The following is a 57,671-nucleotide window of genomic DNA, read 5'->3' on the forward strand; positions in this document are numbered from 1 at the left end:
ACTTTTGAGGTTACAAAGAGTTCCTCTCTTGGCATACCTGAATCCCTAATTCCTTGTCCCACACCTGTTTCATTATCATAGAAGGACGCAGTATCAATACTTCTATAGCCGTGCTTTATTGCATCCTTAACAGATCTAACTACACTATTGCCATCTTCAACTTTATAAACACCTAGACCAAAGCCAGGCATTTTCACACCATTATTTAGCGTAATGGTGTCCTGTAGATTAGTAATCATGGTTTTCCTCCATTTCTTAAAAGATCTATTGCTATTATCACATAGTATCGTGGCAAATTCATAAATTTACTTTAATGTACAGAACAAAGGCGCAGGGCGCCCGTTTATCACCGTATGCGCTGCGCCCGCGCATCGCGGGTGGGTCGACGTTGCCGCGCAAAGCGGCGTAGTTAGTCGATCTTCCTTTAGAGTATGAGATATTAGTTAAAGGATGTTCGACAAGATCGCCACGTCCTTGAAAAAGAAAAGCACTTTTCCTGCGTGCGATGTATTTCACAGATGCTTTCCTTATCCTGTGGCATCGTCGAACTGACCTACATCCTGTAGGCCCGAGTGTAACGAATTGATGTTGACTTATCGCAAGAAGAGGCCGGAAGGGCACTAGGTGATGGGCGCTGAAGCTGGACGCGGCTGTTTAATTGTAAGAATTAATTCCTGCTAAAAATTTTTGCTTTCTTACCCATGAACAAATAGAGTCACCCCAAGCTGGGATAACCCTATCGACAAACGTTAATAAAAATGGGTGCTGTACTCTAAAACAACCGAACAACGAAATCGGCTATTAATAGCATTACTAAGGATACTGCCCAAGCGATTGTTGTTGGAACAGACCAAACTAAAATTTGTTCTTTCACATTTTTAATTCCAAGCATTCTGTTTACAACCCAGAATAAGCTATCGTTAAAGTAGGAGAAGATCATCGCACCTAATGCAGCTGCTTGAGCAGCCAATACTAAGTTAACATCCAGACTAGCAACAATTGGCGCTGAAATTGATGCAGCTGTTATCATTGCCACAGTCCCACTACCTTGAACGAGACGTACAAACGTAGCAATAAAGAATGGTACTAATACAGCTGGAATAGCCCATTGTGCTACTTGTTGAGCAATTAAGTCGCCTGTACCACTTGCACGTAGTACTTCACCTAAGGCACCACCTGCACCAGTTAGAAGTAAGATAATACCCGCAGTTTTAATTCCTTCTTCCATACGGTCTAGCGTATCTGATTTACGAAGGTGATTCGTAAGTGTATAGATTGCAACAATTAACCCAAGACCTACAGCAATGACGGGATTTCCGATAAATTGTGCATAAGATAGGAACGTTTCATTTAGAGTCATCATACCTGAATCATGTAGTGCTCCCAATGTTGTATTTATGAAAATTAATATAATTGGTATTAAAATCGGCATAATTGCTTTCGTAAATGAAGGTAATTCTTTCTCTCTATCATCAACTTCTTCTAAGAATTCCTTATAAACCTGTCCTTCATCTAACCTTACGAAGCCTTCCCCTTCTTCAGCTGGCACTTGATGAATTTTGCTGCCAATCCATTTAGCATATAATACGCCAGAAATAATAATTGGAACAGAAAATAGAAGTCCTACTAAGATCATAAGCCCAACATCTGCGCCAAAAATTCCAGCTACACCTAATGGACCTGGTGTTGGTGGTACTGCATGGTGAGTTGTTGCTAAACCTATAGCAAGTGCTACCCCTATGCCAATAACAGATTTTCCGGTTTTACGAGATATAGCTTTAACTAGAGGCTGCAAAATAACAAACGCCGAGTCAACAAAGATCGGAATGGCAACAACATAACCTGCAACTGCCATTGCCCATTCTTCCTTTTTCTTTCCTAACTTTTTAACAAGCGTATAGGCGAGCTTTTCGGCTGCTCCTGATACTTCCAAAATCCTCCCCATCATTACCCCTAAACCGATAATAATACCGATTGAACCTAATGTACTACCGAAACCATTGGTAATTGTCGAAATAACATCTGTTGGATTCATACCACCTACAATACCAGTTACGGATGCTGCAATAAGAAGTGCAATAAATGCATGAATCTTTGTTTTTAATACTAAAATAATCAATAATGCAATTCCTAATACTAGACCGATAATCATCTGTGTACCTGATACTTCCATAACCTGACTCTCCTCCATGTAATGGCTTTCATTAGTTTGAAAATTTAACTGGGGTTATTATTCAGGAACCCCAGTTAGTATTTATTTATCATGCTATTTTATTCCATTGTGTCTCTGGTGAATTTAGGTGCATATTTAGCAGCTAATTTAATACATTCTTCCATGCTGACACTTGACGCAATATTTTTACCTGCAATATCAAATGCTGTCCCATGGTCAACGGATGTTCTTAAGAAAGGTAAACCATTTGTAATCGAAATTGTTCTATGAAAATCAGTCATTTTCGCTGCAATATGTCCTTGGTCATGATACAAGGATAATACTGCATCATATTTTCCATTTAATGCTTGGAAAAATACAGAATCAGCTGGAACGGGTCCGACAGCATCGATTCCATTTTTTACTGCTGCTTCAATTCCTGGTCCAATTTCGTCTACTTCTTCCATCCCAAACAGACCACCTTCCCCACTATGCGGGTTCAGACCAGCAACGGCGAATTTACGACTTTCAACACCAAGACGTTGGAGGGCTTTATCACAACGAGTCAGATAATCGCGTACACGTTCTTTTGTCATTTGTGCAATTGCACCTTTTAAAGACAAGTGACGTGTTAAGAAAAAGATTCGCATATCATTTACTTGAAACATTGTTAACGGATCTTTAGTATTCGTAAGCTCTTCAAGCATTTCAGTGTGTCCAATATAAGGGACATCAGCAGCTTTTAATGATTCTTTATTAATCGGTGTCGTCGCTAAAGCTTTTACATGACCTTCTTTTGCAAGATTTACAGAGGCCTCAATGTATTCAAATGCAGCTTTCCCGCATTGTGCTTGAACCTCACCATATTGAAGCTCATCCATATCTATATTTTTTAAATCAATAACATCGACAGTACCATACTCATATGCACCATCTTCAGGCTTTTTGATCACATTAAGCTTAAGATTTGCTTCGACAATTTCTATTGCTTTAGCAAATACATTGGCATCACCTACAACAACTGGTTTACACATGTTATAAATTTCTTCATTTTGTAAAGATTTAGCCGTGATTTCTGGTCCAATACCTGCTGGATCTCCCATTGGGATTGCGATAATTGCTCTTTCATTAGTCATGTTTTTGTACCCTCCTGGTTGATTTAGTTCTTAAAAAATTCACACTCGAATAAATAGATTTCTTATCTCCGACCATACCGCCTTTGGTGACAATCGGTAATTCTGGGAAGTAGCCACCAATCAATGTCCCATATGCTGCTAATGGCAACACTTCATCCTCTAGTTTAATTCCTGATGCCATACTCAAAGCACATAGTGACGCAGTAACGTCTCCACCACTTGTAAAACAGCCTTGAACTGGATAATTTGTTTTCTCTAAAACACGCCTTGTTATTTTAGCAAGACCATCTGTTATTCGTTTAGCCAAAGCATCCTGTGTCGAGTTTTCTCGTTCGGCTACTGCTTTTAAGTTAACAAGTCCGGTTCCCTCCTTGTAAGTAGTTATGATGAGTACATCATCGTGATGAATTCGTTCAAGTGCTACTTCAATTGCACGATCTACTTCATCCTCCCAGCTTGATTCCAATGTAGCTAGCTTTTCCGCGGAAACATATACTGGTGTGGAATGGGTTTTTTCCTTCAAATATTGAAGCTGACGACCAGATAATGAGGTAACACTTCCAACCGTTACAATTACCTTTCTTTGCTCGATCAATTGATGGGAATACGCTTTTGCATATGCCGCTGTTAATGGACCGGGATCAACCGGAACAAGCTTTACTTTTTTTTGAACAGTAACCATTGATTTTGCAATTGTTTCAATATCTTCTTCAGTTACTGCATCCACTACGATAATTCGTTCGCCTGTAACTATTTGCTGCTCTATTGTAGCTCTAAGCTGCTCCATTCCTGCTAACACTTTATCTAAGCCGATATGGCCAACTGCATATTTACTCTGTTCTTGAATAATTCCTGGTACGTAAGACTGTGTAATTGGCGCAACTGGATCTTTTGCAACATCTGTTTCTTGAACTGGAATTCCATCTACTAGTAAATATCCACCAGAAGAAATCCTTCCAGAATCAGGAAATGACGCAACAACAATTGCAACACTATTCTCACCAACTGCATCCAGAACAGTATCTATTTCAAGACCTATTTTCCCGCGTACCGTACTATCAATTCGTTTACATATAACCTCTGCATCCCAAGTCTGTAAATCTTCCATAGCCTGGTTTACTCTATTGACAACGATTTCATCTAATGCATAACGAGAATCAGTATCTATACATACTGCATCGAGATCTCCAGAGTCAAGTATCTTGTCCATAAAAAGAACTGTTGCTGAATTAAATCCTTGTTTACTTAAGCGTACACCTGTAGCGTTTGCACCAGTTAAGTCATCAGCTATTACTCCAACTTTCACCATGATTCACCTCGTTTATTATATGATTTCTATTTTTTCGGATACTATGTGCTTCGTTTCTTCAGTAATATCATCATCCGTAATAAAACCTGTTAACTCATTTAAGTCACAAACTTTGGAGAATGCTTTTTGACCTAGTTTATTGGAATCAGCAACAAGCAATGTATTCTCTGCAGTACGAATCATCAGCTGTTTTACTAATGATTTTTCAAAAGTTGGAGAAGTTACACCAACATTCACATCAATAGCATGTGCTCCTAAGAAAAATAGATCAACATGGATATCTTTTAAGAAGTGATGGGTTTGCGGGCCAAACAACGCGCCAACATCATTTTGCAGTTCCCCACCAGTTACAATTACTTTCAACGGACTATCGACTAACTCAGCAGCGATTTTTATATCATTTGTAATCACTGTAATACTTTCTCGATTACGTAATAACCTTGCTAACTCTAAAGTGGTTGTTCCTGAGTCTAACATGATTATTTGATCTTTTTTTACATAAGTAAGCGCCTTTTGAGCTATGATCCTTTTTTGTGCAATTCGTCTGGTTTCTTTTGTTAAAAAAGGGATTTCAGTAATAAGCGGCTTTGGTAAGACAGCTCCACCGTGAATGCGGATAACCTGCCCTGCTTCCTCTAATTGATCTAAGTCTCTTCGAATGGTCATTGGTGATACGTTTAGCTCTGCTGAAAGTACGTCAATTTCAACTTTTTCGTTATCTCTCAACTGTTGCATAACCCATTCTCTTCGTTCAGTTGGTTGCATAGAACCAGCCCTTTACATTATTTATATTGAACATTTTATGTTAGTTGTTAACATTATTATGTTACTTTATAACAAAAAAGTCAACAATAATGTTATTTTTTATCTTTCATATAACTAAATGTAAGACCTTCACCCCATTCCTAGCGGCATTAAAGGCATAATTCTTCTGTAGTAAGGTTTTTCAATCCCAAAATAATCATTCACTATAGCGGGCCTGCTCTTTCTCCATGTAAATGAATCTTTCCAAACTGTCTTTTTGGACCAGTCATTTGGTTTGGTGTAAGTGTAATTTCTAAACCAAACGGTGCATGATTACTTGAAATAATTCTGATGGTGTATTATCAAGTATTCTGGAAGGTTGCAATTTACCGATACTTTTGCTGCCTGCTTTCCTTTTTACGGTTTTCTTGTATCTCACTTGCCTATTTGCCTATAATAGAATGCAAAAAGAGCCATCTACTAGGATAGCTCTCTTGATAACTTTCAACAAAAAGTGGGAAGTGACAGACATCTAAGCAAATATCGGCCATTTATTGTTCTCCGCAATTTTCACCATATCTTCTTTTGGATTGACTACTATGGGACGATCTGCGAATTGAAATAAGGGGATATCACTTTCACTATCCGCATAGGCCCATATCTCAACTGTGTTTTCCGTTGGTGCTCCGGCGTTTCTCAGCCAATCTTCTACTTTCCTCACTTTTTCATCACCATTGACAATCGTGTTTATCTTTCCTGTACATATTCCATTTTCGTCGTACAATAATTCCGTTCCGATCACATGAACATCAAGGTCTACTGCTTCAATAAACGAATGCAGAAATGGCAGAAGTGCACCGGATAAGACAATCACTGCATCTCCCCGATTCAGGTGTTCCCTGATTCTGGTTACGAGCTCCTTATGTACCTCTTCTTTTCCAATAGTCACAAGCTCATGGAAAAATTTCTCCAGTTCCTGCTTACTCTGCCCTTTAAATGACTTTGCAAATGCTTTGAAAAATTGATGCCGGAAAGCTTGTTTACCACCAGTCAGCCCTTTTATTCCTGCCTTTACCATTCCAATAAAGACGACAGACCATTCTTTCAGTCCAAATTCCTTTTTTGCTACCTGGAACATAACTTTGAAGGAATTCCCCTGGTAAAGGGTACCATCAAAATCACTGTTACAACCGCCACGAATGATCACCTCTGGTATTAAATTTAATTAACAGATAATGGTTATTGGTTTTAGTATAACATAGAAAATTGTACACCTAGAACAAACAGATTTTAATTATATGAAATTACCTTCGCAAAAAACCTCTCATCAGTACATCAATGGTTTCGATAATGTTTCTCCAGGAAATGCCTGCACGACTGAGTGTTGTTTCCTCATAGATCTACGAAAGGCTATTCACAGCAGTTTGGTAACCCCATATATTGCTGACCATCATTATTGCTACCAAAGTGTAGTTTATTTTACCTAGCGGAATCAGAAAGCCACTTTCAATAAGTAGCAGAATTCATAATTTTATTGTGTGGCACTTATCTCAACTTTGATAAATTAAAGCAACAATCATTAAAAAAAGAACCTTACAAAAAAAGTGAACCAATCTTATCGACTGATTCACTTCTTTTTTCTTATTACTTTACTAATTCATATTCATGGACCCAGACATTCATATCAGGTAGCCATTTCATGCCAGGATGCATCGAGAGAATCGACTGCTTATATTCATCCAGGTTTTGATAACCTTCCTGCCGGGCATTCTCTTCTGTAACATCACCGAGCTTTTGAGCGTATATAGTTTTTACTGCAAATTTGTGGTTTTTAAGGACCATTACCTCACCGATATCTGCGTAGATCCCATTTCGGCGAGTTGCTGTTTTTTGCCCATTGATGACTTTCTCTATATCATCTGCAACCGTGACGAGTTTTTCAATGGTACACGTTTTTGGTGGAAGTGAATTAGTTTCTTTTGTCATTGGAATTCCCTCCTTTATATCTGTACTTATAGTATAAACCTTGAGTGAAAACAACGCTATGTTTTTGGTGAATAAATCAAAAACCATTCCATTGTAAACTAACAGCTTGACTTTACGTCCATAATTAACTAGATTGAGACAAACTAGCATACGTAAAATAGTATCATAGATCAGAAGAAAATGAAGCGCTTTTCTGACCTTAAGAAGGATAGGATACCTATGGATAATACGAAAAAAAAATCGAACAAGCAGAAAAATAATCAAACCGTTTATTCAATTTTATTCATTATTGGAACATGTCATCTATTAAATGATTCGTTGCAGGCTGTTATTCCTGCCATGTTTCCTATTTTGGAAAAATCGTTAGGGCTGACCTTTACCCAGTTAGGTCTCATTGCCTTTACGTTAAACATGGTCTCTTCAGTTATGCAGCCTTTAATTGGTATGTATACAGATAAACATCCGCTGCCTTATGCGCTGCCACTGGGTCTTACGAGCAGCATGGTCGGTATGCTCGGCCTCGCACTTGCTCCTGACTTTTGGACAATACTTATCAGCGTATTCTTTATAGGACTTGGATCTGCTGTTTTTCATCCGGAGGGTTCACGGGTAGCTTACCTAGCTGCCGGCACGCGCAGAGGTCTTGCCCAGTCAATTTACCAGGTTGGGGGGAACTCCGGCCAGGCTCTTGCACCGGTCATTACAGCCTTAGTACTTGTTCCATTAGGACAATTTGGGGCAATCTGGTTTACATTAATTGCGGGTTTAGCTGTTTTCTTTCTCATGCACATTTCAAAGTGGTATGCTGCTCAAATAAAATTGTTCTCCAGCAGCAAGAAGAGTCAAATTATAAAACGACCTAACAAAAAAATGTCCAAAGCTATTAAAAATGCAGTAATAGTTCTTATATTTCTCGTATTTGCCCGTTCTTGGTACACGGCAGCCATCTCTAACTTTTATGCATTTTATGCGATTGAGAGTTATGGGCTAACCATAGCAAAATCACAAATTTATATCTTTACCTTCTTAGTCATGGGAGCGGTTGGTACTTTCTTCGGTGGCCCTTTAGCTGATCGATTCGGTAAACGGAATGTCATTTTAATTTCCTTACTGGCGCCCGCTCCACTTGCGTTACTTCTACCGCATATCGGTGCAGTTAGTTCAGTTATCTTACTGGCATTAATCGGTTTCTTGCTGATGTCCAGCTTCTCAGTAACCGTTGTCTATGCACAGGAACTCATTCCAGGAAAAATCGGCACGATGTCCGGGCTTATTGTCGGGTTAGCATTCGGCATGGGTGCGATCGGTTCTGTTGCCCTCGGATCGATGATTGATCTGGTTGGTTTGACGACGACGATGATTGCCATCTCCACCCTGCCTCTACTGGGGATCCTGACATATCTCTTGCCAACAGATGAAAAAGTCAGAGGTTGGTATGCATAAAAAAATCGCATGCAAAGTAAACTTTACACAGGAAATAGGAAAAAGAACCAGACATATAATTCTCTGGTCCTTTTCCTGTCAGGATTGCAGTATTTTGTGATTTCCATGCAACATCACGCACATTCTATCTAATCGTTCATTTCATTTACACAATTCTTCCAGTCATCGCCCAAATAGAGATAGTAGTTTCTTCTGTATGATTAAAAAATCGGTGAGGGACTGTACTTTTAAAGCGGATGGTATCGCCCTCATTTAAGATGTGCTTCGTATCCCCAAGCAAAACGGTCATTTCTCCCTTTAGCACATGACCGCATTCTTCTCCTGAATGCTCTATAAGCTGTTTTTCTTCCTGACCAGGCTCGAGATGGATGATAATCATTTCAATCGTACCATCTGTGATAGGTGTTAATAATTCATATTTAGAATGGGACTGGGGAAATGTTAACGTTTTTCGTTTGTCTGCACGTATAATGTGCGTCGTATGATCATCGTTCTGCAAAAGTGAGGAAATAGATACATCCAGCCCTTTGCATATTTTATAAAGTGTTGTCAATGTCGGATCGGTCTTTTTTCGTTCTATTTGGCTGATCATACTTACACTGACTCCTGATTTTTCAGATAGTTGTTTTAATGATAGGTTTTGTTCTCCTCGCAAACTTTTGATTTTCGTCTCATCAAACATAGTATCTACCTCAATTAGTGAATTTTTACCAATTATACCATAGGTGAAGCCAGGCATCCTTACACAAAGTAGAACACCTGGCGTTCAATCTGACTTACATCATACTTGAGAACCAGAAACCGAGCAATGTTCCAATATAGTTTCCGATAATATAACCGAACGTTCCAACAACAAGGATCGGTCCCACCAGGTTCTTCCATCCCTTAGCGATAGCCATTGCTGCTGCAGTGGTCGGTCCACCAATGTTCGCGTTGCTGGCAACCAGCACATCTTCCAGATTGTACTTGAATAGTTTTCCGAAAGTTAAAGAAATAACCATATTGATCATCACTATAATGAACACAAACACTAACAACAATGGTGCATTATTAATAATGAGTGGTATAGAAGCTGGTATACCAATAACTACAAAGAATATATAAATCAGGAATGTACCGATTTCCTGGCTTCCGTTAATGCTTTCAAAGTATCTCGGAAATAGGGCCAGCATAATGAATGTAATAGTAGTAAGCATCAGGTATTTGTCACCAAGCAACCCATTAAGAATATTTAATATCGTGGAAACATTCTCCCCAGAAGGGATTGCTTGTCCAATAAATTCCGCCACCTTGAATGATACAATAACGAGTAAGAAGGCTGTCCCAACGGATAATGCAATATCTTTTAGAGATATATCCTTCCTTTTCCAAAAACCTTCTGCCAGTGTTTTCCCTTCTTCATTACTACCAATCCCTCTTTCAACTTCTTCGATATGAGGAGTATTGAACCGCTTCCTGAAAAAGGCTGTTGCAGGTATGAGCATTAAAATAACAAAATACACAGCCATCATTAAGTTATCAGCAACTACAGTGGCTGAGACCATTTCACCTGGGGTGTCGTATTTCGCGGACATAGCTGCAAAGTTGACACCTCCACCGATATAAGAACCACTTATTATTGCACCTATTTTTTCGAGGTATGGAATATGATCTTTTAATAGAAAGAAACTTATAATAGTACCAGCTACTGTTCCAACTGAACTGATGAAAAACATGATCAGTAATTTTCCACTTTCCTGCCATATTTTTTTGAAATTAACATGGAATAGAAGCAACGGAATCGCTACAGGTACAATCACGCTCCAAATAGCGTCATATACCGAAGATTCTGTAGGAATTATCCCTGTATTTGATAGGACGATTGCCCCAATAAGCGCGATAATTGCTCCAGATACTTTGGATGCCCAGCTGTAACGCTGCTCCAGATAGATACTTATAGAAGCCCAAACGATAATGATACCCCATAATGTTATTGTATCGTTAGGCTGAATGAGTGATTCACCCATATGTGTAACCTCCTTGAGTTATATAGTGCCAGTTAAATTCATTCTTTTGTGATGATGCATCGAGAACAAATTCCGGTTTGCATTCATGTTCATTTTCTTAAAGTATGATGATTCTTCATAAACAGAGAAGCATTCGTAAAACTGACTGCTTCCAGTTCTTTGGTTGAAAATCCTCTTTTGCTCATTCTATCCAGCAGATCGGGAACCTTGGAGACATTTTCCAGCCCCTTCGTATATTCGGTAAATCCGCTTCCACCTAAATTATAGGAAGCAAGATAATCGACAAAATCAAATCCGAATGCAAGATGTTCATAGCCAACCAGATCGGCAATATGTATGGCATGGTCTATAAACCGTTCGACAGTTGGAGAATCTTTATCGACAAATGCTCCATAAGCATTCAAACCAATTATTCCTCCCCTGTTTGCAATCGCCTTTATTTGTTCATCGGTTAAGTTGCGTTCATGATCACAAATGGCTTTGGCATTACTATGGGAAGCAATAAATGGATGCTCACTCAGGTTGTAAATATCCCAGAAGGTTGCTTCATCCTGGTGAGATACATCCAATAGCCAGTTATGATCAATGGATTGTTGCAGAGCATATTTTCCAGAGGTAGTAAGCCCTTTTTCTTGATAGGAATCAGCCCCTGTCCCAGTTGACAGGAAATTATGTTCGTTCCAGGCAAATATGGAATGCATCACATTACTTTGATCCAATTGGTTGAATGCGTTTTCAATTTTTGACTCTGGTGTTTCACCTGGCCAATCATCCATAAACGTAAGACCTTCCAAACCTAAATGTATTTTTATGGAGCTGGAATGGGACGGATTTTCATAAGGCTGATTTGGATCATGAATGATTGCATGTTTAGAGGTCTTCAGATCCTCCATCACATAAGTAAATAATGTTTGAAATCTATCATAAGCTTGTTCGCAGAATTTCGGTTCCACCCAAAACACACAAATTATAGAGTCGACACCACCTTTCTTAAGATTTGGATAATGATACCGGTCGAAAATGTCTTTCTCGCCAGAACTTTTTCGCCATGCGATATCTGTAAATAGGTCGGAATGCAGATCAAAGACTCTCAAGTTGGACGCTCCTTCATTAGTTGAATGGTAGATTACTAGAATTCCTTTCCTTAATTACCCTATATAAATTATGCTATAGTGTAATTTATTTAATATACTATAATAAATTATTAGAAATTGCAAATTAATTAAATAATTAGTGGCTATTTTTATAAGATCGGAAACTTTTGAAGTTGGTATCCTAACGTGGTCCCTATCAAATAATTTTCATAAAAAAAACTGCAGCCAATGTTAGCAATCTCTCATTGGTCTTACAGCTTTAAAAGTATTTCAAAATTTGTCCTTTAGCTATACAAATCGAAACCCTGCTTTTTTATAAAAGTGCGTCGCCTGATTTATCATTCCTCCATATAAAATCTTAAAAGGTTTTTATAGAAAAACTAAACTTAGCACCTGCTCCTTCCTCACTATCAACCCAAATATCCCCTTTATGAAGTTCTATAATTTGTTTACTTATAGCCAGTCCCAAACCGTGCCCATGCTCTTTTATACTACTTGTTTTAGTATAAAACCGTTCGAATACATAAGGAATATCAGCGGAAAGAATGCCAGATCCCTGGTCTTCCACTGTAATAATTGCCTCACCCAATTTCTCCAATGACAATTTGACTCGAATTTCTCCTTTTTCTGTATGTTTAATAGCATTTGAGACTAAATTATTCATGACTTGTTCTATTCGTCTGACATCTACTTCGACTAGTGGATAGTCCTCGCTCGTGTACGTCGGAATTATCCATTGATAGTCCAAGCCGGCTTGTTTTACTTCTAACTCAAACTGATTACATAAATGCTTAAACAGTTGGTCAACCGGTACAATATCCTTGGCAAAAGTAACATGTCCAGATTCGAGCTGAGCTAAATCAAATAAATCTTGAACAAGGCTATTTAATAATGTTAAACGCCTCTTAATAACTTGCATATAATTCCATTGTTGCTCTGGCCCATCAACGACCCCTTCTAATATAGCGTCGACATATCCACGTATTGTTGAAATTGGTGAACGCAAATCATGTGATATATTGGATAACATCTGTCGCCTTAATTCATCGGATTGAGCAAGTGAACTATTTGCCAGTGCTAGATTCTGGTTTGCCTTATTTAATGACTTTGTTCTTTCAGCCACTTTTGCTTCAAGATTCTCATATAAATAGGCATTTTCAATAGCAATTGCAGCTTGAGAAGCGAGCAATGTTAGTAAAGCAATTCTTTCCTTTGTAAATACATGAGTCGCCTGGCTGTTCTCCAAGTATAATATCCCAGTAAGACCTTGCTGATACATAATTGGAAGACAAAGTATTGATTTGGAATTCTGCCGTGCAATATAACTGTCATCTGTAAATTGTCCTTCCTGAGATGCTTCCCCTAAGACAACTGCTTCCTTCGTATTAACAACATAATTAATGAGCGTTTCTGGAAACTTCATTTTACCTTTCAGCTGCTCTGGTTGTTCATATAACTTTATTTCCTCATTCATATGATTTGTTGCAGCCAAATGGAGCTCTTCATCCTTATTCAGTAAAAGGTAAGCACGCTCCGCACCAGCATTAATAACAACAATCTGCATTAATTTCTTTAATAGTTGTTTTAAAATAACCTCATCAGAAATAACGCCTGTTGCTTCAAATATCGCGTTAATATCTAATGATTCCTGCTCAAATTGCATGCTTGCTACTGTTTCCCTATTGGTCTCCTTGATAAGATCAGAATGTTTTTGAAAAAGATCATACACAAGCCGCTCCGCACCCCACTTACTGTATTTCAAATAGGCGTCCACCAGATAGGCCCTGGCTGATTTGTGTAGATTTTTATCAATATAATAATACGCTGCACATGTATTTGCGAGCGCGGCGTCCTGTAAATATCCATTCTTTTCTGCAAGAGTAATTGAACGATTGTACAAGAATATAGCTTCTTCGCTTTTTCCATTTACTCGGGCTAACTCCCCTTTAATAAGCAAATACTTATGCATATAATTTGAAGGTGAATGGTTCGCCCACTTTTTCAGTTTAGCAAGCTTCTTTGCCAATTTTGCTTTGACCTGTCTTTTTGGCAGACTCCCCTTTAGAATAAGTCTTACCAGCCACAATGAATGGTAAAAATAGTAATCTGGTGCACTTATTAGAAAGAGCGTGTCATCAACTAGCTCATCCAGCTTTTTCATAATTTTCATTGCCTGCTCGTCATTTTGAAGTAAATAGGTCATTTGAAGACGAATGGTTTCATGAATGATAACTGCAGAGGGGTCATCGGTAATTTCTGCAAATTCCCAATTTACCTCAGCATTTTTGATAGATAACACGTCAATCCAGTCCGTTAGTTCTCTTAAAAAATCATTTGATAGCGTATATTCATTCCGTTTTGCGAAATTAAATTGGCGCTCAATCTCTGTTTTTACATCATTCAGATTATCCCCTTTTATAAATTTAACTAATCCGATAAACATACCGTTTGCACCTGCAAGATGGAGATTTCCCGACTCTATACACAGCTGTTGGGAAAGTTGTAAATAGTCAAGGTTATAATGAATATGCTTTTTCCAATGGTTAATAAAACTCCCAAAAACAAAGTAGGCTCTCGCCTTCAGACTATTATCCTGAAATTTATCCGTATGCTCAATTGCAAGTCTCCCAAACTTGTAACTGGCATTATAATCATTAAAACCAGCGCTCATTGTCAGCGCATAATTATTAAAGACAAGAGCCGTTACATCCATATCCCCGTAGTTAAGAGTCAACCGAAGTGCCCGTAGCATTAATATTGTCGCTAAATTCTGGTTCACATGATAGGTAGGTGCATTTGTGTTAATCAATGTTCGCATCATTAATCGAGTCTCTTTATCATCTACAGCAGGAAGATCCAGTAAATCTACGTTTTTTTTTCGAGAAAGAACAACTTTTGTCTTCACATATTCCTTCGCGACATCCAACCTGTTCGGGTTTCTTTTAAAATTCCAATTATATAAACGCAGTCCATCCAACCCAGCATCTGTTGCCTTTTCAACTTGGTGGATATGGGTGTACAGTGTAATTTTCAGATTGTAAACACGAAGCTTATCTTGATTTAATTGAGCATTGGAAAGTGCCTCATTAAACGTTGCCTCAGCTGCCTCAAATAGTTGGTTCAAATACTGTGATTCCCCAAGGCCAAGCATAACTTTAAATGTTGTATCATAATGCTCTGGAGCCCATTTGTTTTCCGGAAGCAGTTCTCTTCCTACATTAAAAAAGTGAAGCGCAGATTCAGTTGCTGCTCTGTTCTTAGCTCTTTCACCTGCCATCCAATTCCATTCCACTAATTCGAGCGTTTTTTGTTTGTTTAAGTGAGTTCGGCTATGATTTAAATGATTAACAATATCAAATATATGTTCAGCAATTTGATCATCATCGTAGTGATCCAATAGTTCCAAACCTATTTTCAAATGATTCTCTTCTCTTTCTTTTTTAGATAAACTCATATAAAAAGCTTGTTGAACTTTATCATGTAAGAATAAATAGCCTGGTGGCCGTTCATTTAACAGGGACATATTTTCTTCTGGGTAAATCCATTTATAACTTGAATCCAGTGGGAGAACTAATCCCTTTTCCAAACCCTCCCATAGCTTTTCAGCTACTTTCTCATAACTTTCTCCTGCAATTGCAGCCAGTAATTTAATATCAAAACGGTTCCCAAAACAAGATGCGAGTTGTACTATTTCATTCGTCTCTTTTGGAAGCCTTTTAATCCGTTTTAAAAGGAAATCAATAATTGTGTCTGACATCTGTATTTGCTTTAATGCTTCCACATTTACGGTCCATTTTCCCTCGTCAGCCTGAAGGACAATCACTCCTTCATCATAAAAAGACTGAAAAACCTGTACGATAAAAAAGGGATTTCCTTGAGTGATACGATAAACAAGCTCCCTCAAAAACACAGCATCATCATGTCTAATAGAAAATGTCTCATCAATCCATTCAGAAAGGTGGTTATAATGTAAGTGCTCGACCGGAATCTGGATAACTCGCATATCTCCTTCCTTCATTCGTCTAAGCATCATCTCAAAAGGGTGACCAACATGGACCTCATTATCCCGATATGCTCCAATAATTAATAAATGCTGGCTTTCTGGGTTATTAAGTAAGTGATAAATCAAATCAAGCGTGGCATCATCAGCCCATTGTAAATCATCAATAAAAAGAACAAGCGGGTGTTTCGCTTTAGCAAATACCCCGAACAACTGTCTTATAGCCTGCCGAAAGCGATTATGTACGCCTTGCGGTGGTAATTCAGGCACCTCAACCTGAGGACCGATTAGCCATTTCAGCTCTGGAATGAAGTTGGCAATAACTGATGTATAAGAATCTAGTTCCTGGTTTATAATAGCGCCCCATCTTTGGACACTAACTGAACCCTCTGATAAAATTTGTCTCAATAAACCCTGGAATGCATGAATGATCGGAGCATACGGAATTTCCTTTTGCAATTGGACAAATTTTCCCGAGATAAAATATCCCTTTTCACGTACTAATGGTTTATGTAATTCATTCACCAATGCTGTCTTGCCAATACCAGAGGGACCGTGAACCAATAAGAGCTCTATCCGCCCATTTCTCACACGATGAAATCCATCAAGTAATTGGTTAACTGCTGATTCTCTTCCATATAGTTTACTGGGTCTTTCATACATGGTCGCTCTGTCTTCTTCTCTTAGCTTTATCCCGCTGATTATTCCAATATGATTTAGTTGATACAAGCATTTTTCTAAATCTCCCTTTAATCCAAAGGCACTTTGATAGCGGGATTCGGGCATTTTTTCTAATAATGTCATAATTATATTTGAAATAGTTGCTGGGATTTCTTTGTTTACCTCGCTCGGGTGCACCGGCACCTTAGCAAGATGGGCATGGATCATTTCGGCAGGATGATCTGCATGGAACGGAAGCTTCCCTGTTATCATCTCATAGAAAATCACTCCCAAGGCATACAGATCAGTTCGGTAGTCCAGCGCCCGATTCATCCGTCCTGTTTGTTCTGGCGACATGTATGCTACACGTTCTTTTAGCTGATATGGGCTTTCGTTTGGATGTTGCGTCTCAGAGGATAGTTTGGTTGATTGGTTGAATCCGGTTAATTTAACTTCATCTGTCTTTAGATTGAGTAGAATATTCTGGGGTTGTAAGAACTTATGTACAATGTGGGCTCCATGAAGCAGTGCTACACCATTGGTAATTCTAATAGCAATTTTGAGGAATTCCTTTAAATTGGATGAACTAATACTTATCCATTCTTCCAAACTGCTACCATAAAATAGTTCAGTAACTATACAGATTTTTCCTCCATACCTTTCCAATTTTACCGGCTGAAGTACATAATCAAATGCCAAGGATTTTGATACATGAAAATCATGGATAATCTCTGCATTGGCAAGAGGATTAATTGTTTCACTGTTCACCACTTTTATAGCTACTACTATTTGATCCTTCATGGAAAAGGCTTTATACAGTGTCCAAGCCTTATTATCAATAAGTTTATCTACTATCCGATAGCCTGGTAATTCTAACATGATTCACCACCTCACTTAACTTATTTTATATGCGTGTTCTAAAAGGAGGATAAAAAGGATCGAGAAGTTCGATATGGCGTAGCTTCGAGTAGTAAGCCCGCTTCAGCGAAGCTGTATCTTTGCTGGGTACCGAGAAGCCTATGCCAGTAGACGCAGATACAACTTTTTTTTAAAAAACAAGCATTCGTGCGAAATTTTATGTCAAATTCACCGTTCTTTTTAAACATCTTCTTTAGGTAAATTTTAACAAAACTTTAACAGAAGTTATACTTTATTGATTATACTTAAGCTATGAAAATAAGGGGGAGTAAAATTTGACTACTAAGCTTGCATCTACTGGTCATAACTATGCGTACGACAGGGAATGGCTTTATTTAATCACTTTAGCTAAACAATCCGGATTGAGTGCTGCCGAAGTGCGCCAATTTCTTAGGCAGTCTGCATCTAAAGAGAAGTCTATTCAGCATATGCCCCGTTAAACTTGTAACCGATTCCACGAAGCGTTTTTATATATTTGGGGGTTTCCGGGATGATCTCGATTTTCTTCCGGATGTTGCTGATATGTACCATTACCGTACGATAATCTCCTAGACTATTTACACCCCAGACTAATTCAAACAACTGTTCCATACTATATACGCGCTCAGGATTACCTGCCATTAAGCATAACAAACGGTACTCTTTCGCAGATAATTTCACAGTAGCACCATTTGCGATAACAGTTGCACTATCCAACCTAATAACTAATCCCGGATAGTTTATTACTGATTTTGGTTGGGTAGATAAGGGTACATTTCCATCGTTTTTTTCCTGAAGTAAAACACGGTTCCGGCGTAAATGTGCCTTTATCTTTGCCACGATTACAGGCATGCTGGTCGATTTAGGGATATAATCATCACCACCAATTCCCAGACCAAGTATTTTATCCATGTCCTCATCCTTTGAACTTAAAAACAGTATTGGTACATCCGTTTGCTTGCGAATGATTTGGCACAGTTCAAATCCATCCAAATGAGGCATCATTACGTCTAAAACAATTAGTTCAGGATTAACTTCCCCGACAATATTCATAGCCTGAACCCCGCCCTCAGCTGTATAAACTGTGTATCCATTCTTCTCTAGATACAATTTAACAACTTCACGCATATCAAAATCATCATCCACAAGTAAAATTTTCTCACTCGCCATATTTAGGCCCCCTACAGTAGTGTTCCTTAAAAGTCATGTCTGGTTTCTACTAATTTTAGTTGTGCAGACATTCGTTTGAAGATTGCAAACTATAAGACTATTATACTGTACTTTTACAATTTGTGGTAGAATAATTGTTGTTAAACGAGTACTAACTACCAGATAAAAACCCAATTAAGACATATGTTTTCACATTATTGGTCATTTCAAAATTTCGTCCTCAAGCAAGACAAATTCGAAACCTTGATCCCTTAAAAGTGGTATGGCCAGTTTTACTCCTTCCGCTGTGCCGCTGCCGGGTTGATTCATATGCAAGAGCACGATAGATCCTTTTTGAGAACCTAATAATGCATTTTTCACTTGTTCACCCGAGTAAGTGGCGCCGGCATCACCGAGCACATCAAAATTGACAACGTCATAACCAAGATTAACTGCGAGTTCCACAGCTACTTCATCGTAATATGCTGTACCGGAGCGGAACATTGCCATTTCCCTGCCTGTTAACCCCTTTACTGTGTCGTGATTTTGCATGATTTCATTATAAGCTTCTTGTGGTGACTGTGTTGCAGGTATTCCCCATGCTTCACCGCCATTTACAGATAAAGGTGAATGATGCGTGCCATGGTTTTCTATTTGAAATAAAGGATTATCCGCCAAATCCAAAAACAGTGCTTCATTTGCGTGAATCCACCGTTCATTGACAAAAAGTGTTGCAGGTATTTTTTCTTCTTTTAAAAATAACAGGAGCTCTTCATCATAGCCATTCCCATGATCACCACCACATGCATCAAATGTTAAGGCTATCTTCCTTTCATTTGTCTGCATCTGTGTTTTTACCCCTTTTACTTGCTCCCCCCATTCGGTCGGCTCGCGGTCGTATGGGCTTAAGTCTATCAGATCCTCTTCCTTTAATTTCGGTACACTTTTCGGAGCAATAGCAATTTCTTTTATGACGAGAGAAGATCCGTTCATTATTTGCTGCGAACAGCCTTGTATCAGTGCAGCAGCAACACACAATACAACCAATACAGATAATCGATGCATAAATAAAACCTCCTACCACAACGTTAAACACTAAGACTATTATACTATAGTTCTAGTAGAAATAACCCATGAATATCTACTACCTTATCAAGAAACTCTACAATACAAAAAGGTTTTTCTAAAGTTTTTTCTCTTACACAAAATATATATAAGACGAAGTAACTGCAATGTTGATTTCCGCTCCGGGCAGTCGCTTTCACCACTCCGGGTACAAGTGCAACATCTGCTCAGCTTCATTTCATTCGCTTTGCAGTGTTTTCTTTGCCGCTGGGCACGGCTTCAGTCTCGGGCTAACAGGATGTTAGTCATGAAGGCGTTGCGACAGGACGTCGCGTTTTTAGCCTTCCATCCCCACAAACCACCGCTGTGGGGTCTTCATAAACTCGATGAAGACATTTTTACCTGTGATCGAGGCGCCAGGGAGTCTTCATAAACTCGATAAAGACCTTTTTACCTGTGATCGAGGCGCCAGGGAGTCTTCATAAACATGATGAAGACATTTTCACCTGTAGTCGACTCGCCAAGGAGTCTTCATAAACATGATGAAGACATTTTCACCTGTGGTCGACTCGCCAGGGAGTCTTCATAAACATGATGAAGACATTTTCACCTGTGGTCGACTCGCCAGGGAGTCTTCATAAACACGATGAAGACCTTCACACCTGTGATCAAACCGCGATTGAGTCTTCATAAATAAGCTATGTTAGAAGCGAAGTATTCTGCCGAAGCGAATCCAAGCACTCAACCATCTTTAAAAAGTGAAAGGTATCACTAAGAGAATTTTCATTACTTCGTCTTTTATATCTACTGCGACAATTAAACGCAATAAAACTTGCAAAAAATGTCTACAAAAAAGGAAACAGGCAGCAATCTAATATAGAGTGCTCAACCTGTTTCCCGTATGATCTATTTATATGTTAAATGTCAACTTTATTCCCAAGCCCAAGCTCTGTCGCTTTCTTAAAGATCCCTTTTGCCACAACAAGATCAAAATATGCTGCTCCCACTGATTTGAAAAATGTAATCTCTTCATTCGATTCTCGGACTAATGAGTTGTCCTGATCCAAATCACTTAGCTCGCCATAAACGTCTGAGAAATTCCAGTCACTATCCTTTGCTGCATGAATGAGCTCTCCAGCCTCTTCCTTCACACTAGCCAAATCATCCACCACAATTTTTCCCGCTCGTTGAATTGTGGTCAAATCCACCTCTCTCATGTGAGGTAAATAGGAGCCTACTCCATTAACATGTGCTCCTTCTTTGAGATCAGCTCCATTAAATACAGGCTCTTCAGACCTTGTACTGCAGCAGATGATATCTGACGAACTGACTGCTTCCTCCGCACTGTCAACAACTCGGATTTCTGCTGTAACGCCTACAGCAATCAACTGTTCTTTAAATGATTCTGCTTTATCTTTTGTCCGATTGAAAAGAATGATGCTATCAATACTCCGCACTTCCAGTACACCAAGCACCTGCTCGAATGCCATGGCCCCTGTACCTATAACACCTAATTTGCTGGCATTTTTTCTAGCTAATTTAGCCGTACCAATGCCAGTTAAAGCTCCTGTTCTTAACCGGGTTAAGAAAGAAGCGTTCATCATGCAAATGTGTTCTCCGTTCGTAGCATCTGTAAGTATCAGTGCCCCCTGTGTAGTAGGCTTCCCTTTGGAAGGATTTTCAGGGAAAATCGTTACCAGCTTAACGGATGCAATATCCTGGGATAAATCCGCACTCGGCATATATAAAGAGGATGCCTGATACTTCGGGATGTCCAGCACCGTCCGATGTGGATTACTGATTAGCCCATCTCTTTTCGATAGTAGTCCCAGCTTCACATCTGCTATTGCATCTTTCATAAAATAATTTTCCTTTATGTCTTTTTCGGAAAGTAATAACATGTAATCGGTCCCTTCTTCTTCATCTTTCTTGTTTATTTTTTAAATATACCCTTTAGAACAAACGCAACATTAGCTGGTCGCTCTGCAAGACGGCGCATATTATAACCAAACCAGTCGTCCCCGTAAGGCATATACACACGAACTTTATATCCTTCTTTTACAAGACGCTCCTGCAGTTCATTCCGAATGCCATACAGCATTTGGAACTCAAATTGTTCACGGGGAATACGATGTTCTTTTTCCAGCTCCTTCGTGTAGGCAATTATACTGTCATCATGGGTGGCAATTGCCGTGTAATTACCGTACAAAAGGTTTTGTTCTATAATTTTTTTATAGTTCTCATCCACATCTTTTTTGTCAGGAAAAGCAACTTCTGGTGATTCTTTATATGCACCTTTTACCAGGCGTAAATAGGGGTTACAGCTTTTCAAATCTTCAAGATCTGCTTCTACACGATACAAGTATGCTTGTACAACTGTTCCTACATTGTCAAACTCTGATTTTAATGTTTTATAAATAGATAATGTTTTCTCACAACGGGAATAATCCTCCATATCTATTGTAACAGTTACATTATGCCTTTTCCCTGCTTCAAGGATTTTCCGCATATTTTCCATTACAAACTCAGTAGATATGTCCAGTCCCATGGATGTCATTTTTAAAGATATTTCTGCTTTTAGCCCTTTATCTGCAATAACTTTAATTGCATGCACACATTCAGCAACAGATTCCTTTGCCTCTTTCTCATTATCAATAAACTCACCTAAGTGATCCACTGTAACTACTAATCCCTTATCGTTTAGTTTCTTTATCTTCTCAGCTGCATTGTCAATGTTAACTCCTGCTACAAAGCGAGATGCCCCAAAACGTAAACCATATTTCTTTGCTGCTTTTGTAAGAGGCTTATTATTTGATAAAAACAAAAAGAAATTACGCATAACTTGCTCCATTTGAATCCACCTCACCAATTATTTTTCATTTTAAAAGATTAAAGGAGTAATGTACGTGTACATTTAAAACATTTCTGACGTTGTTTTTCCTTGCATGTGGTGAATTAGGTAATCTGGCCCACCTGCTTTGGAATCTGTTCCCGACATATTGAACCCGCCAAATGGCTGGTAGCCAACAATTGCGGCTGTACAGCCACGGTTAAAGTAAAGGTTTCCAACATGGAAGTCCTGACGTGCCTGCTCTTGATGTGTTCGGTTGTTCGTTATAACCGCACCTGTTAAGCCATAGTCCGTGTTGTTTGCAATTTCAATTGCTTCGTTAAAGTCTTTTGCTTTTGTTAATGCAACAACCGGTCCGAAGATCTCTTCCTGCATAATACGTGCGTTTGGATCTACATCGGCAAATACAGTTGGGTTGATGAACCAGCCTTTGCTGTCATCTCCATCGCCGCCTGCAAGCAGTTTCCCTTCTTTTTTGCCAATTTCAATGTAGCTTGAGATTTTATCATAGGCACCTTGGTCAATGACTGGTCCCATAAAATGAGAGTTGTCATATGGATCCCCAGCTGATAATTCCTTCGTTAATTCTGCGACACGATCTTTTACCTGATCATATACATCCTCATGGATGACGGCACGGGAACATGCGGAACATTTCTGACCAGAGAAGCCAAATGCTGATTGGACGATGGATTGTGCAGCCAATTCGAGATCTGCTTCGTTATCAACTACAATCGTGTCCTTTCCGCCCATTTCAATGATCGTACGCTTCAGCCATTTCTGGCCTTCCTGCACTTTTGCCGCACGTTCGAAAATACGTGTACCAACATCACGTGAGCCGGTAAAGCTTACAAAACGTGTCCGTGGATGGTCTACAAGGTAGTCACCAACTTCACTGCCTGGCCCAGGAATGTAGTTTACTACACCTGCAGGCATGCCTGCTTCTTCAAGTACTTCCATTAGCTTATAGGCGATTACTGGCGTAGTACTTGCTGGTTTCAGCAAGACGGTGTTTCCAGAAACCATTGCCGCCGTTGTCGTTCCAGCCATGATGGCGAACAGGAAGTTCCATGGTGAAATAACGACACCTACACCTAGTGGAATATAGTTATATTGGTTAAACTCAATCGGACGGCTTTCGATTTTCACGCCATCTTTAAGCTCGAGCATTTGACGACCGTAATATTCCAGGAAGTCAATTGCTTCTGCCGTATCTGCATCTGCTTCTTTCCATGGCTTTCCGCCTTCTTTGACGAGATGTGCGGTAAATTCAAATTTACGGCGGCGTACAATTGCAGCGGAACGGAATAAAATGTCCGCACGGAATTTTGGATCTGTTTTTCTCCATGATTCAAATGTTTTATCAGCAACCTGCATTGCTTTTTCAGCTAATTCCTTCGTTGCTTTCGATACATAGCCTACTACTTCTTCTTTGTTTGCCGGGTTTACGGAAACGATTTTATCCTCGGTTGTAATACGTTCGCCACCAATGATCAGTGGATAATCTTTCCCAAGATCTGATTCGATCTGTTTAAGCGCATCCAGCATAAGCTGTTTATTTTCTTCAATTGCAAAGTCTGTAAATGGTTCGTGTTTGTACGGTACTACCATGAAAAAAACCTCCTGTAATTTATTCTCGTTTTTATTCATTAATACCACTATTCAGCGGTTTAACTACAAATTAATCATTTTCTATTTCTGAGCATTTTTTAATGAAAAATCCACCTCTTCAATTAAGAAGCCTCTTCTCCTGCTATATTAAGCATTCTTTGTTTCGGTTTCTTTAGAAGCGCAATAATAATTCCGATTATAGCGCCAATCAATCCAGTGATAATCCAGCCGGCCCCACTTGTGAACAGTGGTATGAAGGAAAATGTTTGATTAATTGCTTCAGTTAATATATTCGCTTCTTTAAGGGCATCCAATAATGCTACGAATCCACTCCCGATAATTGCTCCTACATATACTGATTGATATCCTTTAAACAAATTATTTGTAAAGGAGAGAATTATCAAGGTAATTGCAACGGGATAAAGTAAAAGCAAAATAGGTGCAGCAAGACTAAGGATTGTGTTTAACCCAAAGTTAGTAATAACCAAACTCATTCCAGCTAGCACAATCAACCAATTCTTATACGAAACCTTTGGATAAATACGGTTGAAATACTCCGCTACAGATGATAGGCAGGCAACATTCGTTGTTATGCCGGTTAAAAAGATAACCGATCCCAATAAAAAGATGCCCCCGTATCCAAACAGGTGTATCGCGCTGTCGGCAAGTACTTGGCCTCCATTATCGGAATAACCAATCGAATCTACACTTGATGCCCCGATCCAAGCTAGCGACAATTGCAATATTGCCAGCCCGGCTATTGTTATCATACCTGCTTTAATGAAAACAACAGAAGTTGCTTTCGTACCAGTTACACCCAGCCCTTTAATGGACTTAATAAAGATGCCCCCAAAAATGAAAGCTGCCAGCACATCCATTGTATAATATCCTTCTACAAAGCCTTTAAAAAAGGAGCCCTGTAAATATGGTTCTCTTGGCTCTCCGAATGACCCCATTGGTGTAATAAATGACATCACTATAAATACAGTAAGGAGAATAGCGAAAATAGGTGTAATTATTTTACCTAATCTGTCTACAAATTTACTTGGATTAAGTGATAATAGTACAGTGAGTGATATAAATAGTACCGAAAAGATAAAGAGTAATAAGTTGTTTGATACGATAGTATTTGAGACTATTGGAATAATAGAAATTTCATTTACTACGGATGTAGTTCTAGGAATAACGTATATCGGCCCTAGTGTTAGAAATAACGCGATTGAAAACCACATTCCAAACTTAGTGTGCACCCTTCCAGCAAGCCTTTCTACTGTACCACCTGAAATTGCTAAAGCGATAATTGCCAATAAAACAAACCCTACCCCAGTAATTAAAAAACCAGACATAGCAACCCATGTATTTGTTCCAGCCAGTTGGCCAACCATTGGCGCGAATATCGTGTTACCTGCTCCCAGAAACATCGCCAGCAGCATGAGACCAACAGCAATAAGCTGCCCAATCGATAAAGTACTTTTCATGTTAATCCTCCAATTTTCCATGCAAAATCACTATTGAGTATTAGATTTTGTCCAAGTGAATTTTGTTTGTAACAAGCGTTTGTATCCGTATTCTTCTAACTAAACTATTCAGTTGTCCGTTACATAAAGGTAACCGCTTTCATATTACTTGAAGTAATTAAGTCCTTCGCTTTTATTAATAGATTTCAAGGAGTTTAACTACTACTTAAATTAATAGTTAGTGTTGGCATACATAATCAGGTTAACTTTTTATGTATTACACACTTATTAAAGCAGTACTCTATCAATCCTTCATTCCCACTAATTTAAGTATCACTTAAATTGCTACTAATCGAATTATAAAATAATTTTGTCTATTAAGTCAACTATTTTCGCACATTTTCTATTATAATCATGATATACTTTTGATTGAGTTGGCAGAAAATACGTGTTGGAAGAGGGATTTAGCATGCACGAAGATTTAGGTAAAAAAGTAAAACAGCTTCGAAAAAAAAACAAACTCACATTGAAAGAGGTTTCGCTTAAAACTAATCTTTCCATTAGTTTCCTTTCTCAATTAGAGCATTCAAAAACTTCAGCTACACTTGAATCTATTAAAAAGATCTCGGATGCCCTTGGTGTAAACCCGAGTTATTTTTTTACAAGTCCAATAAGTACGTCAGAACCTTCTATCATACGAGATATCATGAAATCTTCCAATATGACTGAAAATAGATTTGTATATAAGGATTTATCCGGAGGTATGGAGGATCCACTTTTCTTGCCTAATCTAATTATTTTAAATCCAGGAGACAATCGTGGAAATAACTTTTCCCATAAAGGTCAGGAGTTTATATATGTTGTAGAAGGAACGCTTACAATCGAAGTGGAAGATGAAATGTTTACGCTGAATCAATATGACTGTATCTTTTTAGATTCATCCACACCACACTATTGGTTAAACAAAACAGCGCAGCCTATAAAGTTTTTATGTGTTTCAGCAACAGGCAATTAATTGTATTTCGGAGGTCTTAGTTCAAGTACAAAGGACATGGGATTTTAAATCCTGACAAGCAGAAAATAACATGCTACTCTGGACAAAGTGTGATTTCAACATTTTTTTCAGGGTATAGTTAAATACGGGGGGTGTCAGCATGAACAGCAGAACAGTGAAAGAGGTCATCTTACTAATCATTGGCTCTTTTATCTTTGCAATTGGCGTGAACTACTTTGCCATTCCAAACCGCTTATCTGAAGGTGGCGTCATCGGTATTACCATTGTTACTTATTACATGTTTGAATGGTCTCCAGGTATTGTTAACTTTATTTTAAATGCCTCCCTGGTGGCTGTCGGATATAAATTCTTTAGTAAGCGGGTCATTGTCTATACCGCCATTTCGATCGTTTTCTCTTCTTTGTTCCTGCATTTCACCGTTGAGTGGGGAAAAGAAATTAACGATGATACTTTGCTTGCGGCCCTATTTGCTGGTGTGACAGTAGGAATAGGACTTGGCATGATCTTCCGGGCAGGAGGAACTTCAGGCGGTGTTGCAATTCTTGCTCGAATGGCAAACCAATTACTCGGCTGGAGTATTGGAAAAGGGATGCTGATAATTGATATTGCCGTTATCGCTGGTTCTTCCTTTATAATAGGCCAGGAAAAAGCAATGTATACCCTCATTTCTGTCTATATAGGTGCTAAAATAATTGACATCGTCGTCGAAGGTGCAGACGAACGGACAGCTGTACTCATTATTTCCCGATACCCGGATATCGTATTAGATGCTGTTACTAGCAAAATGGCCCGTGGCATTACTGTGCTGGACGGCAAAGGTGGCTACACAAAAGCAAATCGGGAAGTGCTTTATATTGTGATTAACAAACAGGAAATCGTCCCTTTGAAAAAAATCATTCAAGAAATTGATGAGGAAGCGTACGTAACTGTTCATAAGGTTCAAGAAATATTTCGACCAGGTTATAAGGGTGGCAAATAATGGGCAGGGAGCTGAGATAGATTTCTCAGCTCCCTTTTTTTAGTAAAACTGCTAACTAATTTTAAACATGTAAAAAACACAGCTGTTTCGTAAGGGCGAGTACCCTCAAAAATGCCTTACTGAAACACCGCTATGCCTTTGTACTGAGTATCCACAGGTACAGTCCCAATCTTTTACTACAAATCAGGAGTTATTATATACTTGTGAAATCTCTTTTTCTGCAATTACTTCATTGGCTGCTTCCAGCTCTTTATGCTTATTAACTGAATCTCCCGCATAATTGTTCTGCTTTTTCAATGGTGGGTTTCCCCGTAATCCATTATGGACACTTATTCCTTCGTCTTTTCTAAAATTTAATTTGTTTTCATCCTGCTTCTTCATCTTCTTCACCTCATTATAAGATGCGTAGAATGGCTATTCTTATACGTCTATATCTTCTTATCTTGTCTGCCTTGTTTGAAGAATAAAATAAACACTCCCTGAGAATAGTAAAAACAAGGAGGTAATGATTATGGTATACAAGGGAAAAAAACGTTATAAAGTTACCACAGGAGATTATAAAAATAAAACAAACGGCTTACACTTTGGGTATGAATACTCCAGTGGAAATAAAGTTGTTGGACGTAAGTCGCCACAGAAAAAAGACAACTTATGAAATACTATTACCTTTCCTTGAAATTAAATGGATCAATTATATGTTAAAGGAGATTATATTAATGGAAAAGAAGAGAAAAGATCAGGATATTAAAAAAACTGAAATTAAAAAAGAGGATATACTTGAAATTGAGCACCAGACGTTACACCCTGGAAACGATGAAATTACCCTTAAAAATGTTGACTATGCCCCTGGGGAAAACAACTATTTATCGAATGCAAAGCAGGATAATTTAAATGAATAGAAAGCAAAAAGAAGGTGAGAAACAAGCCAAAAATGGTAAGGAACATAGGTTTTCCGAAGAATTATCTGATAGTGGAGAACGAAATGAAATTATTAAAGAGCAATCACGAAAAGGGTGAATCACTCTCCCTCCGTCAGAAAAAGCTGTTTGTCCAAATGGCTAAAGTCATTCGTCTAAACAGCTTTTTAAATTTCATTTTCGAAACTGCACACCTAACCAGCCCGATTAACATCCTCTACATTCAAGCGTCCAATCTGCTTTAACCCTGTACTTATGAACGTAAATACAAATATCCATCCTACAATAATCAGCATAATATATAAAAAATTAAAATTATGTAATGAGTACAAAGGCATATCCCATACCGCATGCAGAATGACTGGTACCGCAAATAATTTAATGAATTTCGAATCTGTAAAGTGATCGTTGGCTAAGGGATTGTTTCCCTTCACATACACAAGCGCGGCACCTGCAATTGCAGTCCAGATTACATGGGTTCCAATAGATGTCCAAGCCCGCTCAAAGATAACCGACATCATCACCTGGTCACCATATGCGATTCCAAACTGGAATGCATAGCCAGCTGATTCAAAAGCACCGAAGCCTGCACCAATCGCGGCCCCTATTAAAAGCCCATTTAAAATAAATTTCGGATTTAATTTTTTAATAAAATACACAACAACTATTAATTTTCCTATTTCTTCCACAACACCTACAACAACTGCGCCTGTATAATCCAATTCATAGACAGGGAAAACAGAAAACAAAAACAGCGTGGTAACCAATGAAGCTGTTCCACCAACAAAAAACATCTTTGCTATTTCATAAATACTAATATTCCTCGGTACATTCGTTTCCCAGAAGAAAATCAGCAATGAAAATGGAACCGCAAATGACCCTACCATAATAAGCCCCGGCAGTGCATTGATATTTTGGAACATGAAGGTACAAACATACAATAAAATATAAGTAATTGCTAATGCTAAAAAAACTCTCGAAAACAGCCATGGTTTTGGCCAGGATGTAGAAATCTCACTCTCCATAGGTGTTGTCACTCTTGTGCCCGATATGAACAGTATTTCACCTTCTTCTTGGGTATGCTTTTTGAATACAGCAGAAAATATATCCCGCAAATTTAAATCAATATTCCCCTGTTCCCCTACCATGCCATTTATTTTTTCGGTGGCATGCAGAAATGTACCCCTCATTTGGTTTGTAATACTTCTGGCTGATTGTTCCATCGAAGCTGAAGATTCCTCGTTACTGCCATTTTCAAGCCCTTCATTGTGGCGGTTAAGGTTTATACCGCATGATGGGCAAAAGTTATTCTCTTCGAAGTCTACTTGCAATCCGCAGTTATAACAAAACAAAAAACACTCCCCCTTTTCAACAGAACGTTTGAGTCTATTATACTACAATATACTGTTAGAAATTGGAGAAATGAGGTTTATTTTGGGCTTAGTTTAATTTATAAAAATGTATCAAGTTTCCTCGTGAAAATGCATTTTACAATATATCAATTATAAAAGCTGTAGTTACCATCTTTAAATTTCGATAGCAGGAAACAAAGAACTTTCCATTTACCAACACCATCCTTATACTGAACTTAATAAATCCAAAGAAGGAGTGTGATCAGGTGACACGCAGGATAGGAATTGATGCTGGGGCTACGCTTACGAAAATTGCTTATGAGGACAGAGGACATATGCATGTGAAATCATACGCTAATCAGGAGATGGATCAGCTTATCCAATGGTTACAAATCACCAACCAAAGTGCTTTCCTCAGTCTTACTGGCGGGAAAAGCACCTATTTGCAGGATGCCTCCCAGCAAAAAAGTGAACAAATAGAAGAGTTCAAGGCAATTACAGCCGGAACACGTCATTTATTATATGAAGAAACAGGAAAAATACCTGATGATTTCATCTTAGTAAGTATTGGTACAGGAACCTCGATCTTTCGCGTAATAGGTGATGATTATGAACGTTTACTTGGCAGTGGAATTGGGGGAGGGACATTCATGGGATTAGGTACCCTTCTCACAGGTAAAAAAGATTACCATGAATTAATAGAGCTCGCTGCGGAGGGAAATTACAAGAACAGTGATTTATTGGTGAAAGACATTTATGATACATCTGCAGCTCCACTTTCCGGTAACCTGACAGCAGCAAATTTCGGAAAGGCACATATAAATGACGTTGCCCTAGCCGATCAACTGGCAAGTCTTGTCAGGTTAATCGGGGAAACCATCCTGCTGTTATCCACTCAAGCAGCTGCATCACAGCAGGTTGAAAAGATTGTGTTTACCGGAAGTACTTTGACTGGCAATGAGGCTCTAAAAGAAGTACTAAGTGGTTTTCGTGATATACTTCCATACGAACCTGTTTTCCTGGAGAAAGGTGCATATGCAGGAGCAATTGGCGCATTATACAGTTAGAAAATTTACAATTGTTAATAGCATTGAATTCATCACAGAGGTGCTAAACAGCATGTCAAAAAAACAATAGTTACAATAGGAATAAATGGAGTATTAGAGGGCGGTCCAAAAAGCCTTGTAAACCAAAAGCAAATAACTAATACAGAAGTAGGCACTGACTTTTCAGCAGTGTCTTTATCTTTTCTTAAGGCTAATTTTTCATGGCAAGTTACTATTTACATAAAATGCGACGTAGCTGCAATGTTGATTTCCGCTTCGGACAGTCGCTTTCACCACTCCGGGTACAAGTGCAACATCTGCTCAGCTTCATTTCATTCGCTTTGCAGTGTTTTCTTTGCCGCTGGGCACGGCTTCAGCCTCGGGCTAACAGGATGTTAGTCATGAAGGCGTTGCGACAGGACGTCGCGTTTTTAGCCTTCCATCCCCACAAAACCACCGCTGCGGGGTCTTCAGACTCGTGCTGTTCCCGCAGGAGTCTACTGCCCTACGCTCCAATCAACAATTACAAAAAGCGAGAAATTATGAATTAAAGTAATAGATAAATATATAACAGAGCACACCATCAGCGGAGGAAAAACACGAAGACTCCTGCGGGAGGAAAGGCATCGGTGAGACCCCGCAGTGCAACAGCACAAGGAGGTTCACCAGCCGCCCGCGGAAAGCGTAGTGTATTTTCCGTAGCGGAATAAGAAAGGCACTCTCAATAGTAGAAGAATCCAAATTTTCACTACGTCGCAGTTTATATTAACTGCTAACTAAATTTTATCATTGTAAAAAAACACAAGTGCCTCACTGCAATACTGCTATCCTTTTGTACAGAGTAATCGCAGGTACAGGTACAGTGCCAATTTTTTTTAGAAAACAGACTTTCTTAATCATATCTGCTCAGTTTTTTATACAAAACTAACCCCATAAAAAACATGTTATTCCAGTTTTAATTTATCCATAAGCCTCCTTACCTTCAACGCTTCTAACGCAGAAGTTTTATAATCTATAGAAACTATAGCAATCTCCCCATCCTGTTTTTCTACATGAAACCATATATTAACTGCACTTCCAGCTGGCAGATTACTTATTGGCACGATTACTTCCTCTTTCCATTCTTCTATCAAAATAACTGCCTGATCATTATTTTCCAATCGATCAAGCACAGCTTTCGTTTCCCATTCAGGTTGCTGGTAGAAGCCAATCGACAGAATTATAAATTGTAAATACATCGCACTATTTATGCCCACATTAATCACCTCATGCATTTTCTATCATTATCCCAGGATTTTAAAATACATGCACATCGCTAAAATAGTAGAACTAGTAATAGAAACAAAATGGAAAATGTCTTTTTACTGGGGCAAACATCCATAATCATCCCACCAACCATGTACAAAACAAGATTTTCATTAAATCGAATCCAAATTCTATCACATCTGGCATTTATACAGTGATTCTGATAATCTTTAAGTAGATTATCAGAACGTTTGGAGGAACAATTATGCATAAAAACTTCTTACTATCCATGATACTGGCAATTGGCCTGGTAGCATGTGGACAGGGGGCCAGCCAGGATAGCGCACCAGAAACCAGCGAAGACCATTCAGGGACCACTGCTTCCGAAATCAAAAAGGAATTGATAGAAGAAGATAACGAAATAGAAGCCGAAGAAGAAGCAGAAGAAAGAAAGTCTGCTTCCGAAACAACAGCCACAGCAGATAATCAGCCTTCCTCAGACTTGGAGGTTCACTATATTGATGCAGGCCAGGCAGATGCTACTCTTTTAAAATTTAAGGATGAGGAGGAATCCTATACTGTCTTATACGATACTGGGGATTGGAGAAGGAATGATGTAGTCAATTACTTGGCCGCACAAAACATCTCATCGATTGACCTGATCGTAGTGAGTCACCCGGATGCAGATCATATTGGGCAATTAGCGGAAATTGTTACTACATATGATACAGGTGAGGTCTGGTTGTCCGGGAATGAAAGTTCATCCCAAACCTTCCAACGGGCTATTGAGGCAGTCCTAACCAGCGGTGCAGATTTTCACGAACCGAGAACCGGGGAAGAACATGAAATTGGACCTTTAAAGATAGACGTCCTCTATCCTGCTAGCATTTCAGGTAAATCCAACGAGGAATCAGTCTCCTTAAAATTTTCTTATGGAAACAGCAGCTTTCTCTTCACTGGAGATGCTAGGAAAAAGGAAGAAATGGACATGGTAAATAGCGGAATGAATTTAAATGCCACTATTTTGCAGCTTGGGCATCATGGCTCCAACACATCCAGTGACACAGCTTTTATTAATGCAGTCCGCCCTGAAGTAGCCATCTATAGCGCAGGAGCAAATAATAGCTACGGGCACCCTCATGCCGAGGTTATCACATATTTTCAAGACTCCGGAATAGACCTCTACGGTACCGATGTTCATGGCACGATTATTGTAACAACAGATGGAAACGACTATACTATTTTGACGAATAGAGACGGCACGATCAGCCCAAAGAGTACCGGTACCTCATCCAGCAGTCCTGATGCAAAAGAAGAGGTAGAGGATACAGAGGCAGAAGGAAGTACAGCAAATTCAACATGTATAGATATAAATAAGGCATCTTTCGAGGAAGTACAGGAAATTATTCACATTGGGCCAGCAAGAGCTGAGGAGCTAATTGACCTGAGACCATATCAGTCGCTCGATGATCTTACGAAAATAAGTGGATTAGGACCTGCTCGCATATCCGACATAAAAAGCCAGGGATTAGCTTGTGATTAGGAGGTTGAAAATGAAAGGTATACTGGATCGATTTGAAGATAACGACATAGCAGTCATTCTCGTAGAGGAAATAAACGAAGAGATGATTGTTTCAAAAGATAAATTACCTGAGGGTAGCGATGTGAACACATACTTTCATATTGAAAAGAGAAACGGGAAATTAGAGATCATTTCCATTGATACTTCTTCAAGAAAAAAAGAAGCACAGCAATCATCTGACCTGATGAAAAAGCTGCGGGCAAAGAGCAGTGGGGGGAAGTTCAGGAAGAAGTAGACTACAGAGCTTCCGTAAAAGGATAGACTGCTTCCTGCGAATGAATAAAATAGATAACCGTCTTTAATTTGGAGGATCTTATGAACAAGTGGTTTTATTTCAATTTTTTCGTAATTGTATTGGCAGCATGGAACTTAATCAATAAACAGCTTTTCTCAAATTTCCAGCCACATCTTCTGTTTGGAACAGTGGGATTGGTCTTCATATTATTTAATTGGACCCGGCATGCTGTATTCTCTACCATCCGATCAAGCTCAGATAGAAACAAGAAAATAAGATTTGCAAATCTATCTAAGAAGGTACTGCCTTTTCATAGATGGATTGGTACAAGCGCTCTTATTTTCATTGGAATTCATGCAGCTTTTGTGATTAATACCTATGGTTTTCAATGGCAAAACATGAAATTAGCAAGCGGAATCTTAACCGCTCTGGTATTATCCGGGGTTGTAATTACTGGTTGGATGCGCCGAATTAGACCGTCGGGGAGAAAACGAATGGCTCATCTGCGACTGGGAATAGTAATGTTCTTCTTGGTATTAATGCATTTAATTTTATAAGCATTTCCTATAATTGAGAGGCTGATTACTGATTAACTGGTCAACTAAACTATTCCCTGGGAAATAATTTATCGAATTTTGTTCTATCATAAGGAAGCCTTCCTTGTCATGTAAAACAAAAGAAGGCTTTGCATCTAACGCTTCACTAGCAATTGTCACCTTATCCACTTGAATCCATTTCGTTACTGTTATTGCAAGCCATATACTGATTGGTATTAATATGCAGGTTAAAAGAAGATATGGCAACAGATATGGTCCGATAGTTCGAAATGTTTCTGCTGTAAAATATAAACCAAAGTAAATAACAAGGGCCCCTTTACTGAACAATAGAAAACTTGTTGGACAAACAACCTATAAGTGTATCGTACTAATTTACTCGGTACAGCCAAAATAAAAAGCACCCTATTGGCGCTTTTCGTTCTGTTTAGCATAGTTACCGGCATGTATTACATAACAGGCACTAATTCTTCAGGCAACTGAATTTGAGCACCCCGCTGTGTTACAACATAGCCTGCTATCATAATGGCAAATTCAATAGATTTCTGGAGGCTGTACTTCTTACAATACGCAAAAGCAAGTGCACCGTTAAAAGCGTCTCCGGCACCTGTTGTATCAATTACCTTAACCATTCTGGCAGGGACCCAGCCACTTTGTTTTCCATCTGAAAAATAGGCACCCTTTTTTCCTAACGTAACGACTACCACCTTCACACCTTTATTCAGAAGCGACTGACATGCTATCTCAATATCCTTATCTGTATTAATACGCATTCCCGTTAAGGTAGACAGCTCAGTCTCATTTGGTGTCAGTATATCTACACTGGAGAGAATGCTCTCCGAAAGCGCTTGTGCTGGTGCAGGATTTAATATAACAGGTATCCCGTTCTTTTCTGCAAGATTCAAAGCAGTTATCACAGATACCAATGGAATCTCCAATTGTAACAATAAAGTATCTGAAGACATGATAAGCTTTTCTGCATCTTGTACTGATTCAGGTGTTACATGGAAATTGGCACCCTTTACTAGGATAATTGCATTCTCTCCTGTCTCACTAACTTGAATGAGAGCATTTCCTGTATCACCTGACCTTTGCACATGGTGCGTAGAAACAGAATTATCCTGAAGGTTTTTAAGTGCCTGGTTCCCAAAATCATCTTGACCAACACAGCCAACAAATTCTACCTCCGCCCCCAGCTGTGCTATCGTTACAGCTTGGTTTGCACCCTTTCCGCCAAATAAAGTGTCATAGGTGGAACTATGAATAGTTTCACCTGGCTTTACAATGTCCGGAACATGATATAGAACATCTATATTTATACTACCTATTACAGTTATCTTCATCCTGTTTCTTCCTCATTTGCGTTGTTTTATCTTGTGATCATCATCAGGCAATTTACTTGCTGTCTCTATTGCATCAATAAACAGTTGAACAAATTGCTCGCGGTCTAAAGTGTGAAGAACATGGACATTTTTTGGAAATGGTGTCCTCTGTTTATAATCGACCACTGTTGTGCCTTTTGTCAATTCCCCCTGTGTTTCAATTGCTACATAACAGTTATCACCAATGAAAAGCGTTGGATTTACAGTGTACGCTACCGCACATAGATCATGTAACCGGATATTTTTAGCATGATCAACCTCGTCGAAAGCAGTCTCTATTGCTGCTTTTTTATAAAAGTCTAGAAGTTCGACAACTAGCTTCGACAAGTCTGTCCCAATTTCTTCAATTCGTTTTACATCATTTTCATTTAGAAATGCCTTATGTGTCACATCCAGCCCACTCATAACAATAGGTACACCTGAACGAAAAACAATATCAGCAGCATGCGGGTCACTGTACACATTAAACTCTGCGGTCGGTGTCACATTTCCACCTACTGCTGCTCCGCCCATAAATGAAATGTAGGAAATTTTATTTTTAACCTCAGGGTGGGCTAATAACAGTGCTCCAATATTAGTTAAAGGGCCAGTTGCAATAATCAGTGTTTCCTCTTCATTTTCCATAATTGTTTTATACATAGCCTGAATTGCGGTAAGGCTACTCTCTTCAACTTGTGGTTCAGGGAAATTAATTCCCCCGAGTCCATTCGTGCCATGAACATTATCAGCAAATAACAGTTCACGAATAAAAGGGCCTTCCAATCCACGTGCCACTTCTATCGTCTGATTCAGATAACTTGTAATTGCTCTGGCGTTATACGCTGTTATTTCCTGAGCTTGATTTCCTGCTTCAGTTGTAATTAATCGAACATCTAACTCTGGACGAGTAAAAGCAAGTAGTATAGCCATTACATCATCTATGCCAGGATCACAGTCAATAATTACTGGAATACTCATTTATAGTTCACTTCCCTTAAATTATATGTTAGCTGTGCTACTCCTAATTACTAATGTTGGTTCACAAAAAAGAGATTCAGTTGGTTCCTTTTCTATTTGCTTCACAAGCAGGTTTACACTTTCCTGTCCCATCTTATATGTATCCTGACGAATGGTTGTAAGTTTGGGACTTAGAACGTTACAAAATGGAATGTCATCAAAACCAATCACAGAAAGCTGATCCGGTATTGCAATCCCAAGTTCGTTAGCGGCTTCATACACACCACAAGCCATTAAATCATTATGTGTAAAAATTGCAGTTACATCACTCGTTTGGAGAAAACGTTTCGCTTCACTATACGCTGAATCCATATCATAATTTCCATCAATAATATGATGGAACGGGATCTGTACTCCCTTTTCTTTCATCGCCATCAAAAAACCCTGAAGACGCTTCTCGGAGTTACTAATACCAGACGGACCTGTCATGCAGGCAATATTTCTATGACCCAGTTCGAGTAAATGATTACCAGCTAAATAACCCCCTTGAAGGTTATCAATAGATACTCCAGGTGCTATATTCTGATCATTGCCACGATCCACTAAGACAAATGGGATTTGCGAATCTGTCAGATAGAACTCATTCTCTGCTGATAGTCTGTTCATACTTGCCAATAACATGCCGTCCACCTGACGTTCCTTTAACAACCTTATATATCTCTTTTCTTTTTCAGGATTGTCATCTGAATTGCAAATGATGAGGCTGTATCCCTGTCGTGCTGCTTCATCTTCTGCTCCCCTGCAAATCTGTGCAAAATACGGATTTAAGATATTCGGTACCATTAACCCCAGCACATTTGATTTTTTGGTAATTAAACCTCTAGCAAATTGGTTTGGCTGGTAGTTCAGTTTTGCAACGGTTTGTAATATTTTCTGTCTTGTTTCATTTGTCATGCCTTCTGATTTATTATTCAAAACACGCGAAACAGTAGAGATGGAATAGCCTGTCTCACGTGCGATGTCCTTAATTGTGTACTTTGTCAAGTTGTCACCTTTCTCTTTTAAGAAAACGTTTTACTAAAACGTTATTGTAATTTTATTCAGATTACTCCAAACTGATTGGAATGTCAACTTTGCACTGTACAAGCAACTTTTATCTATTTATAAAAAGCAAATCTTATTAAATAAATTAAATTCACTTAGTTTGTACTCCAGGAAAATGGTAATATAACCTACCCATAATCATGGTAACTTTTTCACTAAAATTAAGTGTTTCCAAAATTCTATGTACTTAGTTCCTCCATGATAACTGCGTCATAGGTAGTGTTAATTCTTAGGAATTGCGATGAAGGAAGACTCTACATTAATTCGAGGTTCGTTCTTGTAACTTTACTACTTTGAGGCGTTGCTTTTCCCAACACGAAGACCTTTCTTTATATGCCTGCTTATTAGCCTTGATAAATCATACGTTTCTTCTCGTTCAGCTAGCATTTTCAAACGGAATGAACGTATGTTCGCTAGCTCTATTATATCAATTATTACGGATTTTGCAACAATTTTAAGTTGTCTTAACCGAAATTTATCTGTCACTTTCCTTTAGTTTACACCCTTCACACGCTTGAAAAAAGAGACTTCTTTCGTAGTTCAGTTAAAAGCAGTTGACAAATTCAGACTACTTACTATAAAGTATCATTGTTAACCTTTTTAATTCAGGGTGAACATTAAAAGGAGGACTCATACATAATGTCTGATTCAAGTTTAAAATTACGAATGATGATTGTAACAGCGCTGTTCGCAGCAATTATTGGTGTTTTGGCTCAATTAACAATACCATTACCACTTGTTCCGATTACAGGGCAAACATTAGCCATTGGGCTTGCAGCAACTATTCTCGGTTCCAGATACGGCACCATATCCGTCTTACTCTATTTAATTATTGGTGCAGTAGGTGTCCCTGTTTTTGCACAAATGTCTGCAGGTGTTGGTATTTTATTCGGGCCAACTGGTGGGTATCTAATTGGTTTTATTCCTTCAGCCTTTATCATAGGATATTTTCTGGAAAAAACAAGTTTTACAATTAAGAACGCAGTTATCGCCAACCTAATCGGAACGGTAATTGCATTGGTATTTGGAACCGTTTGGTTAAAAATCGTGGCAGAGCTTTCTTGGACCGCTGCATTTGCCAGTGGGGCTGCTCCGTTTATTATTGTTGGGGTAATAAAAGCAGTTCTTGCCGCATGGATCGGCATTGTGGTAAGACAACGACTGGCTTCGGCAAAACTTTTGTATGCATAACGTGCACATAAAAAAATGGAAAGGTTAATTACCTTTCCATTTTCTGTTTATCAGATTTTATAATAATTTTTTATCCCTAGAAGCTGTTTTCTCGTGTTCAGTTCATAGTAACGAACAGTTTTTACTAGCTTAGTAGACTGCTTTTCTACGGGAAACGATAAGCATAACTCCTCCCGTAAGTAGAAGTATACTACCTGCAAAAATCCAGTTATACATGTTTGTCGCCGTTTCTGGAAGCTGCTTGCCTCCCTGTTTTGTTGAAGCAAGCGCACTTTCTTCTTTTTCTTCTGCATTCGTCTTTAACTTTCCAGTACCCTTATTCTTTTTTTCTTCATCTGATTTCTTTCCTGCATTTTTAACATCATCGGCCTTACCAGTACCATTCTCTTCACTTTCTGCTTTAGGTTCTTCTTCTTTTACCTCGTCTATTATCTCTTCTTCTTCCATTTCAAAGACAGTAAATTTGCTGAAATGGCTGGTTGCTGCAACCACCGCTCCGTCCATGTAGCTACCACCAATTACTACCCATTCTTCTGTCTCTTCATTAAAGAAATAAACTTTCAGATTTTCCGTATTTTTTACCTTGGCCTCATCCACTTTAAAATACAAGGTTACTTCGTGCTCATTAAACTGACGAAGGTATTTCTCGCCTATCTGTATGGTGAAATCATATACCTTACTCAGGCTGTCTGGCGTGTAACCCTGATCAGTAACTGTAATAGTCACGGCTTCTGTTCCATCACCTAATAATCCTGAGGGGATCGTTAGAGCAACATCTTCTTTATTAATAGCCAGAACCGCTCTTTTTTCCTGCAGCATTTTAACTTGTTCTGCAGACAATGTGACTTCACTTACTTTTAACGCTTCTTTAAAATCAATTCTCAATACGCCGTCCTTTTTAACAGCCTCAACTGCTTCATTATTTACAATTACTTGTTCATGGTCTACCGGTTCTTCATCATAAACCGGATCATCAATTGGCTCCTCGTTAACCAGGTTAACTTCACCTAGCCACCCCTCTTTATGTTTTAAATAAAGATACTTATTCTCTACATCAAGATAATATTGGCCTATATATCCTGCGTCTTTAGGTGGTATACCATTGCCATACAACAATGACAACTCATCGATTGCGCCAGTACCTTCTTTATAATTACCTACTAGTTCCCACTTTCCTTTTACCTTTTCGTAAATGTCCAACGTCGTAACATGGACATAATAGGATGCCCCTATGTCAGCCTTATCATCTGGTTTATTATTACTGTAAACCCAGTGCCCCTCACCTAAATCTGCTACTATATAATTCAGGAATACATCTGCTATAGCTTTGTAGCCTGCTTCATTCGGATGAATGTTCTCCGGGTTAGGAAGATACTCTTCATAGTTCCCATGAAAAACATCAAATATGGGCACATAATACGCCCCTGTTTCTGCAGCTGCTTTAATTCCCTGATTAAGCCCAGCTATTAACTGTATGACGAGATCCTGCATGTCCACTAAATATGGCATCGCATTGTAATATCCCATTACAAAAATAGAAGCTTCGGGATTAACCTGATTTATTTCGCCAATTATAGACCCTAAATTGACCACAACGCCATTAATTGCCGCTTCTGCAGCTTTTATAACTTCTAGTTGATCTTCAGAACTACCATTCATCAGCTTTTCCATATCCACTACCTGTAATAGATCATTTGCACCTGCACTTATTGTTATAATATCCGCTTCTTGCAGTGCTTTCCTTACATCATCATCACTCATTACTTGACTCAGAACCTGGTTGGTAGTATAACCAGAAACCCCTGCATTCGTATAGTTGATATTCAAATAAGGGAGTTTTTCAACTAGCTGGTTATTAATTTGATCGGGATAACCATTAATAAAGTTCATCCCATCAAATGAAAGACCCTCAGCCAACGAATCTCCAATTGCCATATAATTTAAGTCGCTTTTCTCCTCAGAAGCAATGACTGCTTGAGGAAGCAGAATGAATACAGCTAATATTAAAACTGAAATTAACTTGATAGTTTGCTTCATCTTTTTCACAATAGCACTCCTTTTACATAAATAATAATTCTGCAGAAAGCGCATTGTCCGTATGTAGTATTTATTCCAATTTATGTATTATATGTTGAACAACACGCGTTGAACAATACTCCCCCCTTATAAGGATAGAATTTGAATGCCCAGGCTTAATAGTAAACAGGTACATTCATCTTGCTTTTCAAGAACGCATGTCAATCTAGTGAGGAAGCCCCGTTTAGTTGCTTTGCAGTATGCAAAACTTACTACCTATTATAGCTTATTGGGAAAATTATACAATATATTTTTTAACTCTTTTGATTATTCAAATGAGTTAGAGAAACTATGATTATGTCGGTGATTAACCGAATAAAATTAGACTTTCTATTTTTCATGCGGAGTGACATGCACCCCTGGAGACAGTGGCACATTTCCCTGTCAGCATTGGCGTTGAACCATACATAGGTTGTCCCGGATACATAGAATAGTACAAACAGGGAAGTAGTGTAATACAAGATGCGTAAACATTGTCATCTAAATAATATTCATCATGTACGTGTCAATCATCTTTCGGGGGGCGCATCCATTAATTACGGACCCTCTATTCATAAAAACCTGCAAGCAAATGTAAAAATTAATACAGGAGAGTTTGTCATTGGCGACGAGATTACATTGGGGTACCACCCGATAATGAAGAAGATGAGGAAGATTAATTTGGTTACAAAGGCGCCTTTTTTATAAAGGTGCTTTTCTATAATTGGAAATAAGTACATATACACGAGCAAGTTTAAATCTGTTGGTCAGGGGAAGTAACTACTAAATCAAGTTCTAATAAATAATAACATACCAACATACATACAGGAGTGAAGACGTGGAACAGCCAACAGAACAGCTAACAAAGAAGAAAATGATACTAGACAAGCTTAAGGTTATCGGTCCAGGGGCAATTATTTCTGCATCATTTGTTGGGCCTGGAACGATAACAACAGCAACACAAGCAGGTGCCTCCTTTGGTTATGCGCTATTATGGGCACTAGTTTTTTCAGTTATTACGACGATGGTCTTGCAGATTATGGTCGCTCGACTTGGGATTATTGCACAAAAGGGGCTGGGTGCAGCCATTCGTGATCAATTTGCTAACCCGGTCATCAAATATAGCGTTATGGGATTTGTCATTGTTTCTATATTCATAGGGTGTGCTGCTTATATGAGTGGTGACCTGAATGGAACATCACTTGGTATAGCGACCTTAACAGGATGGTCACTAGATGTAATTGGCCCAATTGTAGGTGTTATAGTACTAGTGCTTGGGTTAAGTGGTAGTTACAAGTTAATTGAAAAAGTCATGATTGCACTTGTGATTGTAATGAGTATAGTCTTCATTACAACTATGATTATGGCCAAACCTGATGTTGGAGAGGTTTTTGCCGGTGCCTTTGCTCCCTCTATTCCTGTTGGTTCCATCATTACCATTGTTGCACTAGTCGGGACTACGGTTGTACCCTATAACCTATTTATTCATTCATCGTCTGTACAGGAAAGATGGAATAAACCATCCCATTTAAAAGAATCTCGTCTGGACATTTTTATATCCATCGGCCTGGGTGGTTTAATTTCTGCATCTGTTTTAATTACTTCTGGTACCTTAATGCGAGGTGTCGAAGTGGAGACTGTTGCAGATTTGGCCCTGCAATTGAAGCCGTTTTTAGGGGAATGGGCTGAAACCTTTCTGGCTATAGGTATCTTTTCAGCTGGTTTTTCTTCGACAACAGCATCAGCTCTGGGTGCGGCCATTACAACCAGTAGTATTTTAAAATGGAAAGACGGAATGAAAAATTGGCGTTTCAAAGCCGTTTTTGTTGCCGTAATTCTGATTGGTATTTTCAGCTTTGTATTTAATTTTGAACCATTGGATGTGCTTCTCTTTGCACAGGCGTTAAACGGGATTCTTCTGCCTGGTATCGCCGTCATACTATTAATAATCATGAACAACAAAAAATTGCTTGGCAATTACACGAACTCGATAAAAATTAATATGATCGGGAGCATCGTTGTTCTTGTTTGTATCGCCCTAGGTACGTATAGTCTAGTGACAGCTGTTAGTTCATTTTTTGGATAGATTAGGGAAGGACTTCGCAATTTGCCAGTAAGCTTGTTATAAAAACTGATAGGCTTATTCCGGATTAAGTCTATCAGTTTAAATGATTGCCCAATTCGACAATAACCGGGAAGTGACAGAAATACATTACCAAAATTCGCGAGTATATGCTGTAAAAGCAGTCAGATCATAAGATTTATACAGCTCACTGGAGAGTTTATTTGGCTGACCAAAGAAAAAACGCTCGTACTGTGTTTGGCGGGTACCAAATCCACTCATTGTCAAATCCCATGCAAGCCGGAAAAGTTTTACCCTGTCATCAGCAGCATGCTTACTGCTTTGTAAATATTGCTCCAGATCCTCTCTTACAGGCGATTTAAAATCTGCTTCTGTGGGGATGGTAACCATTCCACTTGATCCGAGCAGCTGTATGATTTCTATAAGTCTCGGATACATCTTGGAAAACATACTGTTGGCCACGCGCAGTGGAATTAATTCTGGACGCATTAATCCAAACTCGTCCGTACTTGCATTTATTTCAGATTTCAATAACAAAGCTTCCATCGTTTCTAGCATCATAATAATCTCTGCCATCTTTTCTTGAATATGTTCATAGCAGTCTATGTTAATCGTCTGGACTAATTCCTCTGCAACTCCAAGAATAAACCCTGCCTTTATAGTCTGCCTGCTAATTATCTGATGTAAAGTGAATGGCAGAAAAGCACTCTCTCTTTGAAAGTTGTTGGAAACTTCAAGGTTTTTAAAAAAGAATATCCTTTCCCATGGTACTTTTACACGATCAAAAACAACAATAGAGTCCATTTCCTCAAAGCGGGAGCTTAGTGGATAATCAAATCGCGAATCGCCATATACAAAAGACTCCCGACAAATGAATTTCAGCCCTGCAGTGTCGCTTGGCACAGAAAAAGCAAAGGAGTTGGCTTCGTCGGTAATTCCGCCAGCGGACAGAACGAGCAGTTCATCCGTCATGCCACCTTGTGTTGCAAGCAGCCGGGCCCCTTTAATAACAAGGCCATCATTTTCTTCACCAACTATTTTGGCAGCGATGGGCTCTTCAGATTCTTCAAAATACAATGGGGAACGATTAACTTGAGGGTTAATGAACGTATGTGTAAAGGACAAGTCATCTTCACGAGCCGTTTCATAGAATTTCACCAGATTGTCTGGAAAGCAATTTTCTCTTCCTTCCAGTAATTTTGCGGATGAAGCAAAGGACATAAGCATGGTGTTCATATAATCAGGGCTTCTTCCAAGCATACCTGCATTTCTTTTTGCCCATTTTTGAATAGAAATCCGGCGTTTTTCAAGGTCGCTTTTTGTTGTTGGCTGTAAATAGGAAGTACCTACCCGGTCACCGGTTATAGGGGAACTATATGTCATGGTATCCGTAAGGTCCGGCTCCTTTTGCATATCATAAAGAGCTGCCTGACTATGAACAGCTCCTTTAAAAGCAGGATGTTCTGCTATATTACCCAAAATCCTCTCCCCATCACACCAAATATTCGTCTTCAACCGATTCATGCGTTTAATATAGTCATTACCTGAAATGACAGGCATAGGCTGCACTCCTCACAAAATATAGAAATTAAACTCACACCATTATATTATTTATCCCATTAATTGGTGCCTATTTATTGGTGCCTGTCACTTCCCGAATTTTGTCGAACGAGCCCCTGTCTATGGTGCAAAAAAGTAACTGCCAGATTTAAACCGCATATATGATGCAGTTTAGCTCTCTAACAGCTACCAGGGATAAGACTTCTATAATTTGGATTTGAGCGGTAAGCAGGTCTAGTTAGTACCTTCTGGTTTAAATTTATCGTCAATTTCTTTTTTGTCGTCATAATTCTTACCAAATAGCTTAATCATTCGTTCATGCGCTTGATTCTTTATTGAATCATCAATATGCGAAATTACTGCATATAAGGCGTATAAAATCACCATAATATCATCCGCAAATCCAACTACAGGGATAAAATCCGGAATCAGATCGATTGGCAGAATTAAGTATCCCAAGGCACCTGCGATGGTCAACTTTGCCTGTTTTGGTGTATGAGGGCTCTTGAATGCGTAAAATAACAGTAAGCTGTAATAGGAAACCTTTACTCCCATTTTCTTAGCATACTTTAATAGTTTTTCCAGGTATTTATTCTCGGAAAAGTGTTTTTCCTTCCCCTTGATCGCTTCAGCAGAATCTAAATTTCTTAATGCTATTTCATACTTTTCTTCTTTTGGCATGATTCTCTTTCCCCCATGGTGTATTATGCATCTCTTCTAAATTATATAGGAAGCAGGACGATTGCACCACTATTTTTACAACCATTCGGCAAAATACGACATATATCAGGAAGTGACTACAGGCACCTGCATCTGCGCATGTATAAAATTCCTTTATCGTTGTTTATAGAAAATTTGAATTTCACAGAATAATGAGGGTGTTCTATACTTGTATTTATATAAGAGTGTAAGCGCATTCTTGTTATCTCTTAAAATTTATGAAGGAGGTTTTTTATGTGAAACACATTCTAGGATTTATTTTAATATTAACAGTCTTTATTACAGGTTGTTCTGATAACACATCGGGTAGTGAGACAGTGGAAGGTGAAGATTGGAGCCCGGAGCAATCCATTGAAATCGTGGCTCCCTCTGGTGCAGGTGGGGGCTGGGACACAACAGCTCGCATGGCAGCTAAGATATTAGAAGAGGAAGACATTATTGGTCAGGATATTGGTGTGGTTAACAAAACCGGTGGCGGTGGCGCAGTTGGCTGGTCTTATATAGCTGGTAGAGAAGGCAGTCCATATAACTTATTTGTAACATCACCACCAATTATCGATGTCCCATTAAACGGAAACTCTGAATACAACCATGAAGACTTTACACCTATAGCGAATGTAATTGCAGATTATGGTGCTTTCGCAGTAAGAGCAGATGCTGATTGGGACACATTACCAGAATTATTTGATGATATGCTGGAAGATCCATCAGGAATTACCGTTATTGGTTCTTCATCACCTGGTAGTATGGACCATCTGAAATTTGTACGTTTTGCTAAGGCTTATGGCGTCGATGTTCAAAAAATAAAGTATGTTTCTGAACAGGATGGCGGCGAATTAACCGCTTTACTTAATGGAAGTGTAGATGTGTTCTCAACAAGTGTTGCCCAGACAGTAGAACAGGTAAAGGCTGGTGAAATCAAAGTACTGGCAATTACATCCGAAGAAAGACTTGAAGGTGATGTGCTGTCCGATTTCGAGACTGCGATCGAGCAGGGAATTAATGAAACGTATATTAATTGGCGTGGATTCATGGGTCCTGCAGACTTGGATGAAGAGGTAGTTGCCTATTATGAAGAGGCTTTCAGGCAAATGAACGAGTCAGACGCCTGGGCTGATGTTAGATCACAATATGGCTGGGGCGATATGTTCCTTGACAGTAAAGAATTTAAAGCTTTTCTTGATGAAGAGAAAAAAGAAACAGAAATACTGCTCCAGGAATTAGGATTATCTGAATAATAAATTCCAGTTGCATGACCGTATAGGAGGGATACACCCCCTCCTATTCATTTTATAATAAAGGGGGGTTCCACTTGTTTGTCTCAAGGAACCGAGTTGTTGGACTCATTTTATTTTTTATCGCAATTACTTACTTATTTTTAAGTTTCAGGCTGCCGCCCTATCCTTTAGTACCCGTTGATTCAGACGCGGTTCCAATTGTATTAGGTGTACTACTTACAATATTTTCGATTATTTTATTTTTTACAAAAGAGACCGAACAAGAAAAGTCGGAAGAAAAAAAAGTCATCCCCGAAAATAAAAAAGATTTACTCATGCTCTTAACTGTAGCTGTCTTTATCTTTTTGTATATTTGGTTATTGGAGATTGCCGGCTTTATCCTTACAACCATCCTATTTATTTTCTTCACAACACTTCTATTGGGCTATAAAAGACATATGGTGAATTTGATTGTATCTGTTTCTGTTCCGGTCGTTTTTTATTACATTTTCAGTTATTTACTAGAAATAGCCTTACCAAAAGGGTTTCTGCCTTTTTGATGACGGTATGGGAGGATTAGGATGAGTGTTTTAGACGGAATGATTCAAGGGTTTCAAGTAGCATTCAGTATACAAGGTATCATGTTTATTTTTATAGGTGTATTGTTGGGAACTATTATAGGCATGCTCCCTGGTCTTGGTCCCATCACCGCCATTGGCGTAATGATACCTATTTCTTATGGAATGGATCCGAATATGGCATTAGTTATGATGGCCGGCGTCTATTATGGAGCCGTCTTCGGTGGTTCGACCTCCTCTATTCTATTAAATGCTCCAGGTATTGCTGGAACAGTCGCATCTTCTTTCGATGGCTATCCAATGGCCCAGCAGGGAAAGGCCGGGAAAGCCCTGGCTATCGCAGCGATCAGCTCTTTTGTTGGTGGAACAGTTGGTGTAATTTTATTAATGGCCTTTGCTCCTGTTTTAGCCAAAGTTGCTATCGTATTTGGACCAGCTGAGTATTTTGTGCTCATGCTGCTTGCTCTGACAGCTATATCAAGCTTGGCAGACGGGTCGATGAACAAAGCACTGATCTCCAGTGTTCTGGGCTTCATGGTTGCTACAATAGGAATCGATGGACAAACCGGTACCCCGCGTTTCACTTTCGGGAGTATGAATTTATTAAACGGGGTTGAATTTTTAGTCATTGCGCTTGGGTTATTTGCTTTGGCTGAAGTATGGTTTCTGATTATTAATCGGAAAAAGAAACTGTTTAAAGGGGATGGTAATATAGGTTCCCTTCGCATTACGAAAACTGAATTTAAGGAGATGAGAGGTCCGGTCGGCAGACAATCTTTTCTTGGCTTCATCCTCGGCATTCTGCCAGGAGCTGGAGCAACAATCGCGTCTTTTATCGGATATATTACGGAAAAAAAGATTTCTAAAACCCCGGAGAAATTTGGAACCGGTTCAGTTGCAGGCTTAGCAGCACCGGAAACTGCCAATAACGCAGCTACTAGTGGCGCATTTGTTCCTTTATTAAGCTTGGGTATACCAGGTTCAGGTACGACTGCTGTCCTGCTAGGCGCACTGCTCGTTATGGGTATTCAGCCAGGACCCTTGCTTATCCAGGATCAACCAGCACTATTCTGGGGTGTTATAGCGAGTATGTATATAGGTAATATATTTCTTCTTATTTTGAACTTGCCTTTAATACCCTATATCTCAAAAATACTTAGCATTCCTAGGGCCATGCTGATTTCATTAGTAATTGTATTTTGTTTGATTGGCGTATATTCTCTAAGCTTTAATACGTTTGATCTATATTTACTTCTAGTCTTTGGAGTGGTCGGTTACCTGATGAAAGTGTTGGATTTTCCACCGGCACCATTTATTTTAAGCTTCATTTTAGGTGGAATGATGGAGCAATCCTTGCGTAAGGCATTAACCATATCTAACGGAAATTTAACTATTTTCATTGATAGGCCCATTGCTTTATCTATTTTAATTGTAACTGTTCTAGCACTTACTCTTCCGCCTTTTATTAGAAAAGTTAAGGGAAGTCCGACAATATAGACATCGTTATATACTGCGATTATTGCGATTTTCCCATGCATCATTAGAGAAAAATAAGATTTAGCTGGAGGTTTAGTAATGAAAAAAATTGCATTAATCACCCTAGGAGGAACTATCTCGGCAAAAGGTCTCCACAGGGGGGACTTGAAGGATTACCAATCTGGGCTGTTGGGTGGAAATGACTTCTTAAATGAATTACCAGAACTTAGTGAGATGGCAAACATTGAAGTGGTTCAGATTGATAATGTTAGCAGCACGCAAATTAACGAAAACCATTGGATAAAATTAAAAAAGATTGTGGAATATTATCTGAACGAGCAGAACTTTGATGGGGTGGTAATCACCCATGGAACGAATACAATTGAAGAAACTGCATACTTTTTACATTTAACGGTAGACAGCAATAAACCGGTTGTTCTCGTTGGTGCGCAACGACCATTTACAGCCTTAAGTACCGATGCGCATTTGAACCTGATTCAGGCTGTACGAGTTGCTATCGACCCAAACTCCAGTAATAAAGGAGTACTAGTAGCAATTAATAATGAGATCAATTGCGCACGTGATGTCACAAAAACAAACACCTACCGATTGGAAACTTTCCGTTCTGGCGAAACTGGATATCTTGGATTTATCGATCCTGATGAGACAGTACGGTATTATAGAACGCCAATAAGGCGGCATACGATCAACTCTGAGTTTTCAAAGACACCTATAACCAGCTTAGCTAAAATTGAAATTGTCTATTCCTACGCTGGTGCCTCGGGGGAACTGATTAATTTTATCACACAAAGTAAAAAATATGATGGCATAGTAATAGCAGGAACTGGTGCAGGGCGTTTTTCGCAAAAGGAAGAGAAATCCTTGTATGAAGCAAGAAAAAACGGATTACATATCGTACGTAGTAGTAGGGTGGGAAATGGCAGAGTCCTGGATATAGCATCTTACAGGGGGCTGAAAGCGGTCAGTGGAGATAACCTTTCTCCTCAAAAAGCACGCATATTGCTTCTGCTTTCATTATTGCAATCCAATGATGTGGAAGAAATACAGAGGATTTTCAATGAATACTAATTAATATGAATACGAATAAAAGACATATTTACAATAGATTACTCTTAGTTACTATTGCGAATATGTCTTTTCCCTAGGCTTTTTTAGATTGTTGCATGTGTATTCGTCCTCTCTCTATTTGGCAAAAATTTTACTTTATAACAAACATTCAGAAATAGCTTTTTCTTGTTCAATGCTATTATCCTTCAAAAACGTGTAAAACTTGTGGACTGCAGCATACTGAAGGGTCTGATGACGGCAATACACAGAAGTGATTCGCTCAACAGCTACTTGTTCTTCATCAACGATCGGCTGAATACATAATTCCTTTTCACCTGTTAGGCAAATTCCGGGCAGGATTGTATAGCCGAGACCAGCGCGCACCATTTCCTTAGCCGTTTCCAAACTATCAACAGTCATCGAAATAGACCCATCTTCACTGAACGTTTTATTCCACCAATCTTTAACAATCGTTTTTAAATAGGTATCCATGTGGTACTCAATTTGCGGCAATTCAGGAAGCTCTTCTATTGTTACAGGGTATTTTGATACTACACAAATCGGCTCTGAAGCAATAATATCCTTCTCCTCCTGCCAATAAAAGTCGCCTCTGAAAATCCCAATATGAACATCGCCCCTATCAAATCTACTGAAGATAGCTGAGCTTAACCCCGTAATTATTTGAAAGTTCACCTCGGGGTAATCCAACCGAAAACTATTTAATAGATTAGGCAGCATATATTGACCATAGGATGAAGCAACACCCAACTTAACTGTTCCACGTATTTCTGTGTCCATTAATTGAACCGCTTCCATCGTTGTCTCCAGTTTCAGCAAATTATCCCTAGCATATTGCAGAATCAATTCACCCTGCGGCGTTGGGCTCAATCCTGAATTTTCACGTGCAAAAATCGTCACGTTAAACGCCTGCTCAATTCGCCTCAACCTATAGGTCAAAGCGGGTTGAGATATAAACAATTTAGCAGCTGCCCTTGTCATATTTCTTTCCTCGTCCAGAATTATTAAAATAGCACAATCTTTTTCATTCATAGGAGGTTCCTTTCTATTAGGATTCACTAATATATAATGAAACTGCTCATAGTTTGTGGGTAAAGTTGCAGAAACAAGCGCATTCTATATTCCTGTCAGCAGTAGGATGTTTTTTAATTTCTTCTATAAGGGTACCATCAGAGAAGTCATATTGCCATGCTATATCTGATTATCGCTCATTTTGACATCGCTTTCAATTTAAAGCAATACCATTTTCTTATACAGTTAATCAAAGAGAAGCTTGATAACAATAGCTGTATATAGACTAAACCCGTCTCCCAGAAACTTCATGCAGGGAAACTCCATTTACTGAGAGTCCATTATTTATCTGTATTTTTAACTTTTAAAAAGGCTTGTTCATCAAACTTTTCTGCAAAAGAATGCTTCTTTCTCATTGCTTTTCCAAAATGATATTGATTGGCCGCAACTGTTTGGTGTATCGTTTCAATATTATCAGGGGTTAATCCGGATCCCGGCAAAATCTCAGGACCTTTGGTTTCCTCAGCTAGTGTAACGAGTTCCTTTAACTTCCCCTTCCCCTGCTCACAATTGCTTTGACCACCGGATGTTAATATGCGCTTGATAGTTTCTCGATAGTTTAACAAGGTTTTATATGCCTCAATTTGGGAAGGAGCTTCATCAAATGCACGATGGAAGGTTATATCCAAGTCGGACGAAACAGCAATAACTTCTTTAAGCAATTTTTCATTTATTTTATTTTCATGATCGAGAGCCCCAAACACGATCCCTTGTCCGCCAAGTTTGCGTACATGCTCTATGTCGTAACGAATAATAGCCATATCATCAACTGTATAATTATAATAATGACTATGGGGGCGTATCATTACCTGCACTGGGATGGATACACTGTTAAGTACCTGCTGAATTGTACCGTGACTTGGAGTTAGCCCGCCTTCACTCATTGCAGAAACCAATTCCAGCCGATCCGCACCTAATTTTTCTGCTTGTACTGCCTCTTCGCCATTTTGTACAATAACTTCTACTAACATGTGCCTCTCCTCTTTCTCTTTAAAATGGAAGGTGATACATAGCTGGCATTCTACTCCATCCAGACTATCCGTGTTTCCCGATTGATACGCCCTGTCTCATCTGCTGCCTCAACGGTTACAACGTGAAACCGTTCTTTTAAAACATCATTCATCTGGAGAGAAACAAGGGAGGATTGTTCATTAAATTCAGGTTCATAAGGGATTCCATCGACAATAATGCGAAGACTGGCGATGTCAATGGCATGCCCTTCTTCTTGTTCCAGCTTTGCAGTAAATAGTGGTGTACGACTGTCCATCATTTCTCCCATTTCATAAGCTGGGATAATAGTGGGACTCTTCCCTTTATTCATTTGATCAGGATCTGCAGCCTTCTCTACGTCACGAAGTACTCGCAGTGTATTGGCTCCGAGGATTTTTTTAATATCTTTGACTGAATAATCTCTTTCTATTAATTCCTCTGTTATTTTATATAGTTCTGATGCATCCTTCAGATCATTTGGAAGTTCGGCCCCATCGTAATCTGAACCTAGTGCTACATGATCAATACCAATTAAATTAACGGCATAATCAATATGATCCACGATATCACTAACCATTGCTTCTCTATCATCTGTCAGAAACTGGGGATAGAAAACAATTCCCACAACGCCTCCATTTTCTGCAAGTGCTAATAGCTGCTCATCCGTGAGGTTGCGGGGATGGTTTCGTAGTGCATTCACACCGGAATGAGTCGCAATGACTGGGGCTTTGCTAACCTCCATCACATCCCAAAATGTCCGTTCAGCCATATGGGAAACATCGATCATCATACCGATCCTGTTCATTTCCTCCGCCACTTCCACTCCCAGTTCTGTCAGCCCATCACCGGAAGGCGTGCTAACAGGATCATTATAGACTCTATCTGCTCCTTCACCCAGTGCATTAGAATAGTTCCAGGTAAATCCGATGGCCGTAATTCCGAGATCATCATACTGCCGGATAAGCTCAATGGCATTATGCTCTTCCAGGGAATAGGCTCCTTCAATAGTAGGTACAGCTGCAATTTTCCCCTTCTCGATTGCTGCCTGGATTTCTGTAAAGGTAGACGTAACTTCCAGCTGATCGGTATTATTTTTCTCGATCCAATAAAGTGCGTTAATAGATGCCAGTGTATTGCTGATGCTACGGGGGTTATTATCATAAAAACCAGAGGTAAACGCAGCAAAAAACGGAACTGACAGACCGGCAGCCTGCATTTTCGGAATATCCACTTCGAAGTTCGTTTCTTTGCCAATATCCGTCACAGGCAGCCACGTATCAGGATCAACAACCTTCATCAGAGTATCAATATGACTATCCACAATTACAGAGTTAGCATGGATAGAAGTTACATCCTCCTCTTGCCCCGTAACTATCCACGCATGAAAATCAACAGGAATGGAAAGTAGAATAGACACAAACAAATATATAACTCTCTTCCGCATGGATGTCTCCTCCTTTGGTGGTGCCTGTCACTTCCCGAATTTTGTCTGGTGGTGCCTGTCACTTCCCGAATTTTGTCGAATAGCAAATTCCGCCTGTACAGAATAGTGTTGCTATAATCTTATCTAGATTAAGCTAGTATCCTAGTATAGTTTTTTCGCGGTATTTTCCGATATTTCCATCTTAATTTTTTCTGCTTCTTTCACATTCCTCATAGTCAGCCCTGTGCAAACTAAATCAATGATAAAAAGCTGGCCAATTTTCGATACCAGTGAACCACTATCCCAGGGACTTTCTTTTGCAGATGAAAGAAGAATGTAGTCAGCATACTTTGTTAATGGTGATTTAATATAGTTGGTTAATGCAATCACTGTTGCATTTTTTTCTTTTGCGATTTGCACCGAATCAATGATATCCTTTGTGCTTCCCGTCATACTTATTGCGATGACTACACTGTTTTCATTCATCGATGATGCACGCATTACCTGAAAATGTGAATCAGTTATTACACTTGTCTGCTTACCAATACGCAGCAGCCGGTTTTGCATATCCATACCTGCAATCCCTGACGATCCTATACCAAAGATAACCACATCATCAGCATGATCAATCGCCGCTATAGCCGCTTCTAATGTTTCAGTATCAATAATCTCATACGAATTATCGATCGCCTGGACCATATTTTTTCGGATTTTTTCCATATAAGTTTCATCCGCATCATGAACTACTTCCAAGGAGACTTCCTGTGCAAACAAAAACTTAAAATCCTGAAACCCTTTGAATCCAAGCTTTCTAAAAAAACGCAGCACCGTAGCCTCCGCTGCACCACTTGCCTCTGACAATTCTGTTAATGAATGGTACAGAACTTTTTGATCGTTTGCTAAGATATAGTCATAAATTTTTTTCTCAGACTTTGTAAAATCCCGCTTATATTGTTCCATTATTATGGAAGGTTTAATTCCCTTCATCTGATTCTCCCCCATAGCAGCCCCCTCTTTTCTTATTCATTCATTAAATAATGTTTTGCAGCACCGAGTAAATTAGCCTGGTTATCCTTTTCTGCCAGCTTTACCGCTAAAGAATTCCAGTGGTTTGGCATAATCTTTTTAGATAGAGATGTTTTAATAGCATTTACTAAAAGATCCCCCTGAGCAGAAATTCCACCACCAATCACAATCAGTTCCGGATTAAAAATATGCACAAGTGATTGGATTCCTGTAGTTAAATCATCGATCCATTGATCAAAAATACATATACTCTTTGAATCATTTTCTCTGATTTTCATAAAAAAATCCTTTAATTCTAGTGGATAGCCGAATTCGTGGTTAACCATGTCACCCAAAGCAGAACTGGAGGCATATTGTTCAAAACATCCGCGATGCCCGCAGGTGCACGGCTTTCCACCTGGATAAAGACTCATATGCCCAAGCTCTCCTGCTGAATAATTTGCCCCTGTATATGGCAAGCCATTCAGAAATAAAGCACCACCTATACCTGTCCCTATCGTAATGCAAAGAAAGTCATTTACTCCAACAGCAGCACCTTTCCAGTGCTCCCCAAATGCAGTACAGTTCACATCATTTTCAACTTTCACCGGCAGACCTGTATGCTCACTTACCATTTTCGCAATAGGCATCCCAGTGTACCCTGGTATGTTATCTGTAGCATAAATAACAACGCCATTCACACGATCAATCTGGCCTGCTGAGCTGATGGAAAAGCCCGTAATGTCCCATTTCTGTTTTAAAACGTCGGTTAAATTGTTAACCTTACGAATAACTTCTAAGCCCCCAAGCCTTGCCTCTGTCGGCGTGGAATCATGATATAAAATTTCTCCGTCATCATTAACAATACCATATTTAATAGAGGTACCTCCGATATCAATAACACCAAGCAACATCATTTTAACTCCTTTATATATAAGTATAATAAATAGCATCCCTAAAGTGAAGCGGCATTCAATTGGCGTTTCGTCTCTCTTAACCTGCTCTTCCCAGCAAAAATAATCACTAACGTGTAAAAAAGAGAAAAACCCGCCCGGGGCTTTTCTCTCTATTATTTACGGACTTAACAGATTTGGTAAAAACAGTACAATCTGCGGGAAGATAGTAATCAGGATAAGTGTTACAAATAATGGTATCCAGAATGGAATTACACCTTTCGTGATCACATGTATAGGAATATTACCCACTCGGGAGACAACAAACAGTGCCATACCCATTGGAGGTGTTAAAATTCCAATCATCAAGTTCAATATTACTATAATACCGAAGTGAACAGGATCCACACCCACTGTCATAATAACCGGTACCAGAATTGGTATTAGTAAGATGAGCAACGCCAAGGATTCTATAAACGTACCTAATAGAATAAGCAGTAAATTAATCAGCAACAGCAATATGATTGGATTTTCAGTTACAGATAAGAAGAAATCTGCTATTGTAATCGCTATCCGTTCATGTGCTATCATTTGACCAAAAAATTCAACCGCCATAATCATCAGGACTGCAACACCTGTCAGCTTTAATGAAGAAACGACATTATCAAAGAATTTCTTCAATGTCAGCTCTCTGTAAATGAAGAATCCTAACACCATTGCATAAACAGTTGCAATTACAGCTGCCTCTGTTGGTGTAAAAAATCCCGAGAAAATTCCGCCGATAATAATAATTGGTGTTAATAAAGCCAAAAATGCTCTTCTGAAATGGTATATCCTCTGTTTAAATGTCGCTTTATCATCCGTTGGGAACCCACGTTTCTTGGCAAAGAAGTAGGCAACCACCATCAGACTGATAGCCATAATAAGTCCGGGTATCACACCAGCTAAAAATAATTTAGCGATCGACTGGTCTGATACAACTCCATAGATTATTAATGGAATACTAGGTGGTATGATTGGACCAATAATTGCAGACGCAGCAGTTAGTCCCCCCGCATAATCATCATCATATTTTCCATCTCGCATTGATTTTATCTCCAGCTGTCCCAAACCGCCCGCATCAGCTAACGCAGAGCCAGACATCCCGGAAAACATAAGACTCGCCATGATATTAACATGCCCCAAGCCTCCGACAAAATGACCAACCAGAGACTTGGCAAAGCTGAAAATTCGTTCCGTAATCCCAGAGGAATTCATTAAAGTACCTGTTAGGATAAAGAATGGTACGGCCAGTAGGGAAAATACATCAATACTGTCAACTAATTTGGCACTAGTAAAAAATACTAGACTCCAGTCATTAGTGATGAAATAAACGAATGTCGAAATCAACAAGGTAAAACCTACAGGCATTCCCAAAAGAAGTAATACGATCCACAAAATTAGAATCATGAATACATCCATTTATTCCACCTCCTTCTTATGCTTGATATCTTTTATATTTTTTTCAATCAAGCGATAAAGCATAAGTAGGGATAAGACTGGTAATGCCATATACATATAGACATAGGATATATTCAATGAGACGATTTCCACCGGCAGTTTACGGATAGCCATTTTATACCCGACATACATCATCAAAATCAGTACAACTGCGATCATGACCTGAAATGTATAATGAAGAACTGTTTGAATTTTATCAGGTAACTTATCAAAGAAATATTCAATTCTTACATGCCCATCGTTTTTAATTTCTGATGAAACTGCGAGATACGCTACGTAGACAAACAGGAATCGTGCTAATTGCTCTGACCACTGTAAAGGATCATCCAGTACCTGACGTGAAAATATTTGCATTACGAGAACGATAAGCATAACAATAAACAGGGACCCACCAATAATTTCTTCTAAGTTATTAAAGAATTTTTTCATGATCATTCCCCTAGGTTTTACTAATATATTATCTTACACTTTCAATTTCATCTAAATACCCCTCAGCATCTCCTTCAATATCTTCTGTGTATTTAGGATATGCTTCAGACACTGCCTCTTTAAATTCGTCCAGATCCGGCTCTGTTACAGTTACGCCTTCCTCTTCAAACTTTTTAACCAGCTCTGCTTCTTCCTGTTCGAAAAGGTTAGTGTGTTCTTCTGCCGCTTTATTAATTCCATCCTGCAGAATGGTTTGCAGATCCTCAGGCAAAGCTTCCCATGTATCTTTACTTACTACATAGTTAGCATCGTTAACGACATGATTTGTTAATGCCATATAATCCTGTACTTCATAAAACTTCTGAGCATCAATAGTTGATAAAGGGTTTTCCTGACCATCCACTGAATTTGTCTGCAAAGCAAGGTAAACCTCTGTAAATGCCATTGGAGTAGCTGATGCACCTGTGTACTTCGCATAATCCAATAA

At 39.0% G+C, this 57,671-nt stretch carries 53 protein-coding genes and 1 pseudogene (2 of these 54 only partly in view); 18 read left to right on the forward strand and 36 right to left on the reverse strand.

Features of this window, described 5'->3' with window-relative positions; genetic code table 11:
* The 7 genes and pseudogenes from QGM71_RS06200 to QGM71_RS06230 form a co-directional block, all read right to left on the reverse strand.
* Nucleotides 1-239 (reverse strand): annotated as a pseudogene (locus QGM71_RS06200) (aldo/keto reductase); it reaches 605 nt to the left of the window's first position.
* A gap of 533 nt (nucleotides 240-772) precedes the next feature.
* Nucleotides 773-2,173 carry a GntP family permease gene (locus QGM71_RS06205; RefSeq protein ID WP_327606660.1) on the reverse strand — a complete coding sequence of 467 codons (1,401 nt, stop codon included), beginning with the start codon at nucleotides 2,171-2,173 and terminating at the stop codon, nucleotides 773-775.
* 98 nt (nucleotides 2,174-2,271) lie between these two features.
* Nucleotides 2,272-3,288, reverse strand: a complete 1,017-nt coding sequence (gene pdxA, locus QGM71_RS06210; RefSeq protein ID WP_327606661.1) for a 4-hydroxythreonine-4-phosphate dehydrogenase PdxA — start codon at nucleotides 3,286-3,288, stop codon at nucleotides 2,272-2,274.
* Nucleotides 3,281-4,597 carry a four-carbon acid sugar kinase family protein gene (locus tag QGM71_RS06215; RefSeq protein ID WP_327606662.1) on the reverse strand — a complete coding sequence of 439 codons (1,317 nt, stop codon included), beginning with the start codon at nucleotides 4,595-4,597 and terminating at the stop codon, nucleotides 3,281-3,283. The genes pdxA and QGM71_RS06215 overlap by 8 nt, the downstream gene beginning before the upstream one ends.
* Nucleotides 4,598-4,612: 15 nt before the next feature.
* Nucleotides 4,613-5,362 (reverse strand): DeoR/GlpR family DNA-binding transcription regulator, encoded by a 750-nt coding sequence (locus QGM71_RS06220; protein WP_327606663.1) that lies wholly within the window; start codon nucleotides 5,360-5,362, stop codon nucleotides 4,613-4,615.
* Between the two features lie 511 nt (nucleotides 5,363-5,873).
* The gene (locus QGM71_RS06225) at nucleotides 5,874-6,548 is read right to left on the reverse strand and encodes an HAD family hydrolase (protein WP_327606664.1); all 675 of its coding nucleotides are present in this window, start codon (nucleotides 6,546-6,548) and stop codon (nucleotides 5,874-5,876) included.
* A 437-nt stretch (nucleotides 6,549-6,985) separates the two neighbouring features.
* Complete coding sequence (locus QGM71_RS06230) at nucleotides 6,986-7,327, reverse strand: ASCH domain-containing protein (protein WP_327606665.1); 342 nt, start codon at nucleotides 7,325-7,327, stop codon at nucleotides 6,986-6,988.
* Nucleotides 7,328-7,546: 219 nt separating this feature from the next.
* Between QGM71_RS06230 and QGM71_RS06235 the strand changes: the two genes are divergently transcribed.
* Entirely contained in the window at nucleotides 7,547-8,770 is a 1,224-nt protein-coding gene (locus tag QGM71_RS06235; RefSeq protein WP_327606666.1) for an MFS transporter, read from the forward strand.
* A 145-nt stretch (nucleotides 8,771-8,915) separates the two neighbouring features.
* On the opposite strand, the gene QGM71_RS06240 is transcribed toward QGM71_RS06235, so the two are convergent.
* The 4 genes from QGM71_RS06240 to QGM71_RS06255 all read right to left on the reverse strand — a co-directional run bounded on the left by QGM71_RS06240 (nucleotide 8,916) and on the right by QGM71_RS06255 (nucleotide 17,409).
* Nucleotides 8,916-9,452 (reverse strand): helix-turn-helix domain-containing protein, encoded by a 537-nt coding sequence (locus tag QGM71_RS06240; protein ID WP_327606667.1) that lies wholly within the window; start codon nucleotides 9,450-9,452, stop codon nucleotides 8,916-8,918.
* Nucleotides 9,453-9,546: 94 nt separating this feature from the next.
* A complete protein-coding gene (locus QGM71_RS06245) occupies nucleotides 9,547-10,776 on the reverse strand; it encodes a DUF819 family protein (protein WP_327606668.1) in 1,230 nt (409 codons plus the stop codon).
* 89 nt (nucleotides 10,777-10,865) lie between these two features.
* Complete coding sequence (locus QGM71_RS06250) at nucleotides 10,866-11,870, reverse strand: dipeptidase (RefSeq protein WP_327606669.1); 1,005 nt, start codon at nucleotides 11,868-11,870, stop codon at nucleotides 10,866-10,868.
* A gap of 358 nt (nucleotides 11,871-12,228) precedes the next feature.
* Nucleotides 12,229-17,409, reverse strand: coding sequence for an ATP-binding sensor histidine kinase (locus tag QGM71_RS06255; protein ID WP_327606670.1), 5,181 nt, complete (start codon nucleotides 17,407-17,409; stop codon nucleotides 12,229-12,231).
* Between the two features lie 314 nt (nucleotides 17,410-17,723).
* Here QGM71_RS06255 and QGM71_RS06260 point away from each other — a divergent pair, with 314 nt between their 5' ends.
* Entirely contained in the window at nucleotides 17,724-17,888 is a 165-nt protein-coding gene (locus QGM71_RS06260; protein ID WP_327606671.1) for an anti-repressor SinI family protein, read from the forward strand.
* On the opposite strand, the gene QGM71_RS06265 is transcribed toward QGM71_RS06260, so the two are convergent.
* From QGM71_RS06265 to brnQ, 6 genes are all read right to left on the reverse strand, one after another.
* Nucleotides 17,866-18,597, reverse strand: coding sequence for a response regulator transcription factor (locus QGM71_RS06265; protein ID WP_327606672.1), 732 nt, complete (start codon nucleotides 18,595-18,597; stop codon nucleotides 17,866-17,868). The genes QGM71_RS06260 and QGM71_RS06265 overlap by 23 nt on opposite strands.
* A gap of 201 nt (nucleotides 18,598-18,798) precedes the next feature.
* Nucleotides 18,799-19,641, reverse strand: coding sequence for a polysaccharide deacetylase family protein (locus QGM71_RS06270; protein WP_327606673.1), 843 nt, complete (start codon nucleotides 19,639-19,641; stop codon nucleotides 18,799-18,801).
* Between the two features lie 917 nt (nucleotides 19,642-20,558).
* Complete coding sequence (locus QGM71_RS06275) at nucleotides 20,559-21,542, reverse strand: ornithine cyclodeaminase family protein (protein ID WP_327606674.1); 984 nt, start codon at nucleotides 21,540-21,542, stop codon at nucleotides 20,559-20,561.
* A gap of 32 nt (nucleotides 21,543-21,574) precedes the next feature.
* Nucleotides 21,575-22,492 (reverse strand): proline dehydrogenase, encoded by a 918-nt coding sequence (locus QGM71_RS06280; protein WP_327606675.1) that lies wholly within the window; start codon nucleotides 22,490-22,492, stop codon nucleotides 21,575-21,577.
* Between the two features lie 63 nt (nucleotides 22,493-22,555).
* Complete coding sequence (pruA, locus tag QGM71_RS06285; protein ID WP_327606676.1) at nucleotides 22,556-24,103, reverse strand: L-glutamate gamma-semialdehyde dehydrogenase; 1,548 nt, start codon at nucleotides 24,101-24,103, stop codon at nucleotides 22,556-22,558.
* A 122-nt stretch (nucleotides 24,104-24,225) separates the two neighbouring features.
* The gene (gene brnQ, locus QGM71_RS06290) at nucleotides 24,226-25,581 is read right to left on the reverse strand and encodes a branched-chain amino acid transport system II carrier protein (RefSeq protein ID WP_327606677.1); all 1,356 of its coding nucleotides are present in this window, start codon (nucleotides 25,579-25,581) and stop codon (nucleotides 24,226-24,228) included.
* Between the two features lie 448 nt (nucleotides 25,582-26,029).
* Between brnQ and QGM71_RS06295 the strand changes: the two genes are divergently transcribed.
* Together QGM71_RS06295 and QGM71_RS06300 are read left to right on the forward strand one after the other, a co-directional pair.
* Entirely contained in the window at nucleotides 26,030-26,575 is a 546-nt protein-coding gene (locus QGM71_RS06295) for a helix-turn-helix domain-containing protein (RefSeq protein WP_327606678.1), read from the forward strand.
* A 139-nt stretch (nucleotides 26,576-26,714) separates the two neighbouring features.
* The gene (locus tag QGM71_RS06300; protein ID WP_327606679.1) at nucleotides 26,715-27,554 is read left to right on the forward strand and encodes a YitT family protein; all 840 of its coding nucleotides are present in this window, start codon (nucleotides 26,715-26,717) and stop codon (nucleotides 27,552-27,554) included.
* A gap of 183 nt (nucleotides 27,555-27,737) precedes the next feature.
* On the opposite strand, the gene QGM71_RS06305 is transcribed toward QGM71_RS06300, so the two are convergent.
* Complete coding sequence (locus QGM71_RS06305; RefSeq protein ID WP_327607060.1) at nucleotides 27,738-27,935, reverse strand: hypothetical protein; 198 nt, start codon at nucleotides 27,933-27,935, stop codon at nucleotides 27,738-27,740.
* A gap of 130 nt (nucleotides 27,936-28,065) precedes the next feature.
* Between QGM71_RS06305 and QGM71_RS06310 the strand changes: the two genes are divergently transcribed.
* The 3 genes from QGM71_RS06310 (at nucleotide 28,066) to QGM71_RS06320 (ending at nucleotide 28,571) form a co-directional block, all read left to right on the forward strand.
* Nucleotides 28,066-28,209 carry a hypothetical protein gene (locus QGM71_RS06310; RefSeq protein ID WP_327606680.1) on the forward strand — a complete coding sequence of 48 codons (144 nt, stop codon included), beginning with the start codon at nucleotides 28,066-28,068 and terminating at the stop codon, nucleotides 28,207-28,209.
* Nucleotides 28,210-28,270: 61 nt separating this feature from the next.
* Nucleotides 28,271-28,453, forward strand: coding sequence for a hypothetical protein (locus QGM71_RS06315; RefSeq protein ID WP_327606681.1), 183 nt, complete (start codon nucleotides 28,271-28,273; stop codon nucleotides 28,451-28,453).
* Nucleotides 28,446-28,571 carry a hypothetical protein gene (locus tag QGM71_RS06320; RefSeq protein ID WP_327606682.1) on the forward strand — a complete coding sequence of 42 codons (126 nt, stop codon included), beginning with the start codon at nucleotides 28,446-28,448 and terminating at the stop codon, nucleotides 28,569-28,571. Before QGM71_RS06315 ends, QGM71_RS06320 begins: the two co-directional genes overlap by 8 nt.
* A 94-nt stretch (nucleotides 28,572-28,665) precedes the next feature.
* Here the strand turns inward: QGM71_RS06320 and QGM71_RS06325 are convergent, their stop codons facing one another.
* Nucleotides 28,666-29,823, reverse strand: a complete 1,158-nt coding sequence (locus tag QGM71_RS06325; protein WP_327606683.1) for a PrsW family intramembrane metalloprotease — start codon at nucleotides 29,821-29,823, stop codon at nucleotides 28,666-28,668.
* 266 nt (nucleotides 29,824-30,089) lie between these two features.
* On the opposite strand from QGM71_RS06325, the gene coaW reads away from it, so the two are divergent.
* Entirely contained in the window at nucleotides 30,090-30,890 is an 801-nt protein-coding gene (coaW, locus tag QGM71_RS06330; RefSeq protein ID WP_327606684.1) for a type II pantothenate kinase, read from the forward strand.
* Between the two features lie 923 nt (nucleotides 30,891-31,813).
* Here the strand turns inward: coaW and QGM71_RS06335 are convergent.
* Nucleotides 31,814-32,125 (reverse strand): DUF3006 family protein, encoded by a 312-nt coding sequence (locus QGM71_RS06335; RefSeq protein WP_327606685.1) that lies wholly within the window; start codon nucleotides 32,123-32,125, stop codon nucleotides 31,814-31,816.
* Between the two features lie 254 nt (nucleotides 32,126-32,379).
* On the opposite strand from QGM71_RS06335, the gene QGM71_RS06340 reads away from it, so the two are divergent.
* The 3 genes from QGM71_RS06340 to QGM71_RS06350 all read left to right on the forward strand — a co-directional run bounded on the left by QGM71_RS06340 (nucleotide 32,380) and on the right by QGM71_RS06350 (nucleotide 34,488).
* Nucleotides 32,380-33,657 (forward strand): MBL fold metallo-hydrolase, encoded by a 1,278-nt coding sequence (locus tag QGM71_RS06340; protein ID WP_327606686.1) that lies wholly within the window; start codon nucleotides 32,380-32,382, stop codon nucleotides 33,655-33,657.
* A gap of 10 nt (nucleotides 33,658-33,667) precedes the next feature.
* Entirely contained in the window at nucleotides 33,668-33,931 is a 264-nt protein-coding gene (locus QGM71_RS06345; RefSeq protein ID WP_327606687.1) for a DUF3006 domain-containing protein, read from the forward strand.
* A gap of 80 nt (nucleotides 33,932-34,011) precedes the next feature.
* Nucleotides 34,012-34,488, forward strand: coding sequence for a hypothetical protein (locus QGM71_RS06350; RefSeq protein ID WP_327606688.1), 477 nt, complete (start codon nucleotides 34,012-34,014; stop codon nucleotides 34,486-34,488).
* Here the strand turns inward: QGM71_RS06350 and QGM71_RS06355 are convergent.
* The 5 genes from QGM71_RS06355 to QGM71_RS06375 form a co-directional block, all read right to left on the reverse strand.
* Nucleotides 34,483-34,815, reverse strand: coding sequence for a hypothetical protein (locus QGM71_RS06355; protein WP_327606689.1), 333 nt, complete (start codon nucleotides 34,813-34,815; stop codon nucleotides 34,483-34,485). The two genes, QGM71_RS06350 and QGM71_RS06355, sit on opposite strands and share 6 nt — an antisense overlap.
* Nucleotides 34,816-34,934: 119 nt before the next feature.
* Nucleotides 34,935-35,828 (reverse strand): ribokinase, encoded by an 894-nt coding sequence (gene rbsK, locus QGM71_RS06360; protein WP_327606690.1) that lies wholly within the window; start codon nucleotides 35,826-35,828, stop codon nucleotides 34,935-34,937.
* Between the two features lie 12 nt (nucleotides 35,829-35,840).
* Entirely contained in the window at nucleotides 35,841-36,824 is a 984-nt protein-coding gene (locus tag QGM71_RS06365; protein ID WP_327606691.1) for a nucleoside hydrolase, read from the reverse strand.
* A gap of 21 nt (nucleotides 36,825-36,845) precedes the next feature.
* Complete coding sequence (locus QGM71_RS06370; RefSeq protein WP_327606692.1) at nucleotides 36,846-37,847, reverse strand: LacI family DNA-binding transcriptional regulator; 1,002 nt, start codon at nucleotides 37,845-37,847, stop codon at nucleotides 36,846-36,848.
* 348 nt (nucleotides 37,848-38,195) lie between these two features.
* Nucleotides 38,196-38,393, reverse strand: a complete 198-nt coding sequence (locus QGM71_RS06375) for a hypothetical protein (RefSeq protein ID WP_327606693.1) — start codon at nucleotides 38,391-38,393, stop codon at nucleotides 38,196-38,198.
* 153 nt (nucleotides 38,394-38,546) lie between these two features.
* Between QGM71_RS06375 and QGM71_RS06380 the strand changes: the two genes are divergently transcribed.
* A complete protein-coding gene (locus QGM71_RS06380) occupies nucleotides 38,547-39,098 on the forward strand; it encodes a biotin transporter BioY (protein WP_327606694.1) in 552 nt (183 codons plus the stop codon).
* Between the two features lie 129 nt (nucleotides 39,099-39,227).
* On the opposite strand, the gene QGM71_RS06385 is transcribed toward QGM71_RS06380, so the two are convergent.
* Nucleotides 39,228-41,135: a GDSL-type esterase/lipase family protein gene (locus QGM71_RS06385; RefSeq protein ID WP_327607048.1), complete on the reverse strand. Its 1,908-nt coding sequence runs from the start codon at nucleotides 41,133-41,135 to the stop codon at nucleotides 39,228-39,230.
* 501 nt (nucleotides 41,136-41,636) lie between these two features.
* Between QGM71_RS06385 and QGM71_RS06390 the strand changes: the two genes are divergently transcribed.
* The gene (locus tag QGM71_RS06390) at nucleotides 41,637-41,861 is read left to right on the forward strand and encodes a hypothetical protein (RefSeq protein ID WP_327606695.1); all 225 of its coding nucleotides are present in this window, start codon (nucleotides 41,637-41,639) and stop codon (nucleotides 41,859-41,861) included.
* Nucleotides 41,862-42,027: 166 nt separating this feature from the next.
* Nucleotides 42,028-43,239, forward strand: coding sequence for an Nramp family divalent metal transporter (locus QGM71_RS06395; RefSeq protein ID WP_327607049.1), 1,212 nt, complete (start codon nucleotides 42,028-42,030; stop codon nucleotides 43,237-43,239).
* A gap of 126 nt (nucleotides 43,240-43,365) precedes the next feature.
* On the opposite strand, the gene hpaB is transcribed toward QGM71_RS06395, so the two are convergent.
* Nucleotides 43,366-44,796 carry a 4-hydroxyphenylacetate 3-monooxygenase, oxygenase component gene (gene hpaB, locus QGM71_RS06400; RefSeq protein ID WP_327606696.1) on the reverse strand — a complete coding sequence of 477 codons (1,431 nt, stop codon included), beginning with the start codon at nucleotides 44,794-44,796 and terminating at the stop codon, nucleotides 43,366-43,368.
* Nucleotides 44,797-45,030: 234 nt separating this feature from the next.
* Nucleotides 45,031-45,477: a YkvA family protein gene (locus QGM71_RS06405; RefSeq protein WP_327606697.1), complete on the reverse strand. Its 447-nt coding sequence runs from the start codon at nucleotides 45,475-45,477 to the stop codon at nucleotides 45,031-45,033.
* A gap of 257 nt (nucleotides 45,478-45,734) precedes the next feature.
* Between QGM71_RS06405 and QGM71_RS06410 the strand changes: the two genes are divergently transcribed.
* From QGM71_RS06410 to QGM71_RS06425, 4 genes are all read left to right on the forward strand, one after another.
* Nucleotides 45,735-46,754, forward strand: coding sequence for a Bug family tripartite tricarboxylate transporter substrate binding protein (locus tag QGM71_RS06410; protein WP_407702996.1), 1,020 nt, complete (start codon nucleotides 45,735-45,737; stop codon nucleotides 46,752-46,754).
* Nucleotides 46,755-46,828: 74 nt separating this feature from the next.
* Nucleotides 46,829-47,293, forward strand: coding sequence for a tripartite tricarboxylate transporter TctB family protein (locus QGM71_RS06415; protein WP_327606699.1), 465 nt, complete (start codon nucleotides 46,829-46,831; stop codon nucleotides 47,291-47,293).
* 21 nt (nucleotides 47,294-47,314) lie between these two features.
* Nucleotides 47,315-48,808: a tripartite tricarboxylate transporter permease gene (locus QGM71_RS06420; RefSeq protein ID WP_327606700.1), complete on the forward strand. Its 1,494-nt coding sequence runs from the start codon at nucleotides 47,315-47,317 to the stop codon at nucleotides 48,806-48,808.
* Between the two features lie 78 nt (nucleotides 48,809-48,886).
* Nucleotides 48,887-49,876: an asparaginase gene (locus QGM71_RS06425; RefSeq protein WP_327606701.1), complete on the forward strand. Its 990-nt coding sequence runs from the start codon at nucleotides 48,887-48,889 to the stop codon at nucleotides 49,874-49,876.
* Between the two features lie 135 nt (nucleotides 49,877-50,011).
* On the opposite strand, the gene QGM71_RS06430 is transcribed toward QGM71_RS06425, so the two are convergent.
* From QGM71_RS06430 to QGM71_RS06465, 8 genes are all read right to left on the reverse strand, one after another.
* Entirely contained in the window at nucleotides 50,012-50,905 is an 894-nt protein-coding gene (locus QGM71_RS06430) for a LysR family transcriptional regulator (RefSeq protein ID WP_327606702.1), read from the reverse strand.
* Nucleotides 50,906-51,225: 320 nt separating this feature from the next.
* Complete coding sequence (locus tag QGM71_RS06435) at nucleotides 51,226-51,915, reverse strand: copper homeostasis protein CutC (RefSeq protein WP_327606703.1); 690 nt, start codon at nucleotides 51,913-51,915, stop codon at nucleotides 51,226-51,228.
* Between the two features lie 50 nt (nucleotides 51,916-51,965).
* On the reverse strand, nucleotides 51,966-53,378 hold the full coding sequence (locus QGM71_RS06440) for a dipeptidase (protein WP_327606704.1): 1,413 nt from the start codon (nucleotides 53,376-53,378) through the stop codon (nucleotides 51,966-51,968).
* Between the two features lie 141 nt (nucleotides 53,379-53,519).
* Nucleotides 53,520-54,359, reverse strand: a complete 840-nt coding sequence (locus tag QGM71_RS06445; RefSeq protein WP_327606705.1) for a MurR/RpiR family transcriptional regulator — start codon at nucleotides 54,357-54,359, stop codon at nucleotides 53,520-53,522.
* Between the two features lie 17 nt (nucleotides 54,360-54,376).
* Nucleotides 54,377-55,276, reverse strand: coding sequence for an ROK family protein (locus QGM71_RS06450; protein ID WP_327606706.1), 900 nt, complete (start codon nucleotides 55,274-55,276; stop codon nucleotides 54,377-54,379).
* Nucleotides 55,277-55,435: 159 nt separating this feature from the next.
* On the reverse strand, nucleotides 55,436-56,716 hold the full coding sequence (locus tag QGM71_RS06455) for a TRAP transporter large permease (RefSeq protein ID WP_327606707.1): 1,281 nt from the start codon (nucleotides 56,714-56,716) through the stop codon (nucleotides 55,436-55,438).
* A complete protein-coding gene (locus QGM71_RS06460) occupies nucleotides 56,717-57,184 on the reverse strand; it encodes a TRAP transporter small permease (protein WP_327606708.1) in 468 nt (155 codons plus the stop codon).
* Nucleotides 57,185-57,212: 28 nt separating this feature from the next.
* A protein-coding gene (locus QGM71_RS06465) for a sialic acid TRAP transporter substrate-binding protein SiaP (RefSeq protein WP_327606709.1) crosses the window boundary here: on the reverse strand, nucleotides 57,213-57,671 show its 3' portion. The gene runs 552 nt beyond the window's last position; 459 of the gene's 1,011 nt are visible here — the last part of the coding sequence; its start codon lies off the right edge, out of view; it ends in the stop codon at nucleotides 57,213-57,215.

Origin of the sequence: Virgibacillus tibetensis (assembly GCF_036026595.1) — a bacterium.
Classification (GTDB): Bacteria; Bacillota; Bacilli; order Bacillales; family Amphibacillaceae; genus Virgibacillus_P; species Virgibacillus_P tibetensis.

Coding starts and splice junctions, on each gene's coding strand:
- QGM71_RS06240 (WP_327606667.1), bottom strand. CDS start 9,452: ATGTTTGATGAGACGAAAATCAAAAGTTTGCGAGGAGAACAAAACCTA.
- QGM71_RS06340 (WP_327606686.1), top strand. CDS start 32,380: ATGCATAAAAACTTCTTACTATCCATGATACTGGCAATTGGCCTGGTA.
- QGM71_RS06445 (WP_327606705.1), bottom strand. CDS start 54,359: ATGGGGGAGAATCAGATGAAGGGAATTAAACCTTCCATAATAATGGAA.
- QGM71_RS06430 (WP_327606702.1), bottom strand. CDS start 50,905: ATGAATGAAAAAGATTGTGCTATTTTAATAATTCTGGACGAGGAAAGA.
- QGM71_RS06305 (WP_327607060.1), bottom strand. CDS start 27,935: ATGAAGAAGCAGGATGAAAACAAATTAAATTTTAGAAAAGACGAAGGA.
- pdxA (WP_327606661.1), bottom strand. CDS start 3,288: ATGACTAATGAAAGAGCAATTATCGCAATCCCAATGGGAGATCCAGCA.
- QGM71_RS06315 (WP_327606681.1), top strand. CDS start 28,271: ATGGAAAAGAAGAGAAAAGATCAGGATATTAAAAAAACTGAAATTAAA.
- rbsK (WP_327606690.1), bottom strand. CDS start 35,828: ATGAAGATAACTGTAATAGGTAGTATAAATATAGATGTTCTATATCAT.
- QGM71_RS06380 (WP_327606694.1), top strand. CDS start 38,547: ATGTCTGATTCAAGTTTAAAATTACGAATGATGATTGTAACAGCGCTG.
- QGM71_RS06275 (WP_327606674.1), bottom strand. CDS start 21,542: ATGTTATTACTTTCCGAAAAAGACATAAAGGAAAATTATTTTATGAAA.
- QGM71_RS06385 (WP_327607048.1), bottom strand. CDS start 41,135: ATGAAGCAAACTATCAAGTTAATTTCAGTTTTAATATTAGCTGTATTC.
- QGM71_RS06365 (WP_327606691.1), bottom strand. CDS start 36,824: ATGAGTATTCCAGTAATTATTGACTGTGATCCTGGCATAGATGATGTA.
- QGM71_RS06320 (WP_327606682.1), top strand. CDS start 28,446: ATGAATAGAAAGCAAAAAGAAGGTGAGAAACAAGCCAAAAATGGTAAG.
- QGM71_RS06395 (WP_327607049.1), top strand. CDS start 42,028: ATGATACTAGACAAGCTTAAGGTTATCGGTCCAGGGGCAATTATTTCT.
- QGM71_RS06350 (WP_327606688.1), top strand. CDS start 34,012: ATGAACAAGTGGTTTTATTTCAATTTTTTCGTAATTGTATTGGCAGCA.
- brnQ (WP_327606677.1), bottom strand. CDS start 25,581: ATGAAAAGTACTTTATCGATTGGGCAGCTTATTGCTGTTGGTCTCATG.
- QGM71_RS06280 (WP_327606675.1), bottom strand. CDS start 22,492: ATGGAGCAAGTTATGCGTAATTTCTTTTTGTTTTTATCAAATAATAAG.
- QGM71_RS06420 (WP_327606700.1), top strand. CDS start 47,315: ATGAGTGTTTTAGACGGAATGATTCAAGGGTTTCAAGTAGCATTCAGT.
- pruA (WP_327606676.1), bottom strand. CDS start 24,103: ATGGTAGTACCGTACAAACACGAACCATTTACAGACTTTGCAATTGAA.
- QGM71_RS06425 (WP_327606701.1), top strand. CDS start 48,887: ATGAAAAAAATTGCATTAATCACCCTAGGAGGAACTATCTCGGCAAAA.
- QGM71_RS06460 (WP_327606708.1), bottom strand. CDS start 57,184: ATGAAAAAATTCTTTAATAACTTAGAAGAAATTATTGGTGGGTCCCTG.
- QGM71_RS06265 (WP_327606672.1), bottom strand. CDS start 18,597: ATGGCGAGTGAGAAAATTTTACTTGTGGATGATGATTTTGATATGCGT.
- QGM71_RS06410 (WP_407702996.1), top strand. CDS start 45,735: ATGAAGGAGGTTTTTTATGTGAAACACATTCTAGGATTTATTTTAATA.
- QGM71_RS06270 (WP_327606673.1), bottom strand. CDS start 19,641: ATGCATCGATTATCTGTATTGGTTGTATTGTGTGTTGCTGCTGCACTG.
- QGM71_RS06390 (WP_327606695.1), top strand. CDS start 41,637: ATGCGTAAACATTGTCATCTAAATAATATTCATCATGTACGTGTCAAT.
- QGM71_RS06255 (WP_327606670.1), bottom strand. CDS start 17,409: ATGTTAGAATTACCAGGCTATCGGATAGTAGATAAACTTATTGATAAT.
- QGM71_RS06450 (WP_327606706.1), bottom strand. CDS start 55,276: ATGTTGCTTGGTGTTATTGATATCGGAGGTACCTCTATTAAATATGGT.
- QGM71_RS06345 (WP_327606687.1), top strand. CDS start 33,668: ATGAAAGGTATACTGGATCGATTTGAAGATAACGACATAGCAGTCATT.
- QGM71_RS06245 (WP_327606668.1), bottom strand. CDS start 10,776: ATGGGTGAATCACTCATTCAGCCTAACGATACAATAACATTATGGGGT.
- QGM71_RS06205 (WP_327606660.1), bottom strand. CDS start 2,173: ATGGAAGTATCAGGTACACAGATGATTATCGGTCTAGTATTAGGAATT.
- QGM71_RS06300 (WP_327606679.1), top strand. CDS start 26,715: ATGAACAGCAGAACAGTGAAAGAGGTCATCTTACTAATCATTGGCTCT.
- QGM71_RS06295 (WP_327606678.1), top strand. CDS start 26,030: ATGCACGAAGATTTAGGTAAAAAAGTAAAACAGCTTCGAAAAAAAAAC.
- QGM71_RS06310 (WP_327606680.1), top strand. CDS start 28,066: ATGGTATACAAGGGAAAAAAACGTTATAAAGTTACCACAGGAGATTAT.
- QGM71_RS06215 (WP_327606662.1), bottom strand. CDS start 4,597: ATGGTGAAAGTTGGAGTAATAGCTGATGACTTAACTGGTGCAAACGCT.
- QGM71_RS06405 (WP_327606697.1), bottom strand. CDS start 45,477: ATGCCAAAAGAAGAAAAGTATGAAATAGCATTAAGAAATTTAGATTCT.
- QGM71_RS06230 (WP_327606665.1), bottom strand. CDS start 7,327: ATGACAAAAGAAACTAATTCACTTCCACCAAAAACGTGTACCATTGAA.
- hpaB (WP_327606696.1), bottom strand. CDS start 44,796: ATGCCTGTCATTTCAGGTAATGACTATATTAAACGCATGAATCGGTTG.
- QGM71_RS06455 (WP_327606707.1), bottom strand. CDS start 56,716: ATGGATGTATTCATGATTCTAATTTTGTGGATCGTATTACTTCTTTTG.
- QGM71_RS06440 (WP_327606704.1), bottom strand. CDS start 53,378: ATGCGGAAGAGAGTTATATATTTGTTTGTGTCTATTCTACTTTCCATT.
- QGM71_RS06220 (WP_327606663.1), bottom strand. CDS start 5,362: ATGCAACCAACTGAACGAAGAGAATGGGTTATGCAACAGTTGAGAGAT.
- QGM71_RS06435 (WP_327606703.1), bottom strand. CDS start 51,915: ATGTTAGTAGAAGTTATTGTACAAAATGGCGAAGAGGCAGTACAAGCA.
- QGM71_RS06235 (WP_327606666.1), top strand. CDS start 7,547: ATGGATAATACGAAAAAAAAATCGAACAAGCAGAAAAATAATCAAACC.